Origin of the sequence: Arthrobacter cheniae (assembly GCF_003602275.1) — a bacterium.
GTDB classification, from domain to species: Bacteria; Actinomycetota; Actinomycetes; order Actinomycetales; family Micrococcaceae; genus Arthrobacter_D; species Arthrobacter_D cheniae.
The window spans coordinates 57,672-115,342 of sequence record NZ_QZVT01000006.1 but is presented as its reverse complement, the minus strand read 5'-3'; the positions used below and the strand labels follow the sequence as shown (position 1 = coordinate 115,342).

47 protein-coding genes and 1 tRNA gene (1 of these 48 only partly in view) are annotated in these 57,671 nt (G+C 69.1%); 26 read left to right on the top strand and 22 right to left on the bottom strand.

Annotation, left to right across the window (positions count from 1 at the left end; genetic code table 11):
- Nucleotides 1-45: 45 nt before the first annotated feature.
- Nucleotides 46-270, bottom strand: a complete 225-nt coding sequence (locus tag D6T63_RS12475; RefSeq protein WP_120149380.1) for a DUF3107 domain-containing protein — start codon at nt 268-270, stop codon at nt 46-48.
- A gap of 47 nt (nt 271-317) precedes the next feature.
- Nucleotides 318-938, bottom strand: coding sequence for a TetR/AcrR family transcriptional regulator (locus tag D6T63_RS12470; protein WP_120149379.1), 621 nt, complete (start codon nt 936-938; stop codon nt 318-320).
- A 157-nt stretch (nt 939-1,095) separates the two neighbouring features.
- Here D6T63_RS12470 and moeB point away from each other — a divergent pair, with 157 nt between their 5' ends.
- Nucleotides 1,096-2,361, top strand: coding sequence for a molybdopterin-synthase adenylyltransferase MoeB (gene moeB, locus D6T63_RS12465; protein ID WP_120149378.1), 1,266 nt, complete (start codon nt 1,096-1,098; stop codon nt 2,359-2,361).
- 37 nt (nt 2,362-2,398) lie between these two features.
- Here moeB and D6T63_RS12460 read toward each other — a convergent pair whose 3' ends face one another.
- Nucleotides 2,399-3,820, bottom strand: a complete 1,422-nt coding sequence (locus tag D6T63_RS12460; RefSeq protein WP_120149377.1) for a glutamyl-tRNA reductase — start codon at nt 3,818-3,820, stop codon at nt 2,399-2,401.
- Between the two features lie 183 nt (nt 3,821-4,003).
- Here D6T63_RS12460 and hemE point away from each other — a divergent pair, with 183 nt between their 5' ends.
- The 8 genes from hemE (at nt 4,004) to hemL (ending at nt 12,783) form a co-directional block, all read left to right on the top strand.
- Nucleotides 4,004-5,065 carry a uroporphyrinogen decarboxylase gene (hemE, locus tag D6T63_RS12455; protein ID WP_120149376.1) on the top strand — a complete coding sequence of 354 codons (1,062 nt, stop codon included), beginning with the start codon at nt 4,004-4,006 and terminating at the stop codon, nt 5,063-5,065.
- A gap of 2 nt (nt 5,066-5,067) precedes the next feature.
- Nucleotides 5,068-6,597 (top strand): protoporphyrinogen oxidase, encoded by a 1,530-nt coding sequence (gene hemG, locus D6T63_RS12450; protein WP_328588672.1) that lies wholly within the window; start codon nt 5,068-5,070, stop codon nt 6,595-6,597.
- 78 nt (nt 6,598-6,675) lie between these two features.
- Complete coding sequence (gene hemQ / locus D6T63_RS12445; RefSeq protein WP_120149375.1) at nt 6,676-7,395, top strand: hydrogen peroxide-dependent heme synthase; 720 nt, start codon at nt 6,676-6,678, stop codon at nt 7,393-7,395.
- A gap of 47 nt (nt 7,396-7,442) precedes the next feature.
- Nucleotides 7,443-8,597 carry a ferrochelatase gene (locus D6T63_RS12440; RefSeq protein ID WP_120149537.1) on the top strand — a complete coding sequence of 385 codons (1,155 nt, stop codon included), beginning with the start codon at nt 7,443-7,445 and terminating at the stop codon, nt 8,595-8,597.
- Nucleotides 8,597-9,562: a hydroxymethylbilane synthase gene (gene hemC / locus D6T63_RS12435; RefSeq protein ID WP_120149374.1), complete on the top strand. Its 966-nt coding sequence runs from the start codon at nt 8,597-8,599 to the stop codon at nt 9,560-9,562. The genes D6T63_RS12440 and hemC overlap by 1 nt, the downstream gene beginning before the upstream one ends.
- A gap of 5 nt (nt 9,563-9,567) precedes the next feature.
- Nucleotides 9,568-10,440 (top strand): uroporphyrinogen-III synthase, encoded by an 873-nt coding sequence (locus D6T63_RS12430; protein ID WP_147394366.1) that lies wholly within the window; start codon nt 9,568-9,570, stop codon nt 10,438-10,440.
- Entirely contained in the window at nt 10,437-11,423 is a 987-nt protein-coding gene (hemB, locus tag D6T63_RS12425) for a porphobilinogen synthase (protein ID WP_120149372.1), read from the top strand. The genes D6T63_RS12430 and hemB overlap by 4 nt, the downstream gene beginning before the upstream one ends.
- A gap of 40 nt (nt 11,424-11,463) precedes the next feature.
- Nucleotides 11,464-12,783 (top strand): glutamate-1-semialdehyde 2,1-aminomutase, encoded by a 1,320-nt coding sequence (hemL, locus tag D6T63_RS12420; protein ID WP_407923748.1) that lies wholly within the window; start codon nt 11,464-11,466, stop codon nt 12,781-12,783.
- An 82-nt stretch (nt 12,784-12,865) separates the two neighbouring features.
- Here the strand turns inward: hemL and D6T63_RS12415 are convergent, their stop codons facing one another.
- Nucleotides 12,866-13,600, bottom strand: a complete 735-nt coding sequence (locus D6T63_RS12415; RefSeq protein WP_120149370.1) for a 3'-5' exonuclease — start codon at nt 13,598-13,600, stop codon at nt 12,866-12,868.
- 75 nt (nt 13,601-13,675) lie between these two features.
- Here D6T63_RS12415 and D6T63_RS12410 point away from each other — a divergent pair, with 75 nt between their 5' ends.
- Genes D6T63_RS12410 through D6T63_RS12400 form a run of 3 tightly spaced genes read left to right on the top strand, consistent with a single transcriptional unit; the run spans nt 13,676 to nt 20,892 of the window.
- Nucleotides 13,676-14,131 carry an MGMT family protein gene (locus D6T63_RS12410; protein WP_120149369.1) on the top strand — a complete coding sequence of 152 codons (456 nt, stop codon included), beginning with the start codon at nt 13,676-13,678 and terminating at the stop codon, nt 14,129-14,131.
- 57 nt (nt 14,132-14,188) lie between these two features.
- Complete coding sequence (locus tag D6T63_RS12405; protein WP_120149368.1) at nt 14,189-17,449, top strand: ATP-dependent helicase; 3,261 nt, start codon at nt 14,189-14,191, stop codon at nt 17,447-17,449.
- Entirely contained in the window at nt 17,449-20,892 is a 3,444-nt protein-coding gene (locus D6T63_RS12400; protein ID WP_120149367.1) for an ATP-dependent helicase, read from the top strand. Before D6T63_RS12405 ends, D6T63_RS12400 begins: the two co-directional genes overlap by 1 nt.
- A 47-nt stretch (nt 20,893-20,939) precedes the next feature.
- Here D6T63_RS12400 and D6T63_RS20105 read toward each other — a convergent pair whose 3' ends face one another.
- Entirely contained in the window at nt 20,940-22,415 is a 1,476-nt protein-coding gene (locus tag D6T63_RS20105; protein WP_220725933.1) for a phosphotransferase, read from the bottom strand.
- A 148-nt stretch (nt 22,416-22,563) separates the two neighbouring features.
- Between D6T63_RS20105 and nudC the strand changes: the two genes are divergently transcribed.
- From nudC to D6T63_RS12380, 3 genes are read left to right on the top strand one after another with little or no spacing between them, the layout of a single operon-like run.
- On the top strand, nt 22,564-23,520 hold the full coding sequence (gene nudC / locus D6T63_RS12390; RefSeq protein WP_120149366.1) for an NAD(+) diphosphatase: 957 nt from the start codon (nt 22,564-22,566) through the stop codon (nt 23,518-23,520).
- Entirely contained in the window at nt 23,520-25,628 is a 2,109-nt protein-coding gene (locus D6T63_RS12385) for an ATP-dependent DNA helicase UvrD2 (protein WP_120149365.1), read from the top strand. The genes nudC and D6T63_RS12385 overlap by 1 nt, the downstream gene beginning before the upstream one ends.
- Complete coding sequence (locus tag D6T63_RS12380; RefSeq protein ID WP_235830727.1) at nt 25,615-26,190, top strand: M48 metallopeptidase family protein; 576 nt, start codon at nt 25,615-25,617, stop codon at nt 26,188-26,190. The genes D6T63_RS12385 and D6T63_RS12380 overlap by 14 nt, the downstream gene beginning before the upstream one ends.
- A gap of 107 nt (nt 26,191-26,297) precedes the next feature.
- On the opposite strand, the gene D6T63_RS12375 is transcribed toward D6T63_RS12380, so the two are convergent.
- A complete protein-coding gene (locus D6T63_RS12375) occupies nt 26,298-27,803 on the bottom strand; it encodes a zinc-dependent metalloprotease (protein WP_120149363.1) in 1,506 nt (501 codons plus the stop codon).
- Nucleotides 27,804-28,148: 345 nt separating this feature from the next.
- Between D6T63_RS12375 and D6T63_RS12370 the strand changes: the two genes are divergently transcribed.
- The 3 genes from D6T63_RS12370 (at nt 28,149) to D6T63_RS12360 (ending at nt 32,584) form a co-directional block, all read left to right on the top strand.
- Nucleotides 28,149-29,168, top strand: a complete 1,020-nt coding sequence (locus D6T63_RS12370; RefSeq protein ID WP_120149362.1) for a YlbL family protein — start codon at nt 28,149-28,151, stop codon at nt 29,166-29,168.
- A gap of 230 nt (nt 29,169-29,398) precedes the next feature.
- Nucleotides 29,399-32,443 carry a UPF0182 family membrane protein gene (locus D6T63_RS12365; protein ID WP_120149361.1) on the top strand — a complete coding sequence of 1,015 codons (3,045 nt, stop codon included), beginning with the start codon at nt 29,399-29,401 and terminating at the stop codon, nt 32,441-32,443.
- Nucleotides 32,444-32,510: 67 nt separating this feature from the next.
- Nucleotides 32,511-32,584: transfer RNA gene (locus D6T63_RS12360), tRNA-Met, on the top strand.
- A 122-nt stretch (nt 32,585-32,706) separates the two neighbouring features.
- Here the strand turns inward: D6T63_RS12360 and D6T63_RS12355 are convergent.
- From D6T63_RS12355 to D6T63_RS12345, 3 genes are all read right to left on the bottom strand, one after another.
- A complete protein-coding gene (locus D6T63_RS12355) occupies nt 32,707-34,098 on the bottom strand; it encodes a cryptochrome/photolyase family protein (RefSeq protein ID WP_120149360.1) in 1,392 nt (463 codons plus the stop codon).
- A gap of 114 nt (nt 34,099-34,212) precedes the next feature.
- Nucleotides 34,213-35,007: a PspA/IM30 family protein gene (locus D6T63_RS12350; RefSeq protein ID WP_120149359.1), complete on the bottom strand. Its 795-nt coding sequence runs from the start codon at nt 35,005-35,007 to the stop codon at nt 34,213-34,215.
- Between the two features lie 63 nt (nt 35,008-35,070).
- Nucleotides 35,071-37,209, bottom strand: coding sequence for a TPM domain-containing protein (locus tag D6T63_RS12345; protein WP_120149358.1), 2,139 nt, complete (start codon nt 37,207-37,209; stop codon nt 35,071-35,073).
- A 404-nt stretch (nt 37,210-37,613) separates the two neighbouring features.
- Here D6T63_RS12345 and D6T63_RS12340 point away from each other — a divergent pair, with 404 nt between their 5' ends.
- From D6T63_RS12340 to D6T63_RS12325, 4 genes are all read left to right on the top strand, one after another.
- Nucleotides 37,614-39,194 (top strand): S1C family serine protease, encoded by a 1,581-nt coding sequence (locus D6T63_RS12340; protein WP_235830725.1) that lies wholly within the window; start codon nt 37,614-37,616, stop codon nt 39,192-39,194.
- Between the two features lie 197 nt (nt 39,195-39,391).
- The gene (locus D6T63_RS12335; RefSeq protein ID WP_182976986.1) at nt 39,392-40,219 is read left to right on the top strand and encodes an electron transfer flavoprotein subunit beta/FixA family protein; all 828 of its coding nucleotides are present in this window, start codon (nt 39,392-39,394) and stop codon (nt 40,217-40,219) included.
- Nucleotides 40,220-40,262: 43 nt separating this feature from the next.
- A complete protein-coding gene (locus tag D6T63_RS12330) occupies nt 40,263-41,210 on the top strand; it encodes an electron transfer flavoprotein subunit alpha/FixB family protein (RefSeq protein WP_120149356.1) in 948 nt (315 codons plus the stop codon).
- A 2-nt stretch (nt 41,211-41,212) separates the two neighbouring features.
- Entirely contained in the window at nt 41,213-41,968 is a 756-nt protein-coding gene (locus D6T63_RS12325; protein ID WP_120149355.1) for a PIG-L deacetylase family protein, read from the top strand.
- 96 nt (nt 41,969-42,064) lie between these two features.
- Here D6T63_RS12325 and D6T63_RS12320 read toward each other — a convergent pair whose 3' ends face one another.
- The 7 genes from D6T63_RS12320 to folP form a co-directional block, all read right to left on the bottom strand.
- Nucleotides 42,065-42,916, bottom strand: a complete 852-nt coding sequence (locus D6T63_RS12320; RefSeq protein WP_182976985.1) for an anti-sigma factor — start codon at nt 42,914-42,916, stop codon at nt 42,065-42,067.
- Between the two features lie 16 nt (nt 42,917-42,932).
- Nucleotides 42,933-43,547: an ECF RNA polymerase sigma factor SigK gene (gene sigK, locus D6T63_RS12315; RefSeq protein ID WP_120149353.1), complete on the bottom strand. Its 615-nt coding sequence runs from the start codon at nt 43,545-43,547 to the stop codon at nt 42,933-42,935.
- 180 nt (nt 43,548-43,727) lie between these two features.
- Nucleotides 43,728-44,561: a class I SAM-dependent methyltransferase gene (locus tag D6T63_RS12310; RefSeq protein ID WP_120149352.1), complete on the bottom strand. Its 834-nt coding sequence runs from the start codon at nt 44,559-44,561 to the stop codon at nt 43,728-43,730.
- A gap of 19 nt (nt 44,562-44,580) precedes the next feature.
- Nucleotides 44,581-45,048, bottom strand: coding sequence for a tRNA (cytidine(34)-2'-O)-methyltransferase (locus D6T63_RS12305; protein WP_120149351.1), 468 nt, complete (start codon nt 45,046-45,048; stop codon nt 44,581-44,583).
- Between the two features lie 9 nt (nt 45,049-45,057).
- The gene (locus D6T63_RS12300; protein ID WP_120149350.1) at nt 45,058-46,026 is read right to left on the bottom strand and encodes a J domain-containing protein; all 969 of its coding nucleotides are present in this window, start codon (nt 46,024-46,026) and stop codon (nt 45,058-45,060) included.
- Between the two features lie 222 nt (nt 46,027-46,248).
- On the bottom strand, nt 46,249-46,995 hold the full coding sequence (locus D6T63_RS12295) for a pyrimidine reductase family protein (RefSeq protein ID WP_120149349.1): 747 nt from the start codon (nt 46,993-46,995) through the stop codon (nt 46,249-46,251).
- Nucleotides 46,992-47,936, bottom strand: a complete 945-nt coding sequence (gene folP / locus D6T63_RS12290) for a dihydropteroate synthase (RefSeq protein ID WP_235830724.1) — start codon at nt 47,934-47,936, stop codon at nt 46,992-46,994. Before folP ends, D6T63_RS12295 begins: the two co-directional genes overlap by 4 nt.
- Nucleotides 47,937-48,040: 104 nt before the next feature.
- Here folP and D6T63_RS12285 point away from each other — a divergent pair, with 104 nt between their 5' ends.
- From D6T63_RS12285 to D6T63_RS12270, 4 genes are read left to right on the top strand one after another with little or no spacing between them, the layout of a single operon-like run.
- Nucleotides 48,041-49,267: a cysteine desulfurase family protein gene (locus D6T63_RS12285; RefSeq protein ID WP_120149348.1), complete on the top strand. Its 1,227-nt coding sequence runs from the start codon at nt 48,041-48,043 to the stop codon at nt 49,265-49,267.
- Nucleotides 49,264-50,403 carry a tRNA 2-thiouridine(34) synthase MnmA gene (gene mnmA, locus D6T63_RS12280; RefSeq protein ID WP_120149347.1) on the top strand — a complete coding sequence of 380 codons (1,140 nt, stop codon included), beginning with the start codon at nt 49,264-49,266 and terminating at the stop codon, nt 50,401-50,403. Before D6T63_RS12285 ends, mnmA begins: the two co-directional genes overlap by 4 nt.
- A gap of 43 nt (nt 50,404-50,446) precedes the next feature.
- Nucleotides 50,447-50,905 (top strand): chorismate mutase, encoded by a 459-nt coding sequence (locus D6T63_RS12275; RefSeq protein ID WP_120149346.1) that lies wholly within the window; start codon nt 50,447-50,449, stop codon nt 50,903-50,905.
- Complete coding sequence (locus D6T63_RS12270; protein WP_120149345.1) at nt 50,898-51,929, top strand: uroporphyrinogen decarboxylase/cobalamine-independent methonine synthase family protein; 1,032 nt, start codon at nt 50,898-50,900, stop codon at nt 51,927-51,929. The genes D6T63_RS12275 and D6T63_RS12270 overlap by 8 nt, the downstream gene beginning before the upstream one ends.
- Nucleotides 51,930-51,996: 67 nt before the next feature.
- Here D6T63_RS12270 and D6T63_RS12265 read toward each other — a convergent pair whose 3' ends face one another.
- The 6 genes from D6T63_RS12265 to D6T63_RS18960 form a co-directional block, all read right to left on the bottom strand.
- Nucleotides 51,997-52,665 (bottom strand): DUF4166 domain-containing protein, encoded by a 669-nt coding sequence (locus tag D6T63_RS12265; protein WP_120149344.1) that lies wholly within the window; start codon nt 52,663-52,665, stop codon nt 51,997-51,999.
- A 115-nt stretch (nt 52,666-52,780) separates the two neighbouring features.
- A complete protein-coding gene (locus tag D6T63_RS12260) occupies nt 52,781-54,073 on the bottom strand; it encodes a DUF58 domain-containing protein (RefSeq protein WP_120149343.1) in 1,293 nt (430 codons plus the stop codon).
- Nucleotides 54,074-54,134: 61 nt separating this feature from the next.
- Entirely contained in the window at nt 54,135-55,214 is a 1,080-nt protein-coding gene (locus D6T63_RS12255) for an AAA family ATPase (protein WP_120149342.1), read from the bottom strand.
- On the bottom strand, nt 55,211-56,608 hold the full coding sequence (locus tag D6T63_RS12250; RefSeq protein ID WP_147394365.1) for a DUF4350 domain-containing protein: 1,398 nt from the start codon (nt 56,606-56,608) through the stop codon (nt 55,211-55,213). The genes D6T63_RS12255 and D6T63_RS12250 overlap by 4 nt, the downstream gene beginning before the upstream one ends.
- Nucleotides 56,605-57,273: a DUF4129 domain-containing protein gene (locus D6T63_RS12245; RefSeq protein ID WP_182976984.1), complete on the bottom strand. Its 669-nt coding sequence runs from the start codon at nt 57,271-57,273 to the stop codon at nt 56,605-56,607. The genes D6T63_RS12250 and D6T63_RS12245 overlap by 4 nt, the downstream gene beginning before the upstream one ends.
- A gap of 43 nt (nt 57,274-57,316) precedes the next feature.
- Nucleotides 57,317-57,671, bottom strand: partial view of a DUF7847 domain-containing protein gene (locus D6T63_RS18960; RefSeq protein ID WP_182976983.1) — the 3' portion only. The gene runs 1,325 nt beyond the window's last position; only the last 355 of its 1,680 coding nucleotides appear in the window; its start codon lies beyond the right edge, outside the window — the gene reads right to left on this strand; it ends in the stop codon at nt 57,317-57,319.

The following is a 57,671-nucleotide window of genomic DNA, read 5'->3' as shown; positions in this document are numbered from 1 at the left end:
TGGACCGCGGGTCCTGCCTGCAGTGCTGAAGCTGCAGGGGTGAAGCTAGAGCGCTCCAAACCCCACGCGGCGGGACTCTTCGGCGCCGATCTCGACGTAGCCGAGGACGGACGTGGGCACGATCACCTGACGGCCCTTGGAATCCTTGAGGCGCAGTTCCGAACCGCCGCTCATGGCTGAGGAAACGAGTTCGGCGAGGGCGTCCGCGCTCTCGGCGGAATCGAGGATGATCTCCCGGTTGACGTTCTGGATACCGATCTTGACTTCCACGGCGGGTGCCTCCTGTGTAGTGAGCGTTGTGCTGCTCCGAACCTACTCTAGATCTCCTTGGGGAAACGGCTGATTCCGCGCCAAGCTAAACGGTAGATGAGCTCAGCGGCGGCGTCGATGTCGAGGCTCCCGTCCGTCTCCAGCCAGTAGCGCGCGCTGATCTGGGCCATGCCCGCGAGGCCGCGGCCCAGCAGGGTCGCCTCCACCATCGAGAGCTGCGTGTCCCCGGCGATGACGCCGGCGATGGCACTGGCGAACTGCGCGTTGAACTCCTCGAGACGGCTGCTCACGTCGGGCTCGTTGCTGATGTCGGACTCGAACACGAGCCGGTGCGCCTTGCTGTCCTGCGCGATGAACTGGAAGTAGGCCCGCATGGTTGCGTGCACGCGCAGCTTGTTGTCGTCCGTCGACTTCAGGGCGTCGTGCAGCAGCAAGGTCAGTTCGGCGAGGTGGCTGTCGAGCAGTGCGAGGTAGAGGTCCCGCTTGCCGGGGAAGTGCTGGTACAGCACCGGCTTGCTGACCTTGGCCGCGACGGCGATGTCATCCATCGCCGCACCGTGGTAACCGTTGCCCACGAAGACTTCCTGTGCTGCCGCCAGGAGCTGCCGCCTGCGTTCGTCCCGCGGCAACCGGACGGCTTTTCCTGCGGCGGTCGGTTCAGCAATCACGTAGGGCGATCCTCGGGTTCTTCGGGCGGCTGGCGTCCGATCAGTGTACCCACGAGCGACACCGCGGCATCAGCGTTCGTGCCCGCTACCTCCCCGTGACCCGGTGCTGGGCGCGAGCACACTGGCCCGGCGCGCCATGGCCGGAATACCCTTGGGCATGACCGCTTTGTCGCCCGCACCCAAGGCCCCCGTCGGGGCCGCAACCCTCGCTGACCCGGGGCAGGCGGGTGCTCCGCTGCCTCCGCTCGTCGAGCCCGCGGGCAGCCTGACGCGGGACGAGACCCTGCGCTACTCCCGGCACCTCATCATCCCGGGCTTCGGTACGGAGGCGCAGCTGCGCCTGAAGAACGCCCGCGTGCTCGTGGTGGGAGCGGGAGGCCTCGGTTCTCCGACACTGCTGTATCTGGCGGCGGCGGGCGTCGGCACGCTCGGTATCGTCGAGGACGACGACGTCGAGCTGTCCAATCTGCAGCGCCAGGTGATCCACGGCATGACGGACCTCGGCCGGTCGAAGGCGGAATCGGCGCGCGACAGCATCCTCGAACTGAACCCCCTGGTGGAGGTGGTGCTGCATGAGGAGCGGCTCGACCGCTGGAACGCGCTCGGGCTCTTCGCGGACTACGACCTGATCGTGGACGGCACGGACAACTTCGCCACGCGCTACCTCGTCAATGACGCCGCCGCGCTACTCGGCAAACCCTATGTCTGGGGTTCCATCCTCCGCTTCGACGGCCAGGTCAGTGTCTTCTGGCAGGACCACGGCCCCACCTACCGTGACCTCTACCCGGAAGCACCGCCGCCCGGGGCCGTGCCGTCCTGCGCGGAGGGCGGTGTGCTCGGCGTGCTCTGCGCGCAGATCGGGTCCGTCATGGTCAACGAGGCCATCAAGCTGATCACCGGACTGGGCACGACGCTCCTTGGACGGGTGCTGGTGTTCAACGCCCTCGACATGACCTGGCGGGAACTGCGCGTGCGGCCGGACCCTACGGCGCAACGGGTCACGGAGCTCATCGACTACGAGCAGTTCTGCGGCCTGCCTGCACAGGGAGCGGCCGACGCCGGGGCGACGGACGGCACCGTCCCCGAGGAACCGGTGCCGACCGTCAGCGTGGAGGAACTGGCCGCCCTCCTCGTCGAGCGTGACGCCGGAACGGCCGACTTCGATTTGCTCGACGTGCGCAACCCGGAGGAGTACGCCATCGTCAGCATCGACGGCGCGCAGCTCGTCCCGAAGAACCTGATCCTCGACGGCGACGTCCTGGTGGACAGCGCCAGGACCGTGCTGGTCCACTGCAAGTCCGGGGTTCGATCGGCCGACGTCGTGCGTTTCCTGCGGGCGCAGGGACATCCGGATGCGCGGTCGGTCGGCGGGGGGATCATCGAGTGGGTGCGCAGGGTGGAACCGGAGAAGATGACGTACTGAGGGGATGTGCGAGCCGCGCCCCGAGGCTCGGAACCGGTCAGGCGCTCTGTGCGGGCCGTTCGTGGTCCACGGGGCAGACGGCGCCATCGGCGTGCGCGTGGGTAGCGTGCAGGCGGGCGCCGGTAACGGCGGCGTCGGACACCACGGCTGCTGTGTCGGCATCCTTCGTGGCGGCAGCTTTGTCAGCGGCAGCCTTGTCGGCGGCAGGCGCGACGTCGATCCCGTACAGCGCCTGGAGGCCCGCGGTGTACTCGTCCTGGCGTCCCTCGGCGGCGAGTTCGCGCGCACGCACGGTCGGTACGTGCAGGAGTTGGCGGACCATCCGGCGGAGCGCGAACTCGACCTCCTCGGCGGCGGCCGTGCAGCCGTGCTGGGCGCGGACACGTTCCATCTCGGAATCGAGGACGGACTGCGTGTGGCGGCGCAGGGCCACGATGGCCGCGTTCATCGCGCGGGTGGTCTGCTGCTCCTCGAAGCTCCGTGCTGCATCGCGTACCAGGTCGCTGGCCTGGGCGAGGGCATCCGACTGCTCCCCGGGTGCTGCGGCCCGGACGGACTCGAGGGTGATGAGCTCCACGTCGTCGAGCATGCCCACGGCGGGATCGAAGTCGTGGCTGAGGGCGAGGTCGATGACGACGAGCGGGCGGGTGCTGCCCTCGCGGATCCGCTCGAGGTCGCCTGCGTCGATGCGTGCGTCGCTGCCGCTGCAGCCGATGACGACGTCGGCCCGGCGCATGGCGCCCGGCAGTTCTGCTGCGCTCACGGCGGTTCCGCCGCGCGTGGCGACGAAGGCTTCGGCGCGTCCGGAGGAGGAGAACACGGAGATGTCGGTGCAGCCCCGGTCCTTCAGCGCGGCAACGGTGGCGCCCGCGTAGGCACCGGTCCCGAACAGGACGACGGTCTTGCTGGACCAGTCGGCGTCCTCGGACAGGTCACTGGCCAGTTCGAGGGCCACGGAGACGATGGAGCGGCCGCGGCTGCCGAGCGCCGTCTGCGCACCGACGTCCTTCGCTGTCCGTGACGCAGCCTGGAACAGGCGGACCAGGCCGCCGCTGGCGGCTCCGGAGCCCTGTGCGTCGATGAGGGCGCGGCGGACCTGGCCCGCGATCTCCCGCTCGCCGATGACGGCGGAGTCGAGGCCGGCACCGACGGCGAAGAGATGTTCGGCGACGTCCTGCCCTGTGTGCGTCTCGAAGGACGAGGAGACGGAGTGTTCGGGGATGCCTGAGTACGCACTGATCGTCGAGACGATCGCTGAGCGGGCGGCCTCGATATCGTCCTCCGAGGGGGCCTCGGCATAGATCTCGAAGCGGTTGCAGGTGGCGAGGACGACGGCGCCGGCGACCGCCCTGTCCTCGGCAAGCACGGCGGAAGGAACCTGGGGCGCCCCGACGCTGAGTCGGGCAACGGTTTCCAGGTCCACATTCGAGTGTGTCGCTACAAGTGAAAGAAGTACCACAGCCCTTCGATCATACCGAAAGCACCTCTCTTCCACGGAATAGGACAGCCTTACCGGGGCTTGCGCACCGCGGAATCATGCGGGATTCTGCCCCTTCGCGGTTCCCGTGATGTTGGCCACGCATCCCACCGGGCGGACGGCGCCGGTTAACCAAAAGCTGCGATCTTCGGCAGAATCGGCGGTATGGACCTTGGAGCATCACACCCGCTGGTCGACGGACGCACGTCCGGCTCGGCACTCATCTCCGCCTACCGCGGGCAGACTCCTCATCGGCGTCCCGTGTGGTTCATGCGCCAGGCCGGGCGCTCCCTGCCCGAGTACCGCGCGCTGAGGGAGGGCACGAACATGCTCGAATCCTGCCTGGATCCCGCGATGGCCTCCGAGATCACACTGCAGCCCGTGCGTCGCCACGATGTCGACGCCGCCATCTTCTTCTCGGATATCGTGATCCCGCTCAAGCTGGCAGGAGTCGACGTCGACATCGTCCCCGGCGTCGGGCCCGTACTCGGCGCTCCGATCCGGTCGGCCGCCGACGTCGCCGCCCTGCCCACCCTGACCGACGAAGCCCTCGAGCCCATCCGCCAGGCCGTCGCACTCACCGTCGCGCAGCTCGGGACCACGCCGCTCATCGGGTTCGCCGGCGCACCCTTCACGCTGGCCGCCTACATGGTGGAGGGAAAACCTTCCCGGGACCACCTCGGTCCCCGCACCATGATGCACGCCGACCCGGAGACCTGGACGGCCCTGACCGACTGGGCGGCCGACGCTTCCGGCCAGTTCCTCCGTGCGCAGCTCGAGGCCGGTGCCAGCGCGGCACAGCTGTTCGACTCGTGGGCCGGTTCCCTCGGCCTGGCGGACTACCGTCACCACGTCGCGCCGGCCTCCCGCAGGGCGCTGGACCATGTACGGGGCCTCGGTGCTCCGCTCGTCCACTTCGGCACGGGCACCTCGGAACTGTTGGTCGCGATGCATGAGGTAGGCGTCGACGTGATCGGCGTCGACTACCGGCTGCCGCTCGACGAGGCCAACCGGCGCCTCGGCGGAACGGTCCCCCTGCAGGGAAATATCGATCCCGCACTGCTGCCCGCACCGTGGCCGGTCCTCGAGCGCCATGTGCGGGCCGTGCTCGCCGCCGGGTCCTCGGCGCCCGGTCACGTGGTGAACCTCGGTCACGGCGTGCCGCCCGAGACGGATCCGGACGTATTGACGCGGGTCGTCGAGCTCATCCACTCGGTGGAGCCGTAATCGTGCCGAAGGGGGCTCGGACAGACGCCGCAGCAGGGGTGCAGGAAGACATCGCCCTGACGCAGGGCCCCCGCCCTCGTACCGTCGTGGTGATCGGCGGAGGGATGGCCGGGCTCGTGGCCGCGCGGACACTGCTGGCACAGGGTCTCCACGTCACCCTGCTCGAGCGGTCGGGGCGCTTCGGCGGGACGGTCGACGGCCGCATGCTCGGCGGCTTCCAGCTCGACAGCGGCGCCGAGTCCTTCTCCACAAGGTCCGCCACCGTGTCGGCGCTCGCCGCCGAACTGGGCCTGGGGGACCGGATCGTCTCACCGGATGCCACCGGCGCGTGGGTGCAGCTCCCGGGTAAGGACCTGCAGGCGTCCGCGCAGCCGCTGCCCAACTCGGGTGTCCTCGGGATTCCCGCAGACCCCTCCGCTCCTGCGATCACCGCCGTGATCGGCCGTGCCGGTGCCCTGCGGGCGGCACTGGACAGGGTCCTGCCCGTCGGGTCCCTGGCAACGCGCAAGAAGGTCAGCCTGGGTGAACTCGTGCGGACCCGCATGGGGGAGGAGGTCCTCACCCGCCTGGTGGCGCCCGTCGCCGGTGGCGTCTTCTCGGCCGACCCCGACGACCTCGACGTCGACTCCGTGGCACCCGGCCTCCGGGTCACGATGGGTCGCCTCGGATCCCTCGGTGCTGCTGCAGGAGCGCTGCGCGAAGCCGCGCCCGCCGGAGCCGCCGTCGGCGGGCTCGTCGGCGGGATCGCGCAACTCCGCGACGCCCTCGTGGAACAGCTCCGGGCGGACGGCGCCGATCTGAGGACCGGCGAGCAGGTCTCCTCCGTGGCACGCTCCGCGTCGGCGTGGACGGTCACCACCGAGCACTCGGGGCTGACGCGCAGGATCGCGGCCGACGGCGTCCTCGTCGCGACGGAAGGCCGCGCCGCCGTCGACCTGCTGGCACCGGCCATTCCCACGCTCGCCGCCGAGCGACCGGACCCCGTTCCCGGCGTCGCCCTCGTGACCCTGATCGTGGACGTGCCGGAACTCGATGCGCGGCCGCGAGGAACAGGGGTGCTCGTCGCACGCGGCGTCGAGGGCGTCGCGGCCAAGGCGCTCACCCACTCCACGGCGAAGTGGGCGTGGCTGCGGGACCAGGCCGGTCCCGGCTCGCACGTGCTGCGCCTGTCCTTCGGACGCGTGGGAGACACCCCGGCCGACGTCGGGCTCGCCTCGGACGACGACGTCCTCTACCAGCACGCGCTCGCGGACGCATCATCGCTCCTCGGCGTGCCCATCGGTGCAGCGGACGTCCTCGACTGGGACGTCGTGCGGTGGGCGGGCGCGCTGCCGCACGCCTCCGTGGGACACCGTGAGCGCGTGGCCCGCATCCGCGCGCTCGTCGCGGAGGAGTCCAGGACCCTCGGCATCACCGGTGGCTGGCTCGCCGGAACCGGTCTCGTCGCCGTCATCGACGACGCCCGGGCACGTGCGAAAGCCCTCGCCAGTGCGCTCGCCGATGCCCCGCTCACCGGGGACCCGACCGACTGAAGGTGACCTTAATCTCTTCTACCCGCCGTAGAAGAAAAGGATTTCGGTTCGCCTTCGGCCAAGGGGCAAACTAGTACCATGACTGAGCTAACCGGTAGCAACCCCGCCCACGCTCCACAGCACACCGGGGAGGGCGACGACGCCGCCGGTGAACTGTTCTACACCCTCTGGACCGTCTTCAAGCGGGGTACCGCGACCGCTGGTTCCGGTGCCCGGACGCTGGAGGAGGTCATCGCATCCTTCGAGTCGGACGGCGTCGTGCTGCGCGGCTTCTACGACGTCTCCGCGCTCCGGGCCGACGCCGACGTGATGGTGTGGCTGCACGGCCCGCGTCCCGAGAACCTGCAGGCGGCCATCCGAAGGCTGCGCCGCACGGCGATCTTCGCCGAGACCACCATGGTGTGGTCGGCCATGGGCGTGCACCGCGACGCCGAGTTCTCCAAGTCCCACAGCCCCGCCTTCTCCCGCGGCGTGGCTCCCGCGGAGTGGGTCTGCGTCTACCCGTTCGTCCGGTCCTACGAGTGGTACATCCTTCCGACCGACGAGCGCCGCGGGATGCTCATGGACCACGGGCTGAAGGGCAGGAAGTACCCGCAGGTCATTTCCAACACGGTGTCATCCTTCGCCCTCAACGACTACGAATGGATCCTGGCACTCGAGGCTCCCGAACTCGTGGACCTCGTGGACCTCATGCGGTACCTCCGGGAGACCGAGGCACGCCGCCACGTCCGCGAGGAAGTGCCGTTCTACACGGGCCGGCGGATCAACCACGACGAGATTGCAGAGGTGCTCCAGTGACGACACAGGCATTCAACCCCCTCGACGGGGTCGACGAGAACGGCCGGATGGCACCGAAGGCGTACGACGCCGTCGTGCTCGCCTCCTTCGGCGGACCCGAGGGCCAGGACGACGTCATCCCTTTCCTGCGTAATGTGACCCGCGGCCGGGGCATCCCGGACGAGCGCCTCGAGGAGGTCTCGCACCACTACCGCGCCTTCGGCGGCGTGAGTCCCATCAACGGCCAGAACCGCGCCCTGCGCGCTGCGATGGAGGCCGAGCTGCGTCGTCGCGGTATCGATCTGCCCGTGTTCTGGGGCAACCGCAACTGGGAGCCCTTCATCGCCGACACTCTCCAGGAGGCGTACGACGCCGGTCACCGCAAGGTGCTCGCCGTGACCACGAGTGCCTATTCCTGCTACTCGAGCTGCCGCCAGTACCGCGAGGACCTCGGGATGGCCCTCGTGAAGACCGGGCTGGAAGGACGGCTCGAGGTGGACAAGGTCCGTCAGTACTTCGACCACCCGGGCTTCGTCGAGCCTTTCGTCGAGGGCGTGGGCGAGGGCCTCGCGAAGGTTCGCGCCGGCCTCGCCGAGAAGGGGGAACCCGACGCCCCCGTGCACATCATGTTCTCGACCCACTCGATCCCCATGGGAGACGCCGAAGCGGCGGGTCCGCGCGACGGCGAGGGCGGGCCCGCCTACGAGGGCGGGGCCTACGTGGCGCAGCATCTCGCGACCGCGCAGGCCGTCCTCGACAGGATCCCCGAGGCTGCCGGTGTCGAATGGTCGCTGGTCTACCAGTCCCGTTCCGGTGCCCCCCACATCCCGTGGCTCGAGCCGGACATCAGCGACGCGCTCCGCGACCGTTACGAGAACGGCACGCGTGGCGTCGTTATCGTCCCGCTCGGGTTCGTCTCCGACCACATGGAGGTGGCCTGGGACCTCGACACGGAGGCCATGGAGACCTGCGGGGAACTCGGGATCGTGGCCGATAGGGTCCCTACCCCGGGAACCCACGTGAAGTTCGTCGAGGGCCTGATCGACCTGATCCTCGAGCGGACCGTCGAGGGAACCATCACGGATCGTCCGTCCACGACGGCGCTGGGACCCTGGTTCGACGTGTGCCGGCCCAACTGCTGCGCGAACCGCCGCGGAGAGAAGCCGACGGTCGCCGCCGTCGACTCCACCGTGGGCACGCCGCTGCCCAACCCCGGCCCGTGATGGCGCCGGGCAGCCCGGGCTCTCCAGGCATCAGGGTCGGGACGCGGGGCAGCACCCTCGCGCTGACCCAGACCACGACGGTCGCCGAGCGGGTCTCGGGGCTCGCGGAGCTCCCCTACGCGCTCGTGCGGGTCCGCACCGAAGGTGATGTCCTGAAGGGCTCGCTGTCGCAGATCGGCGGCACGGGCGTCTTCGTCGCGGCACTGCGGGACGCGCTGCTCGAGGAACGCTGCGACATCGCGGTGCACTCCCTGAAGGACCTCCCCACGCTGCCCGCGCCCGGCCTCACGGTAGCGTCCGTGCCCGAGCGCGAGGATGTCCGCGACGCCCTCTGCGCGCGGGACGGGCTGACGCTCGCCACACTTCCTGACGGGGCGCGCGTAGGCACCGGATCGCCCCGGCGCGCGGCACAGCTCCGGGCCGCGCGTCCCGGGCTCGAGGTCGTGGACATCCGCGGAAACGTCGATACGCGCCTCGGTCGGGTCGCGGGGCTCGTCATGGGCGCGCCCGGAGACCTCGACGCCGTCGTCCTTGCGGCCGCCGGCCTGCGCCGCCTCGGGCGGGAGGACGCCATCACGGAGCTCATCGACACCGACGTCATGCTGCCCGCTCCAGGGCAGGGTGCGCTGGCGGTCGAGTGCCGGGAAAGCGAGGCGATGCCGCACGTCCGCGAGGCACTGGCCGCTTACGACCACCTGCCCACACGCCTCGCCGTGACTGCGGAGCGAGCCGTCCTGCTGCAGCTCGAGGCCGGGTGCTCCGCGCCGATCGGGGCACTCGCGCGCATCGAGGGAGAGGATCTCGCCCTCGAGGCCGTCGTCTGCAGCCTGGATGGCCGGTCCATCCTCCGCCGGACCCGGTCAGCACGCGCCACCGATGCCGTGGCGGCCGCGCGGCTCGGACTCGAGCTCGCCGAGGAGCTGCTCGCGTCGGGCGCCGCCGACATCGCGCCGCTGAACAGCTAGCCCTCGTGGCGGATGATCGGGCGTCCCGGGTGGTGATCGTCCTCCGGCATCCCTCGCGGTCGGTGCGGATCGCCGCGGAACTGACGTCGATGGGCATGACCGTGTACGCGCTGCCCCTCACGGACGCCGAACTGCCGGTCGACGTCGGAGCCGCCTCCCGTGAGCTTCTGGCCCTCGGTCGCGGGGAGTACCGCTGGCTCGTGGTGACGAGCGGCAATGCAGTCAACGCCCTGGAGCTGCTCACCCGCTCGGGAGGGGGCACGCTCGCCGGTGCCGTCGCGACCGGTGGGGCCAGGGTGGCCGCCGTCGGCTCGGCCACGGCCCGCCTGCTCACCGACGCCGGCATCACCGTCGACCTTGTTCCGGAGGACGCGTCCTCCCTGGGCCTGCTCCGGGCCTTCGAGCGCGGGAACGGCGGGGTCCTCCTGCCCCAGGCCGATCTCGCGCCCGACGACCTCCGGGCCGGTCTGACCGGCCTCGGCTGGTCGGTGCGCCGGATCGAGGTCTACCGCACCGTCCCGTACCCGGCGGACCCTGCCCGGCGTGTGCCCGGCGTCGTCGAGCAGGGAACGCCGCCACCGCTGCTGGCGCCGGACGGCGTCGTCGCGCTCGCGTCCTCCGGTGTCCAGCCCGCCGTCGTCTTCACGGCGCCGAGCGCGGTCCTCCAGTTTCGTGAAAGGCTGGCCGACGGGCCCCTGGCCTTCCATCCCGTCGCCATCGGCCGAACCACGGCAGCGGCCCTGCGGACGCAGGGCTGGGGACCGGGAGCGACAGCCACGGATCCGACACCGCAGGGCATCGCAGCGGCCGTCGAAGAGGCCTTCCGCAGCGACGGGAAAACCCTCGCGCCCGCACCAGACAACGGAGAGAAGTCATGAGTTTCCCCCAGCACCGCCCGCGACGGCTGCGCTCGACACCCGCGCTGCGGCGCATGGTGGCCGAGTACCGCGTCCACCCGTCCGAACTGATCCTGCCGGCGTTCATCCGCGAGGGGCTCACCGAGCCGTCGCCCATCCTCTCCATGCCCGGCGTCGTGCAGCACACCACGGACTCCCTGAAGCGCGCAGCGGCGGAAGCCGTGGAGCGCGGCGTCGGCGGCATCATGCTCTTCGGCATCCCCGAGCACCGCGATGCGACGGGCAGCGCGGGGATCGACCCCGACGGCGTCCTCAACAGGGCGATTGCGGCTGTCCGCTCCGAGGTCGGGGACTCGCTCGTCGTGATGAGTGACGTCTGCCTCGACGAATTCACCGACCACGGCCACTGCGGGGTGCTCGCCGACGACGGCTCTGTCGACAACGACGGCACGCTGGCCCTGTACGCCCGGATGGCCGTGGAGCAGGCCAAGGCCGGTTCCCATGTCCTCGGCCCCTCCGGCATGATGGACGGCCAGGTCGCCGTCATCCGCCAGGCCCTGGACGAGGAGGGCTACCAGGACACCGTGGTCCTCGCGTACGCCGCCAAGTACGCCTCCGCGTTCTACGGCCCGTTCCGCGAGGCCGTCGACTCACAGCTCGTCGGCGACCGCAGGACCTACCAGATGGACGCGGCGAACCGCCGGGAGGCGCTCCTCGAGGTGGAGCTCGACATCGAGGAGGGCGCCGACATGGTGATGGTCAAACCCGCCATGAGCTATCTCGATGTCCTCGCCGACGTCGCGGCCATGTCACCGGTGCCGGTTGCCGCCTACCAGATCTCCGGGGAGTACGCGATGATCGAGGCCGCTGCTGCGAACGGCTGGATCGACCGCCGACGTGCCATCGAGGAGTCCGTCCTCGGCATCAAGCGCGCCGGTGCGCAGATGATCCTCACCTACTGGGCCTCGGAGCTGGCGCTCTGGCTCGACGAACACCACAGCTAAGGACCGCATCATGACGAACCCTTCGACGACCTCGGCGCCGATGTCCGACACCCTGTACGAGCGCGCCCGTGCCCTCATGCCCGGCGGCGTCAACTCGCCGGTCCGCGCCTTCGGATCGGTCGGCGGGACGCCGCGCTTCCTCGTCGATGCCCACGGCGCCTACGTCACCGACGCCGACGGCAAGGAGTACGTGGACCTCGTCTGCTCGTGGGGCCCGGCGTTGCTCGGCCACTCCCACCCCGACGTCATTGCTGCGGTGCATCGCGCCGTCGACCACGGGCTGACCTTCGGCGCCTCCACACCGGCCGAGGCCGACCTGGCGCAGCTCGTGAAGGAGCGCGTGCCCGCCGTCGAGCTCCTGCGCATGGTCTCCACCGGGACCGAGGCGACCATGACCGCGGTCCGGCTCGCCCGCGGGTTCACCTCGCGCAACCTCATCATCAAGTTCGCCGGGTGCTATCACGGCCACGTGGACAGCCTCCTCGCGTCCGCCGGGTCCGGCGTCGCGACCCTCGCGCTGCCCGGATCGGCAGGAGTCACGGAGGCGACGACCGCCGAGACCCTCGTCCTGCCCTACAACGACGTCGAGGCCGTCGAGGAGGCGTTCCGCACGCACGGCGAGCACATCGCGGCCGTCATCACCGAGGCGGCACCGGCCAACATGGGCGTCGTGACGCCCGCACCCGGCTTCAACGCCTTCCTGAGCCGCATCACCTCGGAGCACGGCGCGCTGTTCATCGTGGATGAGGTCATGACGGGCTTCCGCACCCACGCGGGCGGATTCTGGAAACTGACGGGCGGGGCCGATGACGCCGAGCATCCATGGACGCCGGACCTCCTGACCTTCGGCAAGGTCATCGGCGGCGGAATCCCCGCGGCTGCCCTCGGCGGACGGGCTGATGTAATGAACTACCTCGCACCGATCGGGCCGGTCTACCAGGCCGGCACGCTCTCCGGCAACCCCATCGCCATGGCCGCGGGCGTCGCGACCCTGACCGCCGCCACCGACGACGTCTACCGTCATGTCGACGCGCGTTCGCTGGAGCTGAGCGAAGCCCTGTCCGTGGAACTCTCGAGGGCAGGGGTCGATCACTCCATCCAGCGGGCGGGGAACCTCTTCAGCGTGGCCTTCGGGACCGCCGATCACGGGGTGTGGAACTACGCCGACGCGCAGGGCCAGGAAGCCTTCCGCTACGGTCCGTTCTTCCACTCCATGCTCGACTCGGGCGTCTACCTCCCGCCCTCGGTGTACGAGGCCTGGTTCCTCTCAGCGGCGCACGACGACGCCGCCATGGAGCGCATCCACGCGGCACTGCCCGCCGCGGCCAGGGCAGCTGCAGCCGCCGTGCCGCTCGCCTGAGGCGTCGCGGCACGAGAAGTAGGCCGGTCCGACGATTCCTTGGCGCATAAGGCATACCGGGCTACGGGGGAGCCGTCGCCGTTCAGGCGGCGGAGCCGACCGGCACCAGGACCTCTCCGGTCGCATCCGATGCTTCTCCGAAGATCGGCCACGCCCGCTCGATGATGGCGTCAGGGTCCGTCCTGCGGAGGTACTCCTCGAAGTTCGCCGCCTGGCGGTCCGCCCAGACGATCAGGGCTGCGTGAAGGTCGGCTGCCGGCCGCTGGAGGAAGGCGTAGTGCTCGGCGAGGATCCGGCCCACCTGCAGGGTAGCGAGGACATCCGCGGCGGAGGTGTGCGCGTTCTCGAAGGGCACCCCGTAGTGCTCGCAGACGGCCGTCAGCGTGCGTTTGCCCCGCCGGTACCGGTCCGCCTGCTTGTCCATGATGAACGGGTCGATCACGGGCGAGGGCCGGGGCGTCTCCACCCCGTGGCGGTGCCCCTCCTGTGCGAGGACCGTGAAGTCGTAGCGCGCGTTGTAGGCGAGGACGGGTACGCCGTCGCCGAACAGGCGCGCGAGCACCGCGGAGATTCCCCGGACGACGTCGGCGGCGGGCAGGCCGTGGGCCTGCGCGTGCGCCGTCGTGATGCCGTGGATGGCGGCGGCACCGTCCGGGATGTCGACGCCCGGATCAGCCAGCCACTCGTGGTGTTCCAGCACGGCGCCGGAGCCGTCGACGAGGATGATCGTCGCGGTGACGATACGCGCCGACAACGGATCGCGTCCCGTCGTCTCGAGGTCGAAGGCCGCCCTCGGTGCCATGTGCCAGCTCGTCATGGCACCACGGTACTGGCGGGGTCCGACGAATTGGCGGTGCCGCTCCGCCGAGCGCCCGGGACTAGGGTTGAACGCATGCGCACACCACCCGTCGGCGGCGGGGAGCCCCTCGGGCAGCACAACGTCGAACAGGCACGGGAACCCGCGCCCCGCATCGTCTCCGAGGCCTACGCCCGGGCGGTCCTGGACGTCACGGAGCTGATACCCGAGGGCCGGGTGCTCACGTACGGGGACATCGCCGAGCTGCTCACATGCGGCGGTCCGCGCCAGGTGGGCAGGGCCCTGTCCCGCGCCTCGCGCGACGTGCCCTGGTGGCGGGTGCTTCGGGCCGGCGGTCATCCCGCGCGCGGGATGGCGCTGCACGCGCGGCCCCACTACGACGACGAGTGCACGCCGCTGTCCGTCCGGCCGGGTACCACCGATCCGGAGGACTTCCGCGTGGATCTTGCTTCCGCCCGCTGGTGGCCGTCGGATGCGGACCATGCCGTCCTGGCCGCTCTCGGCGCGTCCCTCAGGCGCGCCGGACCGTAGCAAGGCACCCCTGTTGCGGTACCGCTGATTGTCCGTGGCATGTGATGGTCTAGATACATGACGAGCACTCTCAACGATGTCCCGCCGGCTTCCGTCGCCGGCGCCGGGATCGCCCCTCCCCGCGTTCCCGCGAGGGGATACGACGTCGTCCTCCACTCGCTGCAGGACATCACCGGTCAGGTCCTCGTCCTCGGCGCACCCGGAAGCGGGAAATCCTCGCTCCTCACCGACTTGGCGGTCCGTCGGATCGAGGCAGGAACCCTCGACCCGGAGGGGCTCCTCGTCCTGGGACCCACCCGTGCAGCCGCCACCAGGCTCCGGGACGAACTGACGGCGAAACTGGATCGCAGCATCAGCACGGCGCCCGCACGGACCTGGTCCTCCTACGCCTTCGACCTCATCCGCCGGGCCCGGGCCGAGGGTCGCACCCCCACCATCACGCGTGCGCCGAGGCTCCTCTCGGGAGCCGAACAGGACCTCATCATCAAGGAGCTCCTCTCCGGGCACGGACGCGACGGCGCCCCGTTGCTCGACTGGCCGTCGAGCCTGGCCCTGGCACTGCCGACCCGCGGATTCCGGCAGGAGATCCGGGACCTCTTCGACCGGGTGAGCGAGTACGGGGTGCCGGCGGAGGATCTGGCTGCCTGGGGACAGCGCTTCGATCGCCCGGACTGGGTGGCGGCGGCTGCCCTCTACCGCGAGTATCGTGACGTCCTCGACCTTCGAATGCCCGAAGCATTCGACCCGGCGGGAATCCTGACCGCCGCACGCGAGATCCTCGAGACGGATCAGGACTTCCTCGACCGGGAGCGCCAACGCCTTCAGCTCGTCCTCGTGGACGACTACCAGGAGGCGAATCCCGCCGTCCATGCACTGCTGGGGCTCATCGGGGCGGGCAACGACGTCGTGATCACATCCTGTCCCGACACGGTGGCCCAGGGCTTCCGTGGTGCCCGTCCGGAACTGGCCGGGCGCCTGTCCACCCTGTTCCGCCGCGGTGGGGGGCTGACCACCGTGACACTGCCCGGATCCCTGACCCTGACCGGCAGCCTCGCCGAGGCGTGGGGCAATGTCGCCGCCCGCATCGCGACGAGCGGAGTCAGCACGGCCTACCGATCCCTGCCCCCGTCGACGACGGACGTACCGGTCGTCTCCGCGCACGTGCTCGACAGCGCATTCCACGAGCAGCGGTTCATCACGCAGCGGGTGCTCGAGGCCCACCTGTTCGGGGAGCGCAGCCTGGACGACATCGCGGTGATCGTCCGGAACGGCGCACAGGTGTCGGCGGTGCAGCGTTTCCTCACGGCGCAGGGTATCGCCGTCAATGTTCCTGCCGCTGAGACGGCCATCCGTGAGGAGCCGGCGGTGCGGCCGCTGCTCGACCTCTTCGCCGTCGTGGTGGGGCGTGCGGAGCTGGACACCGAACTCTGCATCTCGCTGCTCACCTCGAGGATCGGCGGCGCCGGCAGCCTCGATCTGCGGCGACTGCGCCAGATCCTGCGGCGTACGGAACTGCAGCGGGGCGGGGGACGAACGAGCGACGAGCTTCTCACCGCGCTGTTCTCCGCGCCGGACGAGATTGCCGCACTCCCGACCGAGGGCGCGCCCGCGCGTCGGCTGTACCGTATGCTCGACGCCGGAAAGGCGGCTGTCGCCGACCCGGCGCGGGACCCGGAGACCGTCCTGTGGGCGCTCTGGTCGGCCTCCGGACTCGCGCAGCGCTGGTCGGCAGCAGCCCTGTCCGAAGGCCCGTCCTCGACCCGCGCGGATCGGGATCTGGACGCCATGATGGCCCTGTTCCATACTGCGGAGCGTTTCGTGGAGCAGATGCCCGGTGCCGATCCCGAGCTCTTCCTCGACTACATCCTCAGCCAGGACATCCCGATGGACACGCTGGCGCAGCGCACGAAGCGGCAGGCGTCGGTGTCTGTGCTTACTCCCGCGAGTGCGGCAGGGCGGCACTGGCCCCTGGTGATCGTCGCCGGCGTGCAGGAGGGCGTCTGGCCGAACCTCCGCCTCAGGGGAGAACTACTCGGTTCCGGCGAGTTGCGGGCCCTGCTCGATCACGGCGAGTCCTTCCGGAGCACGAGGGACCCGGTGTCGCTGCTGCAGGACATCCGCTTCGACGAGCTACGGACCTTCTCGCTCGCGGTGTCGCGGGCCACGCAGGAACTGGTCTGCTGCGCCGTCTCCTCCCAGGACGAGCAGGCCTCGCAGTTCCTCGATGTGGTGGACCCTCTGCCGAGTGGCCTCGCCGAGCGGCCGCGCACCCAGGTCCTGCGTCCGGTCACCCTCCGTGCCCTGGTCGCGGAGTTGCGCACCTTCGCCCAGGACCCCCGGGCGAGCGCAGCGCTGTCGAGGGAGGCCGTCCGGCACCTCGGACGCATGGCGGTGTTGGAGCCACCCGTGCCCGGCGCCCACCCGGCCCAGTGGTGGGGCATCCTCGGACCGAGCAGCGAGGAGCCCGTGGTTCCCGTCGACCAGCCGATCCCGGTGTCGCCTTCGAAGGTCGAGTCCGTACTGACTTCACCCCTCAGCTGGTTCGTCTCCGCGGCAGGGGGAGAGCGCACCACGGACTTCGCCCGCTCGCTCGGTACCCTCGTCCACCAGATCGCGCAGGATCTCCCGGACGCCACCGGCAACGAGTACGTCCGCGAACTCGAACGTCGCTGGCCGCAGTTGGGCATCAAGGACACATGGGAAGGTCGAGCCGATTTCAGGCGCGCCGAGGGGATGGTACGCAAGCTCGCCGCCTACGTCCTGTCGATGAGGAAGGACGGACGGACGCTCCGGGCCACCGAAGTGGACTTCTCGGTGGATCTCGATGTCGAACTGGACGGTGTCCAGAGGATCGCACGGCTCCGTGGCCAGATCGACCGGCTCGAGCTCGACGCCGAGGGTCGTTTCGTCGTCGTCGACCTCAAGACAGGCAAGAGCGCTCCCGCCGTCGCCGACATCACCCACCATCCGCAACTGGCCGCCTACCAGACGGCCGTGGCGTCGGGTGCGCTGCTGGATGACGGGGGCGACGGTGACGACACCGGAACGGTTTCCCCTGACTCGGGAAGCACGGCTCCCGGAGGTGCTTCCCTCGTGCAGCTGGGCACCACATCGAAGAACGTGTCCGTGCAGGAGCAGCCACCGGTGGAGCCGAGGGATACCTGGGCGAGGACCATGATCGAGGAGGCCGCCGCACTGATGTCTGCCGCGACGTTCGACACCATCCACGACCCCCGGCGCTCCGGGTTCGGAGGAAGCGGTTGCCGCCTGCCGGAGGTTTGCCCCCTGTGTGAAGAGGGTAAGCAGGTGACCCAGTAGTGGTGTCGGAGACAATCCGCGGGGCGGCCGCCGGGACGACGGTCCCGCGCTACTCGGCTCGGCAACTGGCTGATCTCCTGCATTCGGATCCTGATGCTCGGGTGCAGTATCCGACCGAGGACCAGGCGCGGGTGATCGAGGCCCCGCTGGAGCCCCTGCTCGTCATCGCGGGTGCCGGATCGGGGAAGACCAAAACCATGGCTGACAGGGTGGTCTGGCTCGTTGCCAACGGCCTGGTGCGCCCCGAGCAGATCCTCGGCGTCACCTTCACTCGGAAGGCAGCCGGCGAGCTCGCCTCGCGCGTCCGGCAGCGACTGGCGCTGCTGTACGCAGCGCTCTCGCGTGATGACGCTACAGCAGGCGGGGATGCGCTCGACCGACTAGACCCCGCCATCTCGACCTACCACTCCTTCGCGAACGGCATCGTGCAGGACTACGGCCTGCGCATCGGCGTCGAACGTGATTCGGTCATGCTCGGTACCGCGCAGTCGTGGCAGCTGGCTTCGTCCGTCGTGGAAGCGTACGACGGCGAGTGGGAGCACTTCACGGCAGCGAAGAGCACTCTCGTCAAGGGCCTCCTCGACATGGCGGGGGAGTGTGCGGAGCATCTTGTGAGCCCCGCGACCGTGCGGGACGAGCTCCGACGCCACATCGACTTCGTCGCGTCGCAGCCCTACGTGGCGGGTTCCAGCAAGGCCGCAGCCCAGAAGGTCCAGGAGCTGTTGAACAAGCTGCGCACCCGCGTCACGGTCACCGAACTCGTCGACCGGTATGCCGCCGCGAAGCTGGCCCGCCGACAGCTCGATTTCGGGGACCTGGTGTCGCTCGCGGCCAGGATCGCGCAGGACATCCCGGAAGCCGGACAGATGGAGCGCGAGAAGTATCGGGTGATACTGCTCGACGAGTTCCAGGACACCTCCCATGCGCAGATGGTCCTGTTTTCCCGCCTGTTCGCCGACGGCCGGTCCGTCACCGCCGTCGGCGACCCGCACCAGTCGATCTACGGGTTCAGGGGAGCCTCCGCGGGCCAGCTCGGAACCTTCCGCACCGCGTTCCCGAGAATTGCCGCCGACGAACGCACCCCGTCCGGGGTGGCGCACCTGTCGGTCGCCTGGCGGAATTCGACGTCGATCCTCGAGGCGGCGAACACGGTGTCGGAGCGCCTCAATGTTCCCGCACCCTGGCTCCGCAACGCCCCGGTGCACCAGGTTCCCCGCCTCGTCGCACGGCCGGCGGCGCCGCTCGGTGACGTCACGCTCGGGCGCTTCCTCACGGACGCTCCTGTCAACCCGGCCGTCCCGGCGAAGAACGGCGGGCCACCGGGGCCGGCCGCCCCCGTCCTCAGCGAGGCCGAGGCGATCGCCCGCGAGGTGCTGCGCCAGCGCCGTCGCTCCTTCGAGAAGGGCGACGACGGCGTGCCGCTCCGGCCGACGATGGCGGTCCTGTGCCGCGGGCGCAAGCAGTTCGAACCGATCCGCCGTGAACTCGAACGCGCAGGTGTGCCGGTGCAGGTCGTCGGCCTCGGAGGCCTGTTGCGGACTCCCGAGATCGTCGACCTGCTCGCCACCCTCAGGGTCCTCGGCGACCCCGACCGCTCGGATTCGATGCTCAGGCTCCTGGCAGGTGCTCGCTGGCGTCTCGGGGCTGCGGATCTCATGGCACTCGGCGACTGGTCGAGGCAGCTGGCCCGGACGAGGGAGGCGATGTTCCGACGCGGCACCACAGCGGGGGAGGCGCTCGATGACGAGCAGAGCAGGGACGCCGTTGTTGCGCCCGACCTCGCCGAGGCGGGGAGCCTCGTCGAGGCGGTCGACTACCTTCCGCCGTCGGACTGGGTCTCCTCCTCCGGCAGGTCGCTCAGCGGTATCGCGCGCGAACGGCTGGACGTCCTGAGGAGGGAGTTGCGAAGCCTTCGAGGGTTCGTGGGCGACGATCTCGGCAGCATGATCGGCGAGGTCGAGCGGACCATCCTTCTGGACATCGAGGTGGCAGCGAAGCCCGGCGTCAGCATCCACGAGGCGCGCCGCAACCTCGACGCCTTCACCGAAGCCGTCGCAGGGTTCGTATCCAGCGCCGAGCGGGTCGATCTCCCTGCCTTCCTTGCATGGCTCGAGGCCGCCGACCAGGAGGAGGACGGCCTGCCTGTCACGCAGCTCGAGGCCAGCAGGGACGCGGTGCAGCTCCTCACGGTCCACGCGTCGAAGGGCCTCGAGTGGGACGTGGTGTTCGTGCCGGGCCTGAATGAAGGATCCTTCCCCAGCGGCAAGGATTCCCGCTGGAGCACCGGAGACTCCTCGATCCCCTGGCCCCTGCGTGGTGACGCTCCCGAGCTACCCCAGTGGGACTGGGAACAGCGGGACCAGAAGGAATGGTTGGCCAGCGAGAAGGAGTTCACCGATGAGGCCAGGGCACATGCCGAGCGCGAGGAACGACGCTTGGCCTACGTCGCCTTCACCCGCGCGAAGCACGCCCTCGTGTGCACCTCGTCGGCGTGGAGCCGTGGTCGGTCGCGACCGTCAGGGCCCTCGTCCTACCTGACCGACCTCGCGGCCCTCGCCGAATCCGGATCCCCCGGATTCACGCTGCCGCATTGGCTGGTCGAAGGCGACGAGGGGGATGCGAACCCCGCCAATGCGAGGCCGGAGCGGGCCGTGTGGCCGTTCGATCCGCTCGGCTCCCGGCGTGCAGACCTGGAGCAGGCGGCGCGCGCCGTCCTCGAGCAGGCAACAGCTCCCACGCTCGACGTCGACGTCGATGGCGGGCGCTGGGGCCGCGAGGTGAGGCTTGCGCTCGCCCGCCAGGCGCGCGAGCGTGAACGGATGCCGCTCGCGCTCCCCTCGCACATCTCCGCGTCGATGCTCGTCGAGCTGCGTGAGGATGCGGATGCCGTCATGCAGCAGTTGCGGAGACCGCTACCCCGGCGCCCAGGATCAGCCGCCCGCAAGGGCACGGCCTTCCACGCCTGGATCGAGGAGTTCTACGGATCGGGCGGGATGCTCGATCTCGGCGAGTACCCCGGCGGCGCGGACGCGTACGTGGACGAGACGCTCGGACTGAAGGACATGGCCGCGATTTTCGAACAGTCCGAGTGGGCGCTGCGTGAACCTGCCGCAATCGAGGCCCCCATCGAGACGAAGATCGGCGGCATTGTCGTGCGCGGCCGGATCGACGCCGTTTTCCGCGATTCGGACGGCGGGTGGGACCTCATCGACTGGAAGACGGGCCGGCCTCCGGCTCCCGACCGGCGAGCGGCGAAAGCCGTGCAACTCGCCGTGTACCGGCTGGCCTGGTCACGGCTGAAGGAGGTGCCGCTCGAGAAGGTGCGGGCTGCCTTCTTCTACGTCGCGGACAACCTGGTGGTGCGGCCGCACGATCTGTCCCATGCCGCCCAACTCGAGGACATCATCGCGGCGGCAGGCACCTCGGCGGACGGACACGCGTAAGGCACGGTCGAGGAGACGGCGACGGCGGGCCCGACCGGGCCGGCCTGTCAGCGGCCGTACGAAATGATCGGCAGCGCCGAGGTCGCCACATCGTCCGGCGACCCTGCGTCGGTTTCGCTGCTCCTGATCAGCGTCACGTTCGACGATGTCCCTGCGGGCCTCTGGCGGTTCGCGACCAGCCGCCCGTGTGCCAGGGATGACCCCGAGGGAGTCTCGTGCCCATCATGGTGCCCGCGTGGGTGATCCGTCGGGCGCTCCTCCGGCCTGACCGGCGAGTCCTCCGCCGCCCGCAGCCTCCGCGGGGCGTCGTCGGCGTCGTACGCATGGCTGCCGGTCCGCTGCGGTGCGACCTCGGGCGGCCCGTAGGAGTGCCGGACGTCGCCGTGCTGCGCAAAGTCCTGCCGGTCGGGTTCATCGGCGGCCGCGTCGTCATCGTGGACCGCTTCCGACTCCTGCGACTCGCCCCGACCATGGTGACCGGCGTCGCCGTAGACGTCCCCGTCGGCATCCGCATCATCGTCGAGGACGTCATCACCGTGCGCGTTACCCCACTCGAGGCGCTCCTCATGAGCCTGTCGCGCGCGTTCCGCGGCTTCCCGCTGCTCACGTTCGATGAACTCGACGTCGGCGGCGAGCGTGGCGAGCATGCCCTCGGCCTCGTGGATCATCTCCGCATCTTCGAGGGCGACTCCGCGCACCAGCCACTGCGCCAGCGCGAATTCGGCGGCCAGTGCTGCACGGCGGGAGAGGTGGGGGTCGACGGCGACCGCCCTCGCCTCGGCGTAGGCGGCGTGGACGGCATCGACGAAGCCCGTGTCCTCAGCAGCAGCCAGCCAGGCGAAGTCCTCTGCGGGATCGCCGATGCACAGGTCCGTCCAGCCCGTCACGGCGGAGACACGACCTGCGGCGATCAACAGGTGGTCCTCGTGGAGGTCGCCGTGCATCACCGTGGGGCTGAAGCGCCAGAGAGCTACGTCCTCGAGCGCGTGCTCCCAGCGGCGCAGCAGGATCGAGGGGATCTTGCCGGTCGTCGCGGCCTGGTCGAGCTCGTTCAGCTTGCGCTGACGGTATTCGTTCGCCTCATACCCGGGCAGGTCGGCGCGCTGCACCATGTCCTTCGGCAGCTCGTGGATCGCAGCCAGGACGCGCCCCAGTTCCTGAGCCATGGCGCGCCCGCCAGCAGTGAGCGCATCCAGGGGACGTGTGCTGCCGGCCAGGTGGGAGTAGACGAACGTGCTGAGGTTGCCCTGTCGCACGCTTCCGGCCATGTGCGGGATGAGGAACGGGAGTTCGGCCTTGACAGCGGGTGTGAAAGCACGCAGTGCCTGCAGTTCGGTCTCGAGGCGCATGCTGGCCTCGGGGTGTTTGGGCGAGCGGACCCTCCACTGTTTACCGGCGTCGTCCACCAGCAGGGCGGAGTCGAAGTCCGCCACGTCGTCCGGAGCGCCTGCTACGCCCGTCGGGGCCAGGCCAGGTACTGCGGCACTGGCGATTGCGGCGAGTTCCATGGGTGTCCGTTTCACAAGCTCCACCGTAGGTCGTTCTCACCCTGCCCGCTCCGTTCCATTGCGGCGAGTCGCCAGATGCACTACTCGTGTTCGGTGCTGTACTGCTCCTCCACGTGGTCCTTCCGGAATGGGTTTTGGGAGAGTGAGAACGTACCGTAGAACCATGACCGAACCCCTCCGCACCCTGGTGCTGCCTCCCCTCGGATCGTTGCCGCTGGCACGTGCCGACGCCGACCGGGACGGTGAGGCAAGGACCACCGAGGGCCTCCTGGACACACTGTGGAATGCGGCCGGAACCAGGGTGCTGACCCTCGTTGACGGTAAGGCTCCCGTTGCCGGGAGTGCACTCCGACTCGTCGCGCCGACGGCCATCACGCGGCCGGACCTGATCGTCTACCTCGGTCGGATCAACGAGGGGGCCGCTGATGCAGGGCAGCCGGTGGTGCTCGCGGTCCTCGAGGAGCAGGACACCGCAATCGCCCCACAGGAGGACTGGCTGGGCCTCCGCGACATCGCGGCCTCGCTGGATGCACGCGACACCGGCCTCTTCGTCGAGGCTGCTGCCATCGCCAACTGGCACGCCACGCATACGCACTGTCCCCGGTGCGGCGCGGTGACGAAGGTGCGTGCCGCGGGTTGGGTCCGCCAGTGCCCGAAGGACGATTCCGAGCACTACCCGCGCACGGACGCGGCGATCATCGTCTCGGTGATCGACGACGACGACCGACTTCTGCTCGGATCGGCCGTCGCCTGGCCGGAGGACCGGTTCTCCACCCTGGCCGGATTCGTCGAGCCGGGTGAATCACTGGAAGCCGCCGTCATCCGGGAGGTGGGGGAGGAGTCCGGCATCGAGATCGAGTCTCCGCAGTACCTCGGCTCGCAGCCGTGGCCCTTCCCGGCGTCGCTCATGCTCGGCTTCGTGGCTCGCGCAGTGACCACGGACGCCGTGCCCGACCGTGAGGAAATGAGATCCGTGCGCTGGTTCACGAGGCAGCAGCTCTTCACCGAGGTCCGCGACGGGAAGATCGCCGTCGCCGGCGGCGTCTCCATCGCCCGAGCGCTGATCGAGCGCTGGTACGGGGGACCGCTGGACGAGGAGCCGTCGGAGGCGCGCCCCTAGTGTCCGGGACACTGCTCGAAGACAGCATCCTCGAGGGGCTCGACGACGAACAGCGGACGGTGGCCAGCACGCTGTCGGGCCCACTCTGCGTCCTCGCGGGTGCAGGAACAGGCAAGACCCGCGCCATCACCCACCGCATCGCCTATGGCGTGCACACCGGCGTCTACAAGCCGCAGCAGGTACTCGCCGTGACCTTCACCGCCAGGGCTGCCGCTGAGATGCGCACGCGCCTGCGCGACCTCGGGGCCGGTGGAGTGCAGGCCCGCACCTTCCACGCCGCTGCTCTACGGCAGCTGCAGTACTTCTGGCCGCAGGCCGTCGGAGGGCCCCTGCCCGCGCTGGTGGACCACAAGGCCCAGCTCATCGCCGAGTCGGCGCGGCGCCTGCGCCTGTCGACCGATCGGGCCGCTATCCGCGACGTCGCAGCCGAGATCGAATGGGCGAAGGTCTCCATGCTGACGCCTGATGCCTATGCGGCAGCGGCCGCAGGGAGGGCCGAACCGGCAGGCATGGACCTCATCACCGTGTCCCGCATCTTCTCGGCCTACGAGGACCTGAAGATCGACAGGAACCTCATCGACTTCGAGGACGTCCTGCTGACCACGGTCGCCATCCTGGAAGACGACGAGAAGGTGGCGGCGACGGTGCGGTCGCAGTACCGCCACTTCGTGGTCGACGAGTACCAGGACGTCTCCCCGCTGCAACAGCGCCTGCTGGACCTCTGGCTCGGAGAGCGGCGCGAACTGTGCGTCGTCGGAGATGCCAGCCAGACCATCTATTCGTTCACGGGCGCCACGTCCCGGCACCTCCTCGATTTCACCAAGCGCTACGAGGGTGCGCAGGTGGTCAAGCTGGTGCGTGACTACCGGTCCACGCCCCAGGTGGTGCGCGCCGCCAACACGCTCCTGGCGGCGAGGAGCAGTGAAGCGGATCGGCGGGCTACCGGCACCACCTGGTCGGCACCCCTGGAACTGATCGCCCAGCGGCCCGCGGGGCCGGAACCGGTGTTCACCGAGTGCAGCGATGACGAGGCTGAGGCCGCGGAGTGCGCACGACGCATCGGTGTGCTGCTCGATCAGGGTGTCAAGGCGAGCGAGATCGCCATCCTGTACCGCACCAACGGTCAGTCGGAGGCCTACGAGCAGGCATTGGCGAGTGCCGGCATCGGGTACCAGCTGCGCGGCGGCGAGCGTTTCTTCCAGCGGCGTGAGGTCCGGGACGCTCTTCTCCAGCTGAGGGCGGCAGCGCGGACGCAGGGCGACGAGGACGTCCCCCAGCAGGTACGCGACGTCCTCGCCTCGCTCGGCTACACGACGGTTGCCCCGCAGAATTCAGGTGCGGTGCGGGAGAAATGGGAGTCCCTCGCCGCGCTGGTCGGCCTGGCCGACGAACTCAACAGGGTGCGCGGCCCCGAGGCATTCACCCTGCAGTCGTTCGTTGCGGAACTCGAGGAGCGGGCCGCGGCGCAGCACGCGCCGACGGTACAGGGTGTCACCCTTGCATCGCTCCACTCGGCCAAGGGGCTCGAGTGGGATGCCGTCTTCCTCGTCGGGCTGAGCGAGGGGCTCATGCCCATCTCCTTCGCCGACACGCAGGAGGCAGTCGACGAGGAACGCCGGCTGCTCTACGTCGGGATCACCCGGGCCCGCGTCCACCTCGCGATGTCCTGGTCCACGTCCCGTTCACCGGGCGGGCGCGCCTCCAGGAAGCCGTCGCGTTTCCTGGATGCCTTGCGCCCTGCGACCGCCGGACAGGCCACCTTCCGGCAGCCGCGGGCGAAAGCGAACCGGAAGGCGTCCGCGCCGGCGGTATGCAGGGTCTGCCGGCGACCGCTGCTCACGGGATCCGAACGGAAGATCGGCCGGTGCGCCGAGTGTCCGGCGAGCTATGAGGAGGAGACGTTCGAGGCGCTGCGTGCCTGGCGGCTCGTCGAGGCACGGGAGAAGGACGTTCCGGCGTTCGTCGTGTTCACGGACGCGACGCTCGTGGCGATCGCCGAAGCGCGGCCGCAATCACTCGATGAACTCGGGGAGCTCGCGGGGATCGGTTCGTCCAAACTGGAGCGGTACGGCGAGGCCGTCCTCGAAATCATCAGTGACAACTCCTGACCCACGCCGGGCCCTCGCTCCGACGCCGTTACCGGTCGAAGTGAGGCGATCAGCCCGCCGGAAGCGGACCGTCAGTGCGGACATCCGCGATGGAGTCATCCGCATCTCCATCCCCGGCCACTTCTCCGCGAGCCAGGAGCGTCACTGGGTGAAGCGCATGGTGGAGAAGTTGTCCGCCAAGTACCTCGATGCGCCTCCCGTCGAGGACGACGCGCCTGTGCAGGCTCTTCTGCAGCGGGCGGAAGAACTAGCCGGTCGCTATCTCGGCGGTCGAGGCATTCCCGGAAGGATCAGCTGGGTCACCAACCAGAACTCGCGGTGGGCGTCCGCCACCCCCGCCCACCGGTCCATCCGCCTGTCACACAGGCTGCAGGGAATGCCCGAGTGGGTCACCGACTACGTGATCCTGCACGAGATGGCGCACCTGATCGAGCCCTCGCACAATGCAGTCTTCTGGAGTCTGCTGGCGTCCTACCCGCACACCGGGACGGCGAAGGCGTTCCTCGACGGCGCTGCCTTCGCTTCCCAGCGGAACCTGCCCAGCGAGAAGGACGGTCAGTAGCACCACGGCATTCAGCACGCCCGTTGCGAGTTGCCTGGAACAAGCGCTGGGCCTCGGTACCTTCTTCAGAGGCGGTACCGAGGTAGCCGTGCCCGATGATGGTGGACTCAGCGGGTGGGAGCTCCGCCGTCGCCCGTTCCCGCGTCCGGATCGACATCGGGATCCTCCTGGGACGCGTCGGCGTCATCGGAGGGCGCTTCCTCCTTCGGCTCGAAGTCGCCCGCGAGGAGGCGTTCGAGGGCTGCGTCGACGTCGGCGTCGGACGATTCGAGCAACCTCCGCCGCTCGGAGAAGCCGGCAGGATCGTCGAGGTCCTCAGCGGTGGGCAGTAGGTCCGGGTGCTGCCACAGGGCGTCACGGGCTTCGATCCCGCGTTCCGCCGTGAGGAGTGACCACAGGGCAGCGGCGTCGCGCAGGCGTCGCGGCCGCAGTTCCAGGCCGACAAGCGAGGCGAAGGCGTGCTCGGCGGGGCCGCCGGTCGCGCGGCGACGCCGAACCATCTCGCGTAGTGCGCCCGCCGATGGCAGGTTCACGGTTGCCGCTGCTGACATCTCGTCGACCCAACCCTCGACGAGGGCCAGCGTCGTTTCGAGCCGCACGAGCGCGGCATCCTGCTCGGGCGTGCGCTCAGGCATGAAGACGCCCTGCGAGAGAGCGCCCTGGAGACTTTCGGGATTGGTGGGATCGATCTCGCGCGCGGCTTCCTCGATCTTGGTCATGTCGATGTGGATCCCCCGGGCGTAACGCTCGATACTGCCGAGCAGGTGCCCGGTGAGCCAGGGGATGTGGGTGAACAGGCGCACGTGCGCCGCCTCCCGTACGGCGAGGAAGAGCTGGACCTCCTGCTCGGGGATGTCGAGTCCCTGGCCGAAGGCCGCTACGTTGGCCGGCAGGAGGGCCATCCGGCCGTCCCCCAGGGGTACGCCGATGTCCGTCGAGCCGACGACGTCCTTGGAGAGCGCGCCCACGGCCTGTCCCAACTGCATGCCGAACATCGCACCTCCGACGTTCTGCAGCATCGAGCCCGGTCCACCCATCATGCCCATCATCGACTTCATCTCATCGGGCAGCTGCTCGGAGATGACGTCGGACAGGGCCTTGGCGATGCTCGTGGCAACAGGTTCGGTGAGGCGGCGCCAGGTCGTCATGGTCGCCTCCACCCACTCTGCACGCGACCAGGCGCGGCCGAGCTGACCGGTGCTGGGAAAGGTGGTCACCGGATCGAGCCACATCTCGGCGAGCTTCAGGGATTCGTCGACGCTCCTGCGCTGCAGGGAGGTGACCGATGGGTCGTTGTCGGAAGCGGCGACCCGCCTCGCCTGCTCGTGGGCCATCTGCCAGTTCACGGGGCCATCGCTGGGCGTGGAGAACATGGCTTGTACCTGCTGCATCATCATGGCCATGGCTGCGGGGTCCGAGGGCAGGCCCGCTGCTTTTGCGATCTCCTGCGGGTCGAACCCTGCGGCGCCACCGCCGAACATCTTCGCCAGCATCTCGGAGAGCGGGTCCTGGGGCGTGTCGTCGTCGCCGTTCGGGGGGTTGGATGGGTTGGTCACTGATACCACCGGTCCTGGTTGTAGCTTGGCGGGTCCGGGCAGGAGTGGTAACGCCATCCGTGCCGGCTGTGGAGATCACGCTACCGGCCCGGGATGGGAGGTGTCCCACCTGCGCTGGATCGTTCGCTCAGGGCAAAGTGCGCCGCTCGTGGGTGCCGAGTGCCTGCAGCGGGTGGGGAAGAAGAGCCTCCACCGGCAGTGGAGGCTCCTTGCGGCGTCTCCTCCGGTGTCCCGTCCGAAGGGGTGTCGGCCGGAGCGTCTATTCTGGGAAGGCCGGAAGGGTGCATCGTGCGCCGTCGCACGGCCCGCCCTATAGAGAGAAGCGCAGTGACGCAGCCTGTTCACTTCGAGACCTACAGCCCCGGGGAACCCGCGCAGCCCCGGGACCCGCGATTCCGAGCGATGGCAGTTTCAGGCGGTCTCGCCGTCGTTCTGAGTGCGGCCGCCGTACTCCTCCCCTCGCCGTACGTCATCGAATCGCCGGGCCCCACCTTCAACACCATCGGCGAGGTGAACGGGCAGCCACTCATCCGGGTTGAGGGCAGGGAGACCTTCCCGCCCGAGGGCGAGCTCGACCTCACCACGGTATTCGTGAGCGGCGGTCCGAATGGCCAGGTCAATGTCCTGGACACCTTCCGCGCCTGGGCGAATCCGAACGAGAACGTCCTGCCCGAGCAACTCGTGTACCCGGAGGGCACGACGTCGTCCCAGGTGGAAGAGCAGAATGCCGTCGCCATGACCTCGTCGCAGGAATCGGCGATCGCAGCCGCACTGTCCCACGAGAACATCGACTTCACCGAGGAACTGTCGGTCGCCGGCCTGGCTGAGGACTCCGCATCCGAGGGTGCACTGCAAAAGGGTGACGTCCTTCGAAGCATCGACGGGAAGCCGATCGAGAACATTCAGACCCTGCGTGCCACGCTGGGCGACGCCGATGGTGCCCCGGCCGATCTCTCGATCGTCCGCGACGGAGCCGAACTCGACGTGTCCGTGCTGCCGAAGGAGTCGGACGAGGGCGACTTCCAGCTCGGGATCCTCCTGGCCTCGACCTTCGACTTCCCGTTCGAGGTGACGATCCAGCTCGACAACGTCGGCGGACCCTCCGCCGGAACCATGTTCGCGCTCGGCATCATCGACAGCCTGACGGAGGGGGACCTCACGGGGGGACGGCACTTCGCGGGCACCGGGACCATCGACTCGGTAGGGGCTATCGGTCCCATCGGCGGTATTGCCCAGAAGCTTGTCGGTGCACGGTCCGGTGGTGCCGAGTTCTTTCTCGCCCCCGCGGAGAACTGCGACGAGGTGGTGGACAACATCCCCGACGGGCTGACCGTCGTGAAGGTGGAGACCATCGATGATGCGGTGGAGGCCGTCGAGATGCTCGGTTCCGGTGCGGATCCTGCCGGGCTCCCGGCCTGCTGATATGGATTCCGGCTGACGTGGCCGGACCACGACGACGTAAGACACGGTTGGATGACGATCGTGCCTCCCCAGTGGCAGGCGGGAACCTAATTGGTCCGCCTGAGCGTGGACAGGGCAGAATGAAAGCACGAAGGGCGGAACTGCACGCCGTCCTCTGTCCGCGTGCGGGCCGGGGGAGCGACGCGGGATACCGGTCGTCGTGACCCGCAGCAGCTAACGATGAGGTAGATGTGACATCCGGACCAGACCGTCCGTTCGGCAGTAGGCCGAGCCCAGCAAGTGCATCAACGAGTCGGCGTCGCAGTCCGCTGATCCCGACCATCATCGTCGTGGCGGTGATCGTGATCGCCTTCGTCTACCTGTCGCAGGTCTACGCCGACGTGCTCTGGTACAACCAGGTCGGGTTCCTCGAGGTGTTCGTGACCGAGAACCTGTCGAGGATCGTCCTTTTCGTCGTCGCGTTCCTCGTCATGGCAGGGGCCGTCTTCCTGAGCCTCCGCATCGCGTTCCGCAGCAGGCCCATCTACGCGCCCGACAGTGCCGTCCAGGACAACCTGAACCGGTACCAGGCGCAGCTGGAGCCCATCCGCCGCCTGCTGATGCTCGGTATCCCCGTGGTCCTCGGAGCCTTCGCAGGCACCGCGGCCTCCTCGCAGTGGCAGGAGGTGCTGCTGTTCCTGAACCAGGTTCCCTTCGGCACCAGGGACCCCGAGTTCAACATGGACTACGGGTTCTACATGTTCACGCTGCCGTTCCTGAAGTTCGTCGTCGGCTTCCTCATCAGCGTCGTCATCATCAGCGCCATCGCGACGATCCTGACGCACTACCTCTATGGCGGCATCCGCCTCGAGGAGAAGGGCCTCTTCACGACGAAGGCCGCCCGCATTCAGATCGCGGTCATCGCAGCCCTCTTCCTCGTCCTGCAGGGCGTCAACTACTGGCTCGACCGCTATGACACCCTCCTGAACCAGGGGACATGGGCCGGAGCGCTCTACACCGACGTCAACGCCGTCATCCCCACCAAGGCCATCCTCGCGGTCGCTGCCATCATCGTCGCGGTCCTGTTCGTGGCGTCGGCCTTCATCGGTCGCTGGCGCCTGCCGCTCATCGGCACGGCGATGCTCATCATCACCGCACTCCTCGCGGGCGGCGTCTACCCGTCCATCGTGCAGCGCTTCCAGGTCCGTCCGTCCGAGCTCAACCTCGAGCGCGAGTACATCGACCGGAACATCAACCTGACCCGTGAGGCCTACGGCCTGGATGAGGTAGAGGTGGAGCCCTACGCGCCGGAGAGCGTTCCGCAGGTAGGAGCCCTCGGCGACGACGGCGAGACGACGGCCAACATCCGCCTGCTCGATCCCAACCTCGTCTCGGACGCCTTCAGCCAGCTCCAGCAGTTCCGGCAGTACTACCAGTTCCCCGAGACCCTCAACGTCGACCGATACGAGATCGACGGAGAGGTGCAGGACACCGTCATCGCGGTCCGCGAACTCGATACCAACGGCGTCCCGGACGGCTGGGTCAACGAGCACGTCTTCTACACCCACGGCTACGGCGTCGTCGCCGCCGCCGGTTCGACCGTCGAGCCCGACGGACGCCCGTCCTTCCTGCAGTCCGGCATCCCCTCCACGGGCGTTCTCGGCGACGAATCGACCTACGAGCCCCGCATCTACTTCGGAGAGGATTCGCCGGAATACTCGGTGGTCGGAGCTCCCGAGGGCCAGGCGCCCGCCGAGATCGACCGCCCGCAGAACGAGAACTCCGACACAGAGTCACGGACGACCTTCAGTGGTGAGGGTGGACCGGACGTCGGCAACGCCTTCAACAGGTTGGTCTACGCCCTGAAGTTCCAGTCCACCGATCTCCTCCTCTCCGATCAGGTCAACAGTGAGTCCCAGATCTTCTACGACCGCGACCCGGTGGACCGTGTCCGCAAGGTCGCCCCGTACCTGACCCTGGATGGCAACAGCTACCCGGCGATCGTCGACGGCCGGGTGAAGTGGATCATCGACGGCTACACCACCAGCGCGAACTTCCCCTACTCGACCGAACAGGAGCTCGAGTCGGCGACGCAGGATTCCCAGACCGCGGAAGGTCTCGCCACGGCACTGCCCGCCGAGCGGGTCAACTACATCCGCAACGCGGTCAAGGCGACGGTCGACGCCTACGACGGATCAGTCAACCTCTACGCCTGGGACGACCAGGATCCCGTCCTGAAGTCCTGGCAGAAGGTGTACCCGTCGTCGTTGAAGCCCTTCAGCGAGATGTCGGCCGACCTCATGGCACACGTCCGCTACCCCGAAGACCTCTTCAAGGTGCAGCGTGAACTCCTCGCGAAGTACCACGTCACGGAGACGGACGAATTCTACAACAACAGCGAGGCCTGGAACGTGCCTGCTGATCCGGGCGGGAGTGCCGACGGCGCGGCGGCTGCGGCGACGACGGACCGCCAGCCACCGTTCTACCTCACCCTGCAGATGCCCAACCAGGACAAGGCTGCCTTCTCCCTGACGACGCCGTACATCCCCTTCGTACCGCAGGGCCAGACCCCGAGGAACGTGCTGTACGGGTTCCTCGCGGCGAACGGTGATGCCGGCACGGGCGAGGACGGCGTCAAGAGCGAGGACTACGGGCGGCTGACGCTGCTGGACAGCTCGGGGCAGGACTCCGTCGTCGGTCCGGGTCAGGCGCAGAACCTGTTCAACTCGGACACCACTGTCTCGCAGGAACTCAACCTGCTGCGGCAGGGTGCGTCCGAGGTCATCAACGGCAACCTGCTGACCCTGCCGATCGGCGGGGGTATCGCCTACGTGCAGCCCGTGTACGTGCAGTCCTCGGGCAGCAGTTCGTTCCCGGTTCTACGGCGCGTACTCGTGAGCTTCGGCGACGACGTCGGCTTCGCGCCGACACTCGCAGAGGCCCTCGACCAGGTGTTCGGCGGTGACTCGGGTGCCACGACCGGCGACAGCGAGAATGTCGGCGAGACCCCCGAGGATCCGGCGGCACCGGCAGAAGGGGACGGCGAGGGAGCTACTCCGACGCCGACTCCTACTCCGAGCCCCTCGGAGGGAGGCACGCCCGGCACCACGACGGGCGATCCCGCGGCAGACCTGCGGACGGCCCTGGACGACGCCAACACCGCCATCCAGGACGGCAACGCTGCCCTCGCAGCCGGCGACTTCGCTGCCTATGGGGAGGCGCAGGACCGCCTGCAGGACGCCCTGCAGCGGGCGCTCGATGCCGAGGAACGGGTTTCGGGAGGCGCCGGGCAGTAGCCGGGGGGAGTCGGGCAGCTGCCCGATTTGCCTCGGGGCCCCGCGGCCGGTAACGTTAGTTACACGCCGCGGGGTGGAGCAGTTCGGTAGCTCGCTGGGCTCATAACCCAGAGGTCACAGGTTCAAATCCTGTCCCCGCAACGAATAAGAAGTCCGGTTCTCCTTCGGGAGGGCCGGGCTTCTTGCTGTGTCCGAGAGAATCGGGGTGATGCAGGGCCTCCCGCGGAGGTGTGACGCCCGTCGGCCCCCACCGGGCTGGGAAGTCAGGACTCGGACAGGGCCTTGTACGCGCTCAGGGCTCGCTCGCGGCTCTCCTTGAGGTCGACGACGGGAGCCGGGTAGCCCGGGGCCGAGCCCTTCCATGGTTCGTGCACGTTATCGGCGTCCGCCAGCTCCGGAACGAAGCGGACGAGATAGGCGCCCTTCGGATCGAACTTCTTGCTCTGCAGCACCGGGTTGAAGATGCGGAAGTAGGGGCTGGCGTCCACACCCGAGCCGGCGACCCACTGCCAGCTGGCAGCGTTGCTCGCGGCATCGGCGTCGACCAGGCAGTCCCAGAACCATTTCTCGCCCACGCGCCAGTCGATCATGAGGTTCTTGATGAGGAAGGATGCCGTGGCCATGCGGACACGGTTGTGCATCCAGCCGATCTGCCACATCTGGCGCATGCCGGCGTCGATCAGGGGGTAACCCGTGCGGCCGCGCTGCCAGGCCTTCAGCTCCGCCTCGGTGGAGCTCTCCCAGGTGAACGCATTGAACTCCGGGCGGTAGTTGACGGTGGCGAGCTCCGGATTGAAGTACAGCAGCTGCCAGCTGAACTCACGCCAGCCGAGCTCGGAGCCGAACACCCGGATGTCCTCGGCCGTGGAGCTATCCTTGTGGTCCTGCGCAGCGTGCCAGACCTCGAACGGGCTGATCTCGCCGAAACGAAGGTGGGGAGAGAGCATGCTGGTGCCACGGAGGGCTGGGAGGTTGCGGTTGTCCTTGTATCCCCCCACCGCCCCATCGAGGAAATCGTCGAGCCGCTGGTGGGCGCCCGCTTCGCCGGGCGTCCAGGTGTCACGGAGGCCCTCCGCCCAGTCGGGAGTGGTGGGAAGGAGTCCCCACGTGGGCAGGTCGTCGGAGTCGAGGTGGGGGCCGTGCAGTGCGTCCGGCGCAGGCAGGGGCTTGCGGGGGGTGCGGGAGGCGAGGCAGGCCCGCCAGAAGGGCGTGAAGACCCTGTAGGCCTTACCGGACCCGGCGGTGACCTCCCACGGCTCGTACATCAGGTTCGCCTGATAGCTGGTGGCATCGACGCCCTGGTCGGAGAGCGACGATTTGAGGGCGGAATCGGTGGTCCGCTCGGTCAGGCCGTACCGGCGGTTCCAGACGACGGCGTGAGCGGAGCTCTCCTGCACGAGCCGGGGGATCACGTCTCCGGCGGCACCGCGGCGGAGGAGCAGGGGTATGCCGAGTTCCGTCAGGGACGCATCCAGTGCCACGAGTGAGTGGTGCAGCCACCATTTGGAGGCACTGCCCAGCGGCCGGATCCCGTCCGTCTCCTCGTCGAGGACGTAGCAGGCGACGACGTCGTCCCCGCTGTCCGCGGCTGCGGTGAGCGCGGGGTTGTCGGAGATTCGGAGATCGTCGCGGAACCACACCAGTGTCACAGCCATGGAGCCAATCTAACCTGCCTGCAGGCGGGCGGAACCGGCCGGACAGCAGGGGAACCGCAGCCGGGCGGCAGCGGTTCCCCTGTGCTATGCGGGCGCCCTGTCAGGGGCGGTGCGTCAGTAGGTGGTCTCACCCGCGGTCGACGGCGTACCGGCGTCCGCGCCGCTTCCTGCGCCCTGGCCGATCGCCGACTGCGAGCCCGCCCCCGACTTCAGGGCGGCTAGGCGAGCCTCGATCTCGGTCTGCTCACCGAGGTCCTCGAGGCTCTCGAACTGTGCGTCGAGGCTCGACGACGCCAACTCCTGCTGTCCGCGGACCCGGGCCTCCTCGCGTCGGATCTTCTCCTCGAAGCGGCCCACCTCGCTGGTCGGATCCATGAAGTCGATGCTCTTGACGGCGTCGTGCACCTGGGACTGCGCCTGTGCGGTGCGGGCCCGGGCGATGAGCTGGTCGCGCTTGGTCGTGAGCTCGCCCAGCTTGCCCTTCATCTGGTTGAGGCCGTCCTTGAGCTTGTCGACGATCTCCGTCTGCGAAGCGATGGTCGGCTCGGCGCCCTTCGCCTCGTTCTCCGCTGCCATCTGGCGCTGGATGGCTACCTTCGCCAGGCTGTCGAACTTCTGGGCGTCTGCGGCATCGCCGGACGAGCGGTACTCGTCGGCCTTGCGGGACGCGGCGAGGGCCTTGTTGCCCCAGCTGCGCGCATTCTCGACATCCTCGTTGTAGTCGTCCTGCATCATCCGGAGATTGCCGATGGTCTGGGCGACGGCGCTCTCGGCCTCGGCGATGCTGTTCGTGAAGTCGCGGACCATCTGGTCGAGCATCTTTTGCGGATCCTCGGCCTGGTCGATCAGTGAGTTGACGTTGGCTCGGGTGAGTTGGGCGATCCTGCCGAAAATTGACTGCTTTACCATTGATTTCCCTTTCGATTCTTCGTGATAGTCCTTGCGTCCTGCTGCTGGAGGAGGCTGAGCGTCCTAGAAGTCGCCGCCGCCCCCTCCGAAGTCCCCGAAGCCGCCGCCCCCGCCGTCGAACCCTCCGAAGCCTCCTCCGCCGAAGCTGCCGCCGTCGCCGCCGCCGAAGCCACCACCGCCGTCGCCTCCGCCGTACCCACCCCCGAAGCCGCCGCCGAAGCCGCCACCGTTGAGGATGGATCCGAGGAGGATGCCGCCGAGGAGTGCGCCGCCCATGCCATCGCCACCGCGTCCGCCGTACATGCCGCCCATGCCCATGCCGCCGCGGCCGAAGCCGTCCACATCCTGCTCGGCGAGCTGCGCGGCCTGATCCGCGAGCGTCGTGGCCTGCTGTGCGTGGGACAGGGCCGTGACGGGATCGGAGCGCTGGAGGTCGACGGCATAGTCCAGGTTGCGCTCTGCTTCGGCGAGGCGGGTGCGGGCCTCGCTGCCCACACCACCACGGCGTGCGCGGATGTAGTCCGCGGTGCCGGAGATGCTGGACTGCGCGGCGATGATCGCGTGCTGCAGGGAATCCTGGGCGCGGCGGGTGTTCTCCGCCTGGTCGCGCACTCCGCCGAGGGCGGCGTCGAGCTGTGCATGCGCGGCCTCGAGGCGCTGCAGCAGGGCGAGGGGATTGCTGCGGGGATTCTGCCGTTCCTGACGCACCGTCGTGACGGCCGACTGCACGGCCGCGATGGGCCCCGCGAGGTCCCGGTACTGTCCCGTCCGGTCCATGGCCTGCGCCTGAGCGAGGTCCTGTTCCGTCTCCGGCAGCGCGTGTTCGAGTTCGCGTTCGGCCGCGCCCAGCTCCTCGGAGCGCTTGTCGATGGCATCCAGGAGGACGGCGCTCTGGTGCACCGCCTCCTCCGCGGCCCGGACCGCGACGACGGCGCGTCCCGTATCCCCGGCCGACATCCGGGACTGCGCTTCGGTAGCGGCGCTCTCGACGAAGCTCAGCCGTTCCCGGGCCTGCTCGATGTTGTCCGAAACCTGCGACGTCGCGGTCTCGAGGTACCGGCCCTGCAGGTTCCGCAGGGCCTGCTCGGCCGCGCTGAACCGCCGGCGTGCCTGCTCGGCAGCCGACTGCGCACGGGCGAGGGCCTCCGGGGCATTGCGCTCCAGTTCGCGCAGGGCATCGAAATCGGCCTTGTGGGCCTGCAGGGAGGAGTTGACCTCCTCGCACCGGCGGATGATCTCGCCGAGCCACTGGCGCTGCTGCTGCTCGGTGTCGGGGATGTGGTCGTCCAGCTGCTGCTGCAGTTTGAAGGACTCGCTCATGTGCTGCTTCGCGCCGGCGATGTCCTGGGAGAACGTGGTGATGGCGTCCGCGCCGTACTGCGCCTCTGCGAAGCCGAGCTCCTGCTCGCTGGACTTGATGGCGTCGTCGGACGCCACCAGGAGACTGCCCGCCCGCTTGCGCAGGTCCTCCACGCTGACGGAGGCCAGCGGATCGACCACTTCGCCGGTCGCGGACGGTACGGGCCCGTAGCCGTACTCCTCGCGCTTGCGCTGTGCGCTGTTGCCACCACGGTTCTTGAGCAGCAGGTAGCCGCCGGCACCCGCCACGGCCACCAGCCCGCCTACCAGGACGAGGCCGCCGAGCCCGCTGCCTCCCGAGGAACCGCTGGTGCCCGTCGTGGTACCGCCGTTCGCGCCCCCTCCGCTGCTGCCGCCCGAGAGCGCCTCTTCCGTTCCCTGCACGGCCGCCAGCCCGGCGTCTGCGAAGTTCCCTCCCTGCAGCTCAGGGCTGATGTACTGGTCATACAGCGACTGGCCCTGTCCGCCGATCGCCGATCCACTGCCGACGACGTAGGTCGCCTGACCCTGATCGATGGCGATGCCCAGGAGCGCTTCGTTCGATGTCTCATCGTTGAGCTGCGCGGTGGCCGTGGCCCAGTCGCTGGAGGTCGTCGGACTCTCGAACGTGTCGACGTAGGCGACCCGCACGGTGAAGCCCTCCTGCGACCGCAGGTCCTCGATGGCGGCTTCGAGTTCGGTCTCCTCACCCGCGGTGAGGGCGTCGGCGTTGTCGATCACGTAGTCGCCGGACGGGAAAGTGATCGGCTGGTCCGCGAATGCCGCGGCACTCGAGACCAGGGGGAGCACCACGACGGCGCCCAGGACAGCAGTGACGCAGGCGCGCCCGCTCAACATTCGCATTTTCGACCCTTCAGCACGTCCTCCGGACCTCACCGATCCCAGGACCGGGGTCGGTGGACGCCGGAGGCTCCCTGTCCTTCCGATTCTATGGTTGGGGTGGGAGGGCGTCCACCACCGCGCCTTGTGCCCCTAGCGAAAGCCACGGGGTCGCCATCCGAGCCGGTATCGGTGGCCGTCCCCTTAGCACGGCGACGGCGATAGGTGATCCCTGCCGGGCCGACTCGTATCCTCTGACCTCGAGGAACGGCGCGCGGAGGATACTGGAGACGCAGCCGGTTCCTTCGACCGAAGGAGCCAGGGCGCCCTTCGATCCCAGACACTTCACAGAAACCGCACAGCCAACGCATGCTCGACGGTCAGCAGGAGTTGCCAGGATGTGGTTAACAGCAATGAAAGGACCTCCCATGAACGAGCAGCACGGCTCACAGGGCAACTCCGACCGCCCATTGCCCCCGCAGCCGCAGACCCCGCCGTCCTGGGGGACGGGCTGGAACAATGAGCAGTCCACGAACGAGCAGCCGGCAGGGGCTGGCGGGTCTTCCCCCGAGGCACAGCACCGTGGGGATACAGTGGGGGACTACTCCGATACAGCCGCTCATCCGAGCACCGATCCACCGACGGCCCGGCATCAGTCCTTCCCCGCCCCGGACACCGATCCACGTCACCAGGGCTACCAGGCCGCTTCCGCACCGCACCCCGCCTACGCGGGCCACCAACCTTTCTACGGCGAGCAGAGCGGCTACGGGCACCCGATGCAGGACGCCGGCGGCCGGACTGCTGTCAAGGACCGCAAGCGCGTCGGGCTCGCCACCTTCGCCGCTGGCGTCCTCGTCGCAGGGCTCATCGGCGGTGGCGTGGCCACCGCCGGCTTCAACGCGCTCGATACCAGCGCGGCCCCCGTGACATCGCAGGCACCACCCGAGTCGGTCGTGGTGAACAACACCGATGACGTGAACACCATCACGGGTGCCGCGGTCACCGCTTCGCCGAGCGTCGTCACGATCGCGGTCAGCGGTGGGAGCGCTAGCGGTTCGGGATCGGGCATCATCCTCGACACCGACGGTCACATCCTCACCAACACGCACGTGGTGACACTGGGCGGTCAGGTGTCGGAACCGACCATCGAGGTCAAGCTGAACGACGGCCGGGTCTTCCCGGCCACCGTGGTCGGAACCGATCCGCTGAGCGACCTCGCCGTCATCAAGGTCGACGCCCTGGATCTCACCGCCGCCACCCTCGGTGACTCCGACGAACTGAACGTCGGTGACACCGCGATCGCGATCGGTGCTCCGCTGGGTCTCAGCGGCACCGTCACCGATGGCATCGTCTCGACCCTCAACAGGACCATCAGCGTCGCCTCGTCGGCCGTACCGGAGGAGCAGCCGGACAGTACGGAGTCCGAGGACGGCGAGGGCTTCAACTTCCTGCCCCCGGGTGGCTCGGGCGAACAACCGACGCAGTCGCAGGGCTCCATCTTCCTGAACGTCATCCAGACGGACGCCGCAATCAACCAGGGTAACTCCGGAGGCGCGCTGGTGGACGCGGACGGCAGGATCATCGGCGTGAACGTCGCCATCGCCTCGGGCGGCTCCGGGGAGTCGACAGGCAACATCGGCGTCGGATTCTCCATCCCCATCAACTATGCGGACCGCATCGCGAAGGAGATCATCGCGAATGGCGAGGCCACCCACGGCTTCCTCGGGGTCAGCGTCACGGCCGCCCCGAGTGGCGGGGCGCAGAGCGACTCGAGCTTCTCATCGGGCGCGCTCGTCGAGTCGGTCGAGCCGGGGTCACCGGCGGAGGGCGCGTCGCTGGAGGTGGGCGACGTCATCACCAAGGTCGGCACCTACACGATCAGCGACCCGGAGTCGCTGACGGCGGCGGTACGGGTACAGACCGTGGGCCAGCAGGTGCCGGTGGAGATCCTCCGCGGTGGCGAGTCACGCACCATCGAGGTCACCCTCGCCCAGGCGCCCACCCCGTAGCAGTCAGCACCCCGCGCGGGAATGAACAGGAGGCGGTCCCGGATCCGGGACCGCCTCCTGTTCGTTGAACGAGGGAGCGCAGGCGCAGGCACGACGGCGCTCATGTCGGAGCTCGTAGGTATCCCGATGAGCGTTGAGCGTCAGCCCTCTGTGGTTAGCTAGTCGGTGGGAAGATCCCGGAACGAGGAAGGTCATTCATGGACGAGGCCCCAGCACAAGGATTGCGCATAGCGGTCCTGGTGAAGCATGTTCCCGACGCGCAGTTCGACCGGCATATCAGCGGTGACGACCTGACGACCGTCCGCTCCGAGAGTATTCTCTCCGAACTGGACGAGTACGCCCTCGAAGCGGCCCTCCAGCTGGTCGAGGCGCATGGGGGAGCGGGCGCCGGACACCGGGTCACTGCCATCACGATGGGGCCTGCCGGCGCTGTTGCCGCCGTGAAGAAGTCACTCCAGATAGGAGCCGACGACGGCGTCCACCTGACCGACGACGCCCTGAACGGCTCCGACGCCTCGGCCACCTCCAAAGCCCTTGCCGCGCTCCTTCAGCGTGTCGGTCCCTTCGACCTGATCCTCACGGGCATGGCGTCCACGGACGGCGAGACGTCCCTCGTGCCGGCTCAGCTCGCCGAACGGCTCGCCCTGCCCCAGGTCACGTTCGCCGCGTCCCTGGACCTCACGCCCGGCGACGGCGGCTGGACACTCGCCGCTCGTCGCGACAACGACACCTACGCCGAGACCATCGAAGCGCCCCTTCCTGCGCTCGTCTCGGTGACCGACCAGATCAACGAGCCGCGCTACCCGAACTTCAAGGGCATCATGGCGGCCAAGAAGAAGCAGATCCAGGTACTGTCCCTCTCCGACGTCGGGCTCCAGGCCGACGACGTGGGACGGGCCGGTTCGTGGACGACGGTCGAGGCCGCTGCACCGAGGCCGCCCCGCAGCCAGGGAATCGTCATCACGGACGAAGGCGATGCCGGCATCCGGCTGGTCGACTTCCTCGCCGGGCAGAAGCTCCTCTAGTCCGCTCCGACCCAACCCGCCCTTCTTCCCAGGAGTTCCCGCCATGACCACAGTCCTCGTCTTCCTCGATCATGCCGGGGCGAGCCTCGCGAAGAGCGAGCGCGAACTCCTCTCGCTCGGTGGCACCCTCGGCGACGTCGTCGTCGCACTTGCGGGTGACGCCGATCAGGCCTACCTCGACGGCGTCGGCTCGTACGGTGTCGAGGAGGTCTACCGTCCTGATTCCGGTGCTGTCTCCGACGTGCTCGTGGCAGGCAAGGCAGCCTTCCTCACCGAGGCCGTGCGTGTGTCCGGTGCAGGCATCCTCCTACTCGGCAACTCCCACGAGATGAAGGAGATCGCCGCACGTGTGGGGGTCCGGCTGGAGTCCGGCGTCATCACGGACGTCGTCGCCCTGGACGGTGACCTGACGGCAACCAAGGCCGATTTCGCTGGTTCCTACACCGTCAGCTGCCGTGTGACCACCGGGGTGACGATCCTGACGGTCAAGCCGAACACCTTCGAGGCCGTCGAGGCGGGCCTCCCATCGGCACCCCGCGAAGTGCAGATCCCGGTAGAGATACCACCGGCCGTGGCCCGCATCACCGGACGGACGGACAAGCCCGTCAGCGGACGCCCCGAACTCGCCGAGGCCCGGGTGATCGTTGCGGGAGGCCGAGGCGTGGACGGCAACTTCGGTCCGCTCGAGGACCTCGCGGACGCACTGGGAGGGGCGGTCGGTGCATCGAGGGCAGCGACGGATGCCGGGTGGATCGAGCACTCGGCCCAGATCGGCCAGACGGGCAAGACCGTGTCACCGCAGCTCTACATTTCGGCCGGCATCTCGGGTGCCATCCAGCAGAAAGCCGGTATGCAGACGTCCAAAGTGATCGTCGCGATCAACAAGGATGCCGATTCGCCCGTCTTCGAAATCGCGGATTTCGGCATCATTGGCGATCTCTTCACGGTGCTGCCGCAGGCCACCGAGGAGATCCGGAAGCGCGGGCTGTAGGGGTGTCGGCCGGACAACGGACGCAGGCTTCGCCCGAGCGCGTCCTGGTCTTCGCCGCCCACCCCGATGACATCGACTTCGGTGCGTCGGCGACCATCGCCGGGTGGACCGCAGCGGGTGTGTCGGTCAGCTACTGCATCCTGACGGACGGTGATGCGGGAGGATTTTCCGACGAGGACCGACCGGGCCTCGCGAAGCTCCGTCGCGAGGAACAGCGGGCTGCCGCCGCGATCGTCGGCGTCACCGACGTGACATTCCTGGGGCAACCCGACGGGTTCCTCGAGCCGACGGACACCGTAATCCGCGGGATCGTACGCCGCATGCGGGAAGTCCGGCCCGACGTCGTCCTGTCGATGCATCCCGAACGGAGCTGGGACCGGATCCAGAAGAGCCACCCCGATCACCTCGCGTGCGGGGAGGCCGTGACCCGGGCGGTATACCCGGCCGTGGAGAATCCCTTCGCGTATCCGGAGCTGGAGGCGGCTGGCCTCCGGAGCTACCGTGTTCCGTGGCTGTGGTTCTACGGAGCGCCGTCGCACCACGAGAACCGCTTCGTGGACGTGACCGGGCTCGAGGACCAGAAGCTCGCTGCCATCACCGCGCATCGGAGCCAGCACCCGGACGTCGATCGGATGCAGTCCAGAGTTCGCGCCATCCTGCAGGACAACGCCCGGCGGGGCGGCCTGCCGGAGGGACGGAGCGCGGAGGCCTTCCACGTGGTCGGCGTCAACACGGACGAGACCATCGCAGGCTTCTAGGCGCAGGTGCGCCCACACCGCGCCCGCCAGGGATTAAGCACATCAGCCCCGCCGAAGGATCGACGGGGCTGAGAGGTGCGTTATCGTGCTGGGAACCTACGCGCCGAGTGGGATTTCGGCGACGATCGGCAGTGTCGGCGTCTCGGATCCGCCTTCGGGCTCCACGGTGATGGCGATGGCACTGAAGCCACTGATCTCGGGTAGTTCGGTGACCGCGCTACCGGCGACGTCGTCCCCGGTCATGGTGCTCACGGAGACCGGCGCCGTTCCGTCGGCAGGGATCCGCCACATCTGGTACACGAACCCCTCGGCGGGAGCGGGTATTCCATTGAGTGTCACGACGGCGGCATCCTGCTTGCTGGAGACGGCGAGTTCCGCGGTCCCTCCGGCCTGAAGCGCCAACTGCTCGGTCCTGACGTCCGACGCCTCGAGAACCTGCTGCTCGACGGTGGTCTGCTGCAGGTTCTGGGCGATCGTCACACCTCCGACGGCGAGCACTGCGGCCGCCGCTGCGCCCACGGCCCAACGGGCGGCCCGGGAGGACATGGAAGCCTTAGCGGATCGTCGGTTCGCCAACTCGTCCTGGATTCCGGGCCCTCCTGTTGCCGAGGGAGCGGGATCACCTTCTTCGACTGCCGCCGGCGATGCCGGTCGTCCCGACCCGCCGGCACTGGTGTCCGCCCCCGGGAGCTGCGCGACGATGCGTTCGAACAGGTCGGCCGGAGGCTCCACCTGGTCGGTCGCGTAGGCCGACGTCACCGTCTCCCGACAGGTGCGGACCCGCTCGGTGAAGGCTGTCCTGATCGTCGGGTCCGTGTCCTCCAGGAACGCTTCGATGTTCCAGCGCTCCTCGCTGCTGATGGCATCCAGTGCGTAGAGCTCGGCCCACTCGAGGACATGGCCGCGGGCCAGATCCGTCTCGAGGTCATCTGCAAATTGTCTGTTCATATCCTTGTCCTGCATCTCAGATCACCCCTAGGCATGTCTTGAGTCGGAGTAATCCATCGCGGATTCTTGATTTGATGGTCGGTACCGCGACGCCGAGCTTCTCGGCCACCTCACGGTAGGTGAGCCCGCCGTAGTAGGCCATCTTCACTGATTCCTGCTGGGTGGCCGTCAGAGTGTCGAGACACCTCACGACACCCTCCGCCTCGAGGCGCTGGGTGACGGTGTCGACGACGTCGTCGTGATCGATGGTCTGGGTTGCCGCCCCGTAACGGGCTTCCCGATCCGTGGCACTCTGCTCCGAGCGCACCTTGTCCACAGCGCGTCGGTGAGCGAGGGTCATGAGCCAGGCCATCGGGCTGCCGAGGGCCGGGTTGAAGCGATCGGCGGTGTTCCAGACCTGGAGGTAGACCTCCTGGGTGGCGTCCTCGCTCAGGTCCGGATCGATCAGCACTCGCCGCGCCAATCCGTACACACGCTTCGACGTCTGCTCGTAGAACTGCGCGAAGGCCGTGCGGTCCTGCCGTGCGATGCGCAACAGGAGATCGGTCAGGGTCGGACCGGCGCTGGGATCAATGGCCGACTCGTCTGCGGGTGCGATGGGACTGACCCGGCTTACTCGTGGCGTTTCCATAGGGCTCCAGCATAAAGCGCCGGACGCCTCGAACCGAACAGCATCGGGAGGGTCGTGCTGCGGGGGACGAACACGTCCCTGCTGCAATAGCACCATTCCATTACTCCTGCCGGTCCGCGGTCAACTGCTGACACCAGGCATTCGGAGCAGGTAGATCCCCGGATGGCCCGGCGCGTCGTGCTACTCGGTCGTCCGGTACGAACCGACGGCGATCAGTGAGTCCGCGTTCAGGACGAAGTCCTCGCCGAGCCGGTCCAGAAGAGCATCCCTGACACGCTCCAGCGCGTCAGGATCACGCGGCAGCAACCCTCGATAGCCGCTGCCCTGCGCGAGGGACCAGGCATGGTCGGCATCGAGGGGGACGGCCAACCCGAGCTTCTCCACCGTGACGTCGGTGAGGCCCCGGGCGCCGAGCCACTCCTGCAGACGATCGGCCGATGCGAGGCGCCTGCGGTTCTCGACGAAGACCGGAGTGGCCGACGGGCCGATCGAAGCGGCGCCGCCGGAGGGGGTGGTCCCGAGGGAGCGGATGGAATCGAGGAGAAGGTCCCCGAAGGGTTCGAGCGCCCTGTCGTCCCAGGCGCTGAGCGCCACGCGTCCGCCAGGACGCACCATGCGGACGATGCGGTCCATCGCGGTGTCCATGTCGTCGAGCAGGAGAAGGCCATAGCAACTGATGATGGCGTCGTACGGCGCGCCGGGAGTCCACTCGGAAGGATCCGCACAGTGAAAGGAGACATTCTCGAGTCCAAGCGCTTCCGCCTTCGCCTCCGCGAGGTCGAGCATCGCGGAGGAACGGTCCACGGCATCGACGTGACCGGCGGGGCCCGCGAGCTGAGCCGCGGGCACCGTGCCGGTGCCGGTGCCGGCGAAGACGTCGAGGACCCGCTCGCCCAGCAGGATGTCGGCTGCGGCCACGACCGCGTTGCTCACCGGGTTCCAGACGGCGGGCGCGAGGAGGTCGAAGTGTTCCGCGCCGCCGTTGGGCAGTGCTGCGGCATGGCGAGCGGGCATGGGGGCTCCTAGACGTCGATCATCGCTGCGCACCTGCGAAGTCCTGTTGGCGCCAGGCTTCGTAGAGCACGATCGATGCGGTGTTGGCGAGGTTGAGCGAACGGCGCGAGGGCAGCATGGGAACCCGGACGCGGGCGGTGACGTGCTCGTCGTGCTTGACGTCCGCTGGGAGGCCGTCGGACTCACGCCCGAACATGAGCACGTCCGAGGCTTCATAGGCGATGTCCGTGTAGGACACATCCCCGTCCGAGGTGTACGCGAAAACCCGCCGTGGCTTCAGTGCGGCCCAGGCGTCGTCCAGCGTCCCATGGACGTGGAGGACGGTGAGGTCGTGGTAGTCCAGTCCGGCCCGTCTCAGCTTCGAGTCCTCGAGACTGAACCCCAGGGGTTCGACGAGATGTAGTTCCGCGCCGGCGACGGCGGCGAGCCTGATGGCGGCTCCGGTGTTGCCCGGGATCTCGGGGGTGTGGAAGAGGATGCGGAACACCGCTCCATCCTAGCTTCCGGCCGCGGCGAGCAATCGCGCGAGCACAGGCAGCTGCACCACGTTCGGCGTCGGACCCGAGGCCAGGAACGACCGGATGGTGCGGACGGCGGTACCGGCATTGACCACCTGGATCAGGTTCGGCGATGACCGGTCGAAGCCGGGCGGTACGTCGATCACCGGGGCGAAGGGATTATCAGGCGCGCCGTGGATGACCACCCAGCCGGCGACGTTGAAGTCCGGGAAGAGATCCTGCACGGCCCGCACGGTCACGGTCATGCGGTAATCCATCGGTCGGCCCTGATGGCGCAGGGAGCGGCCGTCCCAGGAGAAATTGCCCGGTGGCGCGGTGAAGGAGTCGATGACGGCGATCCGGTAGCCGGCGAGCAGCACATGTCCTGCTGCCGTGTCGTCCCGGTCGTCGAACTCGACCCCGTTGACCAGTCGAGCCGCGGGGTAGGTGGGAAGCAGGGCTCGTTCGAGCAGTGCGGCGGTCCTCAGTTCGCCGTCGATCCTGGCCCGGACGCCCCCGTTGAGCCTTCCGAACATGCCCGGCTGCCGGGGTGAGCCATGCACCTGCTTCCCGGCGAGGATCAGGGGTACGGCCGGGGGAGCCGACGGGGAGAACGGCGGGAGGTAGTTCGGGGGTGCCTTGGCGGCTTCCTCGTCCTCGACGCGTGTTCGCGTCGACTGCCGTGCGCCAGATGCCGCCGAGCCGGTGCCGGGGCCGGCATCCGCGCGGGGAGCGCCGGATGGCGTGGCGCGTCTGCGGCCGGTCTCGGCGTCGTAGCGCTCCCGCTGCTGTGGGTCGCTGAGGACCTCATAGGCGACGGCCACATCGTGGAACCGGGCGGCGCTGCCACCGAGATCGGGATGGGCCGTACGTGCCGCACGTCGGTAGGCGTCCTTGATGGCCTTGGCGTCGGCTTCCGGGGACACACCGAGGACGTCGTAGTACGACTTCCGTGGTGCCTCTGCCATGGATGGCCTTTCCTGGGAGTTGCGGTTCCGGCAGGACCGGGACCCGACGTCGGCCTGGAGCGGCCGCTGCCCGATACCACCTGAGACTAGAGGCACAGGTGGGTCCGGACAAAAGCCGTCAGCCCTGTCCGCCTGCTGCTCGGATGCCGGGAAGCGTTTCCTGGGAAGTGCAGGCAGAGGTACAACGGAGCAGCCGCCCGGTAAGTTCTCTCCGGGACGGACTCAGGAGGCCCGCCGGTACAGCGTATAGAGGGCGGACTCCTCCGTGAGGAGCGAGGCGAGCGTCAGGGCGACGGCGTCTCCCGGGCTGTCGCCCGAGGAGATGCGTGGCCCGTCGCCGCCCGCGAGGAGGGGGCTGATCGACAGGCACAGCTCGTCCACGGCGTCGGACCGGGTGAAGCCGCCCAGCACCGCCGGACCGCCCTCGCACAGGACCTTCAGGAGACCGCGCCGCTCGAGCTCGGCGAGGACTGCGGATGTGTCCACCGTGTCCGTGCCGCAGTCCACGACGTCGGCCACGGCCTCGAGCGCGGCGCGCTTTCCTGCGGGGGCGCTGGACGACGTGAAGATGATGGGACGGACAGGCGCCTGCGTGAAGAATCCGCTCGTCGCATCGAGGTCGAGGCTCCCCGAGATGACGGCGACGGCCGGATGCTCGCCGAGCCCGTGCGCACCACGCCAGGACCGCGCGTCGTCGTCGACCAGCTCACCCTCGTACCCCTCGGTCCGGATGGTCCCCGCTCCGACGAGCACGACGTCTGCGAGGCGTCGGAGGACCGTGAAGATGCGTTTGTCGCCGTCATTGCCGAGGCCGGCGGAGAACCCTCCGCTCGTCGCCGCGCCATCGGCGGCCGCGACGAAGTTGAACCGGACGTACGGCCTGTCCGAGGCGGGGTACGCGTAGATGCGATGCAGGGCGTCGTCGCCGATAGCGGCGCCGGGTGCGGAGGGGATGAGGGAGGTGATCATGGTGCCGCCGGTTCGTTGTGGTCGCCCATGTTGTGGCGGAGGTAGGCGGGTTCCCGCCAGCCGAGGACCGCCTCGGTCATGGTGATGGCCGCGCGGGACGCCGGAACGTTGTGCATGCGGACCACGCGGGCCCCGCCGAGGATGCAGATCACGGCGGCTGCGAGCGATCCCTCGACGCGTTCCCGCTTGGGCCGGTCGAGTGTCTCGCCAATGAAGTCCTTGTTCGAGACCGCGACGAGGGTCGGAAATCCGAGCCCGGCGATCTCGGCGAACCGGCGGGTGATCTCCAGGGAGTGCAGCGTGTTCTTGTTGAGGTCGTGTCCGGGGTCGAGGAGGATGCGGTCCTCGGGGATGCCCAGCCGGACGGCCTCGTCGACCTTGCGCAGGAGGAACTCCGAGACCTCCTGCACGACGTCGTCGTAGGTGGGTCTCGGGAACACCGTGCGGGGTGCGGCGAGGCTGTGCGTGATGACCAGGTGCGCGCCGGCCTCGGCGACCACGGCCGCCATGTCGGGGTCCCGCAGCCCGGTCGTGTCATTGACGACGTTCGCGCCGGCGGCGAGTGCCTGGCGGGCGACCTCGGGCTGGAAGGTATCGGCGGAGATGATGACGTCGGATGCGTCGCGGACCGCACTGATGACGGGGACGATGCGCTCGGCCTCCTCCGCGGCGGGGATCGGTTCTCCGGGGGAGAACGGAGCGCCGCCGATGTCCACCCAGTCCGCGCCGTCGTCGACCGCCCGGAGCGCTGCGTCCACGGCCGCCTGGAGCGCGTAGGTCGCACCACCGTCGAAGAACGAGTCCGGTGTGCGGTTGACGACCGCCATCAGGGCGACCTGGCGGTCGAAGTCGATCGTGCGCGTGCCGAAGGTGTGCACCGCATGCCGGAGACCGGGCAGGTAGGTGCCGGAAGAGGAAGGAGCCGCTGCTTGACTGTCCACCCTGCATTCATACCACCGTAAACCGGGCGTTCCCGTAGCCGCGGGCCGGCGTGACGGGCGCCACCGGAATCGGCCCGGCCGCGCGGCGCCCGTAGAATCGAGGTATGCCCGTGTATGTCGATCACGCGGCGACCACGCCGATCTCGGCGCCGGCGCTCGCCGCTCTCACCCTCGAACTCAGCCGGAGTGGAAACCCCTCCTCCCTCCACGGCTCGGGTCGCCGCGCCCGGCGCTCGGTCGAGGAGGCCAGGGAGACGATCGCCGCCGCGGCCGGTGCCCATGCGTCCGAGGTCATCTTCACCTCCGGCGGGACGGAGGCCGACAACCTCGCCATCAAGGGCCTGTACTGGGCGCGGCGATCGGCGGACGCGGCACGCACCCGGATCATCTGCAGTTCGATCGAGCACCACGCCGTGCAGGACACGGTGGAGTGGCTCGGGCGGCACGAGGGCGCGGAGATCGTCTGGCTCCCCGTCGACCCGACAGGCGTCGTCTCTCTGGACGCCCTGCGCGCCGCACTCGCCGACGCCCCCGAGCGCACTGCGCTCGTCACCGTGATGTGGGCCAACAACGAGGTCGGCACGGTGCAACCGATGAAGAGCATCGTCGCCGAGGCGGCGCGCTACGGGATCCCGGTCCACAGCGACGCCGTCCAGGCTTTCGGGTCCCTCCCGGTCTCCTTCGCGGACTCCGGCCTCGCCACCATGGCCGTGAGCGCACACAAGATCGGCGGGCCGGTGGGAGTCGGAGCGCTGCTCGTCGGCCGCGCTGTCGCCCTCACTCCCGTCCAGCACGGCGGTGGCCAGGAGCGCGATATCAGATCCGGCACGCTCGACGGCGCCGGTATCGCCGCCTTCGCCGCAGCGGCCGACGACGCCGTCGCGCACCTCGCGGTCGAGGGGGCCCGCCTCGCCTCGCTGAGGGATCGCCTGATCGACGGCATATCCCGGAAGGTACCGGAAGCCGTCCTGCGCGGCGTCGCCCATCCGGCACCCGAAGGTGCGCGGCTCCCGGGCAATGTGCACTTCACCTTCCCCGGCTGCGAGGGGGACTCGCTCCTGTTCCTGCTCGACCTCGCGGGCATCGAATCCTCCACGGGTTCGGCCTGCACCGCAGGTGTCCCGCGTCCCTCGCACGTCCTGCTGGCCATGGGGCTGACCGAGGACGAAGCCCGCGGGGCCCAACGGTTCAGCCTCGGGCATACATCGACGGCGCAGGACGTTGACGCCGTGGTGGACGCAATCGGCGGGGCGTACGAGCGCGCCCGCAAGGCCGGTATGGCCGGCCACGCATCGACCATCCAAACGGCAGGAACGGGTTTTTCATCATGAGGGTACTGGCAGCGATGAGCGGCGGCGTCGACTCCGCAGTGGCGGCGGCGCGCGCGGTGGAGGCCGGGCACGACGTCGTCGGGGTCCACCTCGCCCTGTCCCGCATGCCCGGGACCCTGCGCACCGGCAGCCGCGGATGCTGCACCATCGAGGATTCGCGGGACGCCTGGCGCGCGTGCGACATCCTCGGCATCCCCTACTACGTCTGGGACTTCTCCGAGCGGTTCAAGGAAGACGTCGTCGACGACTTCATCGCCGAGTACGCGGCAGGGCGCACTCCCAACCCCTGCATGCGCTGCAACGAGCGCATCAAGTTCGCGGCGTTGCTCGAGAAGGCGCTCGCCCTCGGGTTCGACGCCGTCTGCACCGGTCACTACGCCAAGGTGATCGACGACGCCGACGGCAACCCGGAGCTGCACCGCGCGGCCGACTGGGCGAAGGACCAGTCCTACGTGCTCGGGGTTCTGACGCACGAGCAGCTTCGGCACTCGATGTTCCCGCTCGCCGAGACGCCGTCGAAGGCCGAGGTGCGTGCCGAGGCGGAGCGGCGTGGCCTGTCCGTCGCCAACAAGCCCGACAGTCATGACATCTGCTTCATCCCCGACGGCGATACCCGCGGGTGGCTCGAGGAGCGCATCGACATGACCGAGGGTGACATCCTCGATGTCGACGGCGAGAGGATCGGCAGCCACCCCGGCGCGAACGCCTTCACCGTCGGCCAGCGACGCGGCCTCAAGCTCGGTACGCCTGCCGCCGACGGCAAGCCCCGCTTCGTACTCGAGATACGCCCGAAGCAGAACGAGGTGGTGGTCGGTCCGGAGCATCTGCTCGCCATCGACGAGATGAGGGGCATCAAGGTGTCCTGGGCCGGCCTTCCCATCGACGAGGTGGCCACGGGGGAGGAGTTCGACTGCATGGCGCAGGTCAGGGCCCATGGTGATCCTGTCGCCGCTCGGGCCAGCGTAGGACTGTCCGACGGCGCCGCGCAGCTGATGGTCCGCCTGATCGAGCCGATGCGGGGCGTGGCGCCCGGTCAGACCGTGGTGCTGTACCAGGGCACGCGGGTACTAGGGCAGGCGACGATCGACTCCGCGCGGTCCGCGCTCCGCCCCGAGCCGGCCACGGCGCAGCGCTAGTCGCAGTTCACCCCGCCCCGCCGGCTTCTGCTTGACTGGACCCATGACGCATCCACGCAGTGGCTTCGACCCGGCAGCCAGTTCACTCGCAGGAGACGTAGCCCCCGAGGTGATGGCCGAGCTGCTCTCCGTGCGGAGCTCGATCGACAATATCGACGCCACCCTCGTGTACCTCCTGGCCGAACGCTTCAAGGCCACGCAGCGCGTGGGACACCTGAAGGCCGAACACGACCTCCCGGCCGGGGACCCGCAGCGTGAATCCGCGCAGATCGCCCGGCTGAGGATGCTCGCCGAGGAAGCCCAACTGGATCCCGCCTTCGCCGAGAAGTTCCTGAACTTCATCATCTCGGAGGTCATTCGCCACCACCAGGCCATTTCGGAGAACCGCAGGCCCACGTCGGAGGGGGCGCGCGGCACCGCGACGACGTCCGGTCCGGACCCTTCTGATCCGGACCCTTCTGCTTCCGGTCCGACGGCGCCCCCCGGCAACGCCCGTGGCTGACGAGGACGGAACCACCGCGGTCCGGGGGACGGCGGCCGGCGACTGGCCCGGCACCGATCCGCTCGAGGCCAATCGCGCCGTGCGCGGCGAGCTCGGAGGGGCGAACGTCCCCTTCCTCCCGTCCCTGGCCGCTCGCGGGCCGGGAAGTGACGAGATCGGGCGCACGCTCGGGATCCTGGTCGAGATGCCCTTCGACCTCCAGCCCCACGGGTGGCGGCTCGTGCAGCGGCCGGGCAAGGACCAGCGGCGTGCGGAGTCCGCGCTGTCCTCCGACATCAATGCGCTCGGGGACATCGCCGGGGCTGAGGAGCGCACGTCACCCCGCCTGAAACTGCATCTGCAGGGTCCGCTGTCGCTGGCCGCCGGCGTGCACCTGCACAACGGCGAACGGGTCCTGATCGATCACGGCGCACGGCGGGAGCTCTACGCCTCACTGGCTGCGGGTGCCGGGGAATTCGTGCGCCGGGTGTCGTCCGTGGCCCGCGGGGCCGAACTGATCCTCCAGCTCGACGAACCCGACGCCGACAGGATCCTCAGCGGACGCGTGCCCACCGCGAGCGGATACCGCAGCCTGCGGGCCATCGACCGGCGTGAGGCGACGGAGGCATGGGACCTCGTGACGGCGTCGGTCGTCGCCGCAGGAGCCTCGGGTACCGTGCTGGCGCCCGGCGACTCCGACGTCGCGCTCGATGCCGCCCGCGCCAGTGCGGCCACGGCACTCGCCCTGCACCTGCCGTCGATCACCGACCGCCAGTGGGAAGCGCTCGCGGAGGACATCGAATCGGGCCGCGAGCTCTGGCTCGCGATCCTCGATCCGCGCGGCCCGGTGCCGCAGGTCAGCGCCCTCGTCGAGCCGGTGCTGGCCGCCTGGCGGCGGGTCGGGTTGCCCGTGCAGGCGCTCGCCGCGTTGACCGCCACGACACAACACGGTCTCGAGGTGCGGTCGCCGACCGACGCCGTCCGGGTCCTCACGCGCCTGGCGCAGGCTGCCGACGCGCTCGACCAGGTCCGCGCGGAGGGATAGCGCGGTCCCGCCTGTCGGCGGTCCTCTCCGCTGGGGTCCTTGCCGCCGGTGTGCACCCTCGGCAGGGTCAGACGCGCTGTTCCCAGCGACGCGGTTCCGCACCGGAGGGCAGGACGCCGTCGAACTCCCGGGTGGCGTACTCGAACAGCCCTGCGTAGACGAGGAGCGTGCCGAGCTGACGATGCACGACGCGCGTCCTGATGCGGAAGGCGCCGGCGTCGTCGTCCCACCACTGCTCCACGTATGCGAGCGCCCCCAGGGCATCGGGCAAGGGAAGCCGGAGCCCGGCGAATACCCGCGTCCGGGAGGACACCATGCGGATGTGGCCCTCGTCGGTCGCCGTGCAGGTGAGCAGGGTGGCCATCCGGCGGTGTCGGCCCACGTAGTCGGTGAGGACGCCGTCCTGCAGGGAGGTTGTGTCCTCGAACACGCGAAGGGCCGTGCCGAAATCGAGCTCGCGCCGGGCGGTGAGGGCCGGGCGGCCGAAAGGGTCGACATGCGGGTAGTTGCTGATGGTGAAGGGCACGTCGCTGTTGTACTCGGGGAAGAAGGCGTTCTCGAGGGTGGTCAGTCGGAACGCGGGCCGTGCGAACCACGCAGGACAGCCGGCGACGTCGAAGACGCCTCGTCCGTGACCCGACACCCCGCTTCCCGCGTGCATCCCGAAGTACTCGCGCAACTCCGGCTGGAGGCGGCCGAAGTCACTGCCCATCGCCTGCTGGTAGATCGAGATCATGCCGCCCACTTCCGTCGCTCGGACACCCAGTCAACCATGATGCACCGCGGAAACCGGCGGTGTACCCGGAGGTGCGGATCGCCGGGGATCCCCGAGCAGAGGGCGGGTGTGTCCGTCACAGGCGCCCCGCGGCCTTGAGCCTGATGTAGGCGTCGGCGAGCTGGGGCGGCAACTCCGCGGGCACCGCGTCCACGACCTCGGCGCCCAGGAGTCGGATCTGGTTCGCGACGGCGGCGCGATCCAGCAGGGCGCGTTCGGCGGCGGCCGCGCGGAAGGTGGCGGCCGCCGTCGACCTGTCGGCGCTCATCTCGTCCAGGCGCGGATCCCGGACGGAGGCGACCACGACGACGTGACGCTCGGTCAGGCCCGGCAGCGCCGGCAGCAGGCCCTCTTCAATGGCGCCGGAATCGAGACTTGTCAGCAGCACCACAAGGGAGCGGTGGGCCGATGCGGCGCGTACCTGCGAGGGCAGGCGGGACCAGTCCGCCTCAATCAGTTCCGCCTCGAGCGGCGCCATGGCCGTCACGAGCGAGCTCAGCAGGTTGCCCTTGGCCGTCGAATCGACGCGGGCGCGGAGCCTGCGGTCGAAGGCCAGGAAGTGCACCTTGTCGCCGCCGCGCTCGGCGAGGACGGACAGCAGCAGTGCCGCTTCGATGCCGGTGTCGAGGCGCGGCTCGTCGAGGACCCGAGCAGCCGATGTGCGGGACGTGTCCAGGACGACGACGACGCGGCGGTCGCGCTCGGGGCGCCACGTGCGCACCACGGTGTCGCGGCGCCTGGCGGTGGCGCGCCAGTCGATCGACCGGACGTCGTCGCCCCGGACGTAGTCGCGGAGGGAATCGAACTCCGTCCCGGCTCCCCTGATCTGCACGGCGGACCGACCGTCGATTTCCCGCAGGCGGCGGAGCTTCGAGGGGAGGTGGCGTTTCGAGTTGAAGGGTGGCAGCACGCGGAGCACGCCCGGGGCCGGGACACTGAGCTGGCGGGCGGCGATACCCAACGGGCCGGCGCTGCGGATGGTGACGGTCCCGACCCGGAGGATGCCGCGCCGTGACGGTCGGAGGAGCACGGTCATCCGTCGCGCCTCGCCCGCCGGGACGACGACGGCCTGCTCGGGATCCGCCGCACCGGCCGAGGGCTGCCAGGCCTCCCGCACGGTTGCACGCAACATCCGCGAGGTGTCATTGCGCAGCACGAGTGAACTGCTGCACTGCTCACCCAGCCGGACGCTGTCCGGCAGGGTCCGTGTGATTCCGACACGTCGTGGAGAAGCGGCGAGTGCGGCATCGACACCGGCGAGCGCGGCCAGCAGGGCGGCCCACAGCAGGATCGACGTCGCACCCGGGTAGAGGACGACGGGCAGGACGCCCAACAGGGCCAGCAGGACGAAGCGGCCGGTGATGGCCAAAGGGACTCCTCTCGGATCCGGTAGCGATGCCTCGCGGAGGGATCAGGGGTGGGATGCGGTCCTACCGGGGGACGGGGACGGTACCGAGGATGCTGACGAGGACATCATCGACGTCCACCCCGTCCATCTGCGCTTCGGGCCGTAGTGCCACCCGGTGCCGGAGCGCGGGAAGGGTGAGTGCCTTGACGTCGTCGGGTGTGACGAAGGAGCGGCCCGACAGCCACGCCCAGGCACGCGAGGTGTTCAGCAGTGCGGTGGCACCGCGGGGGGAGACCCCGAGCTGGAACGACGGCGAGGTCCGCGTGGCGCGTACGAGGTCCACGATGTACGCGAGCACTTCGGGGGCGATGGTGACACGTCCGACCGCAGCGCGGGCACGGTCGATGTCCTCCGCCCCGGCGACGGCGCGGATACCGGCGGCGCCGAGGTTCCGGGGATCGAAACCGACGCTGTGCCGGCGGACCACCTCGATCTCGTCGTCACGCCCGGGCAGCGGAAGGGTGAGCTTGAGGAGGAAGCGGTCGAGCTGTGCCTCGGGCAGGGGATAGGTGCCCTCGTACTCGACCGGGTTCTGCGTCGCGGCGACGATGAAGGGTGACGGGAGCCGCCTCGAGACGCCGTCGACGGAGACCTGCCGTTCCTCCATGGCCTCGAGGAGCGAGGCCTGGGTCTTGGGCGGGGTCCGGTTGATCTCGTCGGCGAGCAGGATGTTCGTGAAGACCGGCCCCTCGCGGAAGGTGAACTCCGAGGTTCTGGACTCGTAGATCAGGGAGCCCGTGATGTCACCGGGCATCAGGTCCGGCGTGAACTGGACACGCTTGGTGCCGAGGTCCAGGGCTGTGGCGAGGGTGCGGACGAGCAGGGTCTTGGCGACGCCCGGAACGCCCTCGAGCAGCACGTGCCCGTCGGCGAGCAGCCCGATCAGCAGCCCCGTCACGGCCGCGTCCTGGCCGACGATGGATTTCCCTACTTCCGCGCGCACGCGCAGCAATGCGGCCCGCGCTGACCGGCTGTCATCGTCCTCCTGCCCGGGTGCCTGGGGCACCCTTTCCTCGACCCGGGTGGCCTGGTGGGCTCCGCGCGGAGGCCCCGCCGTCGCCGGCTGCCCGGTATCGTCCTGCCAACCTTCGGTGTCGGTCATGGTGACGTGATCTCCTTCTCGAGGTCGAGGATTTCCTGTGCCCACAGCACAAGGTCGCGATGCGTGGTCGGGGTGTGATGCAGCAGCCGTTGTTCGAGCTCGACGCGCGGCCGGCTCGAGTGGCGTGCTGCCGCAGCCACGACGTCCAGCGAAGAGGCGGAGCGGCCCACGCGCAGCCGTCGCGCCATCCTGGCGAGGGTCGCTGCACGGAGGTTCGCGGCCGCGTGGCCGATGGACCGCGAGTCCTGGTAGAGGCGCGCCCGTCCTTCCGCCGTCTCGGCGGCGCGGACGACGACGGGTAGCGGCTCGGCCGCGAGCGGACCCAGGCGCCGTCCCCGCCAGGCCATCGCCAGGAGGGCGCAGATGAGGAGCCAGACCAGCAGCGGGTCCACCCACGGTGGCAGGAGGGTGCGCGGATCGATGCCCTCGCCGATCGAGACGACGTCCGCACCGGTCGGTTCGTACCATACGAGGGTCGGGGAGGATCCGAGCGACCGGAGAGCGAGTGCCGCGTGCCCCTCCTCGGTGATGGACCCGTTCGACAGGATGTCCGGCGCACCGAGGACGGCCACGGAGCCGTCACTGCTCGTGACATACAGGCCTCCTGTCGCGCCGTCATCTGCTGCGTCGGCGTCTCCTGAGCCGTTTTCCGCAGCACGGGTGTCCGGAGAACCGTCCTCCGCACCTCCCTCCTCTGCAGCTCCCTCGACCTCCTGCGAGAAGCATTCGACGCTTCCCGCGTAGACCGTCCCGTCGGCTGCGAGCCTGCCCGCAGCCGTCGCGTCAGCATCGGCACACCGGGCGGTCACGGCAGGGGAATCGCCGCTCAGGGTGAAGGGAGTCGGCCCGACCACCGCGAAGACGTCGGCGAGCCGGGTCAGCTGCCGGTTATTCGGGGCAGCCAGGACGGCCCGGTCCGACTCGTCCGTCAGCTCGGCCACCTGATCCGCGCTGAGATACTGCCGGGCATCATTGAGGAACAGGGTGGCGGGCCCGTCCGCAAGGGCGTCCATCGCGTCCTCGAAGGACCGGGCCCGGACCACGTCGACACCCTGGTCGGACAGGACTTCCGCAACCGCCCTTGCTCCCTGTGGGGCCGGATTGCCCGGGGACAGGGCGCCATCGTCCTCCTCGGAACCGGGCAGCAGGTTGATGATCAGGATCAGCGCGAGGACGAGGGCACCGATGAGCAGGGGAAGGGCCCGCCTCGCCCGGACCCGGGCCGTGGCGCGTGCGCTGCTGCCGTCGCCCATGATCTCGCGGCCCTGGGTGGGCTGATCGGGAGCACGCCCGGTCGTCGTGCGGGGAGAGTCCTGCCGCCGTGACGGTGCATCGGAGGGCGATGCGCGAGCCGGGTCCACGGGTGCCGGGCCCTGCCGCCGGTCCCGTGTCACTGCGGTGCCGCCGGCGTCGTCGAGCCCTCGGCGTGCACGGATTGTTCGGGCCGCTCCGTCGAGAAGCGATCATCGACGGCGGCAGCGCGCCGGTACTCCTCGCCGCTGGCCTTGCCGCTTCCATAGACGGTCTCGTTGAACAGGTCGGCGAGCCATGCGACGTCCGCCGAGAGCGGCGGGAAGACACCCCCGAGCTGGACGGCCGCCTCTGTCGCCGTCCTGCCCGGCTGTTCTGCGATCACGAGCCGCTCCTCGGCGGAACGGATGATTGCGCGCAGCACCTCGGCCACGGCGCCGTTCCAGTCCGCCGCGGATGCCAGGGCAGAGGCTCGGCTCCTGTGCTGGGCCGCGGAATAGCGGGTTCCTTCATCGAAGACAGCCGTATCCTCCTTCCGGCCGCGGGCATTGAGCCTGGGCTTGATCAGCACGATCGCGACGATGATGATCAGGGCCGCGCCGATCGCCACCACGAGCGTCCCGGGCCCCGCCCCCAGCCCGCCGATGCCGTCGAACACTCTGGCGATCCCGCGGAGGACCTCCGCCAGGACCCGTTCGAAGACGTTGGGCTGTGCCTCCACGTAAGCGGCCTTGGCGAGCTCCTCCTCGAGGAGGCGACGTGCCTCCTCACCGTCCGGGGTGAGCGACGCAGTTGGTCCACCGATCACGGAGAACTCCGCAACGACGGCGCTGGCCCTGCGGTCGTCCTCATCAGACGGGCCTTCGGGGCTGGTGCCCGAACGCGGTGGTGCCCCCGGGGAGGACATCCGTGGGACCGGACCCGGCTTGCTCGTGCTCGCGCATCAGGACGACGTCGAACCCCTCGCGACGGATCCGCAGGTCGACGTAGAGCAGCGACGTCACGCCCGCCTGAAAGGCGTAGCCGATGGCGGTGAACAGGGCAGTGATGGCCTGGGTTGCGGCGAGGGCGGGCAGCGATCCGAGTGCATCGGGGGTGGCGGAGGCGCTGGAGCTGAAACCGAAGATGAGCGATACCGCGAAGGTGAGGGGGGTGGAGATGACCGAAGCGATAATCGAGACGATGATGCTGGTCAGCACCACGATG

Excerpts from the sequence above, each read along its gene's own strand:
- D6T63_RS12320 (WP_182976985.1), bottom strand. The coding sequence starts at position 42,916 with ATGAACAGACAATTTGCAGATGACCTCGAGACGGATCTGGCCCGCGGC.
- D6T63_RS12440 (WP_120149537.1), top strand. The coding sequence starts at position 7,443 with ATGGCACCGAAGGCGTACGACGCCGTCGTGCTCGCCTCCTTCGGCGGA.
- mnmA (WP_120149347.1), top strand. The coding sequence starts at position 49,264 with ATGAGGGTACTGGCAGCGATGAGCGGCGGCGTCGACTCCGCAGTGGCG.
- D6T63_RS12310 (WP_120149352.1), bottom strand. The coding sequence starts at position 44,561 with ATGCCCGCTCGCCATGCCGCAGCACTGCCCAACGGCGGCGCGGAACAC.
- D6T63_RS12375 (WP_120149363.1), bottom strand. The coding sequence starts at position 27,803 with ATGGCGTTACCACTCCTGCCCGGACCCGCCAAGCTACAACCAGGACCG.
- D6T63_RS12405 (WP_120149368.1), top strand. The coding sequence starts at position 14,189 with ATGACGAGCACTCTCAACGATGTCCCGCCGGCTTCCGTCGCCGGCGCC.
- D6T63_RS12340 (WP_235830725.1), top strand. The coding sequence starts at position 37,614 with ATGAACGAGCAGCACGGCTCACAGGGCAACTCCGACCGCCCATTGCCC.
- D6T63_RS12345 (WP_120149358.1), bottom strand. The coding sequence starts at position 37,209 with ATGCGAATGTTGAGCGGGCGCGCCTGCGTCACTGCTGTCCTGGGCGCC.
- D6T63_RS12330 (WP_120149356.1), top strand. The coding sequence starts at position 40,263 with ATGACCACAGTCCTCGTCTTCCTCGATCATGCCGGGGCGAGCCTCGCG.
- D6T63_RS12355 (WP_120149360.1), bottom strand. The coding sequence starts at position 34,098 with ATGGCTGTGACACTGGTGTGGTTCCGCGACGATCTCCGAATCTCCGAC.
- D6T63_RS12300 (WP_120149350.1), bottom strand. The coding sequence starts at position 46,026 with ATGGCAGAGGCACCACGGAAGTCGTACTACGACGTCCTCGGTGTGTCC.
- D6T63_RS12350 (WP_120149359.1), bottom strand. The coding sequence starts at position 35,007 with ATGGTAAAGCAGTCAATTTTCGGCAGGATCGCCCAACTCACCCGAGCC.
- hemE (WP_120149376.1), top strand. The coding sequence starts at position 4,004 with ATGGACCTTGGAGCATCACACCCGCTGGTCGACGGACGCACGTCCGGC.
- hemL (WP_407923748.1), top strand. The coding sequence starts at position 11,464 with ATGTCCGACACCCTGTACGAGCGCGCCCGTGCCCTCATGCCCGGCGGC.
- sigK (WP_120149353.1), bottom strand. The coding sequence starts at position 43,547 with ATGGAAACGCCACGAGTAAGCCGGGTCAGTCCCATCGCACCCGCAGAC.
- D6T63_RS12255 (WP_120149342.1), bottom strand. The coding sequence starts at position 55,214 with ATGACCGACACCGAAGGTTGGCAGGACGATACCGGGCAGCCGGCGACG.
- hemQ (WP_120149375.1), top strand. The coding sequence starts at position 6,676 with ATGACTGAGCTAACCGGTAGCAACCCCGCCCACGCTCCACAGCACACC.
- D6T63_RS12410 (WP_120149369.1), top strand. The coding sequence starts at position 13,676 with ATGCGCACACCACCCGTCGGCGGCGGGGAGCCCCTCGGGCAGCACAAC.
- D6T63_RS12415 (WP_120149370.1), bottom strand. The coding sequence starts at position 13,600 with ATGACGAGCTGGCACATGGCACCGAGGGCGGCCTTCGACCTCGAGACG.
- hemC (WP_120149374.1), top strand. The coding sequence starts at position 8,597 with ATGGCGCCGGGCAGCCCGGGCTCTCCAGGCATCAGGGTCGGGACGCGG.
- nudC (WP_120149366.1), top strand. The coding sequence starts at position 22,564 with ATGACCGAACCCCTCCGCACCCTGGTGCTGCCTCCCCTCGGATCGTTG.
- D6T63_RS12265 (WP_120149344.1), bottom strand. The coding sequence starts at position 52,665 with ATGATCTCGATCTACCAGCAGGCGATGGGCAGTGACTTCGGCCGCCTC.
- moeB (WP_120149378.1), top strand. The coding sequence starts at position 1,096 with ATGACCGCTTTGTCGCCCGCACCCAAGGCCCCCGTCGGGGCCGCAACC.
- hemB (WP_120149372.1), top strand. The coding sequence starts at position 10,437 with ATGAGTTTCCCCCAGCACCGCCCGCGACGGCTGCGCTCGACACCCGCG.
- D6T63_RS12285 (WP_120149348.1), top strand. The coding sequence starts at position 48,041 with ATGCCCGTGTATGTCGATCACGCGGCGACCACGCCGATCTCGGCGCCG.
- D6T63_RS12295 (WP_120149349.1), bottom strand. The coding sequence starts at position 46,995 with ATGATCACCTCCCTCATCCCCTCCGCACCCGGCGCCGCTATCGGCGAC.
- D6T63_RS12335 (WP_182976986.1), top strand. The coding sequence starts at position 39,392 with ATGGACGAGGCCCCAGCACAAGGATTGCGCATAGCGGTCCTGGTGAAG.
- D6T63_RS12370 (WP_120149362.1), top strand. The coding sequence starts at position 28,149 with ATGGCAGTTTCAGGCGGTCTCGCCGTCGTTCTGAGTGCGGCCGCCGTA.
- D6T63_RS12275 (WP_120149346.1), top strand. The coding sequence starts at position 50,447 with ATGACGCATCCACGCAGTGGCTTCGACCCGGCAGCCAGTTCACTCGCA.